Annotated in this window: 53 protein-coding genes and 1 tRNA gene (2 of these 54 cut by a window edge); 30 read left to right on the forward strand and 24 right to left on the reverse strand. The window is 33.7% G+C overall.

Annotation, left to right across the window (positions count from 1 at the left end):
* Positions 1–1,028, forward strand: the 3' portion of a protein-coding gene (locus tag IWX83_RS01455) for a hypothetical protein (RefSeq protein WP_196827156.1). It extends 442 nt beyond the left edge of the window; only the last 1,028 of its 1,470 coding nucleotides appear in the window; the start codon falls outside the window, past its left edge; the stop codon is at positions 1,026–1,028.
* Positions 1,029–1,049: 21 nt separating this feature from the next.
* On the forward strand, positions 1,050–2,198 hold the full coding sequence (locus IWX83_RS01460) for a cytochrome-c peroxidase (protein WP_073352702.1): 1,149 nt from the start codon (positions 1,050–1,052) through the stop codon (positions 2,196–2,198).
* A 788-nt stretch (positions 2,199–2,986) separates the two neighbouring features.
* On the opposite strand, the gene IWX83_RS01465 is transcribed toward IWX83_RS01460, so the two are convergent.
* Entirely contained in the window at positions 2,987–3,841 is an 855-nt protein-coding gene (locus IWX83_RS01465; protein WP_073352703.1) for a leucine-rich repeat domain-containing protein, read from the reverse strand.
* A 331-nt stretch (positions 3,842–4,172) separates the two neighbouring features.
* Positions 4,173–4,448, reverse strand: a complete 276-nt coding sequence (locus IWX83_RS01470; protein WP_073352704.1) for a 4a-hydroxytetrahydrobiopterin dehydratase — start codon at positions 4,446–4,448, stop codon at positions 4,173–4,175.
* 98 nt (positions 4,449–4,546) lie between these two features.
* Between IWX83_RS01470 and IWX83_RS01475 the strand changes: the two genes are divergently transcribed.
* Complete coding sequence (locus IWX83_RS01475) at positions 4,547–5,695, forward strand: 8-amino-7-oxononanoate synthase (protein ID WP_196827337.1); 1,149 nt, start codon at positions 4,547–4,549, stop codon at positions 5,693–5,695.
* Here the strand turns inward: IWX83_RS01475 and IWX83_RS01480 are convergent.
* The gene (locus IWX83_RS01480) at positions 5,688–6,578 is read right to left on the reverse strand and encodes a diacylglycerol kinase family protein (RefSeq protein ID WP_196827158.1); all 891 of its coding nucleotides are present in this window, start codon (positions 6,576–6,578) and stop codon (positions 5,688–5,690) included. The genes IWX83_RS01475 and IWX83_RS01480 overlap by 8 nt on opposite strands.
* Before the next feature lie 64 nt (positions 6,579–6,642).
* Between IWX83_RS01480 and IWX83_RS01485 the strand changes: the two genes are divergently transcribed.
* Positions 6,643–7,611, forward strand: a complete 969-nt coding sequence (locus tag IWX83_RS01485; RefSeq protein WP_196827160.1) for an App1 family protein — start codon at positions 6,643–6,645, stop codon at positions 7,609–7,611.
* Between the two features lie 31 nt (positions 7,612–7,642).
* On the opposite strand, the gene IWX83_RS01490 is transcribed toward IWX83_RS01485, so the two are convergent.
* Positions 7,643–9,550 carry an ATP-binding cassette domain-containing protein gene (locus IWX83_RS01490; protein WP_196827162.1) on the reverse strand — a complete coding sequence of 636 codons (1,908 nt, stop codon included), beginning with the start codon at positions 9,548–9,550 and terminating at the stop codon, positions 7,643–7,645.
* Positions 9,551–9,623: 73 nt separating this feature from the next.
* On the opposite strand from IWX83_RS01490, the gene IWX83_RS01495 reads away from it, so the two are divergent.
* Positions 9,624–10,007: a DUF983 domain-containing protein gene (locus IWX83_RS01495; protein WP_073352734.1), complete on the forward strand. Its 384-nt coding sequence runs from the start codon at positions 9,624–9,626 to the stop codon at positions 10,005–10,007.
* 2 nt (positions 10,008–10,009) lie between these two features.
* Here IWX83_RS01495 and IWX83_RS01500 read toward each other — a convergent pair whose 3' ends face one another.
* The 7 genes from IWX83_RS01500 to topA all read right to left on the reverse strand — a co-directional run bounded on the left by IWX83_RS01500 (position 10,010) and on the right by topA (position 19,674).
* Positions 10,010–11,062, reverse strand: a complete 1,053-nt coding sequence (locus IWX83_RS01500) for an FAD-binding oxidoreductase (RefSeq protein WP_196827164.1) — start codon at positions 11,060–11,062, stop codon at positions 10,010–10,012.
* Between the two features lie 98 nt (positions 11,063–11,160).
* Positions 11,161–12,051: a gliding motility protein GldN gene (gldN, locus tag IWX83_RS01505; RefSeq protein WP_066080755.1), complete on the reverse strand. Its 891-nt coding sequence runs from the start codon at positions 12,049–12,051 to the stop codon at positions 11,161–11,163.
* Between the two features lie 47 nt (positions 12,052–12,098).
* On the reverse strand, positions 12,099–13,643 hold the full coding sequence (gene gldM, locus IWX83_RS01510) for a gliding motility protein GldM (RefSeq protein ID WP_073352709.1): 1,545 nt from the start codon (positions 13,641–13,643) through the stop codon (positions 12,099–12,101).
* Between the two features lie 46 nt (positions 13,644–13,689).
* Positions 13,690–14,337, reverse strand: a complete 648-nt coding sequence (gldL, locus tag IWX83_RS01515) for a gliding motility protein GldL (RefSeq protein WP_073352710.1) — start codon at positions 14,335–14,337, stop codon at positions 13,690–13,692.
* Between the two features lie 40 nt (positions 14,338–14,377).
* Positions 14,378–15,778: a gliding motility lipoprotein GldK gene (gldK, locus tag IWX83_RS01520; RefSeq protein WP_196827166.1), complete on the reverse strand. Its 1,401-nt coding sequence runs from the start codon at positions 15,776–15,778 to the stop codon at positions 14,378–14,380.
* Positions 15,779–15,905: 127 nt separating this feature from the next.
* Positions 15,906–17,057, reverse strand: coding sequence for a formimidoylglutamase (locus IWX83_RS01525; protein WP_196827168.1), 1,152 nt, complete (start codon positions 17,055–17,057; stop codon positions 15,906–15,908).
* An 85-nt stretch (positions 17,058–17,142) separates the two neighbouring features.
* Positions 17,143–19,674, reverse strand: a complete 2,532-nt coding sequence (topA, locus tag IWX83_RS01530) for a type I DNA topoisomerase (protein ID WP_073352712.1) — start codon at positions 19,672–19,674, stop codon at positions 17,143–17,145.
* A gap of 671 nt (positions 19,675–20,345) precedes the next feature.
* Between topA and miaB the strand changes: the two genes are divergently transcribed.
* From miaB to IWX83_RS01575, 9 genes are all read left to right on the forward strand, one after another.
* Entirely contained in the window at positions 20,346–21,791 is a 1,446-nt protein-coding gene (gene miaB / locus IWX83_RS01535) for a tRNA (N6-isopentenyl adenosine(37)-C2)-methylthiotransferase MiaB (RefSeq protein ID WP_196827170.1), read from the forward strand.
* Positions 21,792–21,848: 57 nt separating this feature from the next.
* Positions 21,849–22,238, forward strand: a complete 390-nt coding sequence (locus tag IWX83_RS01540; protein WP_073352714.1) for a GxxExxY protein — start codon at positions 21,849–21,851, stop codon at positions 22,236–22,238.
* Between the two features lie 49 nt (positions 22,239–22,287).
* A complete protein-coding gene (locus tag IWX83_RS01545) occupies positions 22,288–23,544 on the forward strand; it encodes a sigma-54-dependent Fis family transcriptional regulator (protein WP_196827172.1) in 1,257 nt (418 codons plus the stop codon).
* A 97-nt stretch (positions 23,545–23,641) separates the two neighbouring features.
* Positions 23,642–24,145 carry an LptE family protein gene (locus IWX83_RS01550; protein ID WP_073352716.1) on the forward strand — a complete coding sequence of 168 codons (504 nt, stop codon included), beginning with the start codon at positions 23,642–23,644 and terminating at the stop codon, positions 24,143–24,145.
* A 78-nt stretch (positions 24,146–24,223) separates the two neighbouring features.
* The gene (locus IWX83_RS01555) at positions 24,224–25,075 is read left to right on the forward strand and encodes a tetratricopeptide repeat protein (RefSeq protein ID WP_073352717.1); all 852 of its coding nucleotides are present in this window, start codon (positions 24,224–24,226) and stop codon (positions 25,073–25,075) included.
* Between the two features lie 3 nt (positions 25,076–25,078).
* Positions 25,079–25,408 (forward strand): preprotein translocase subunit SecG, encoded by a 330-nt coding sequence (gene secG, locus IWX83_RS01560; protein WP_073352718.1) that lies wholly within the window; start codon positions 25,079–25,081, stop codon positions 25,406–25,408.
* Positions 25,409–25,548: 140 nt separating this feature from the next.
* Entirely contained in the window at positions 25,549–25,824 is a 276-nt protein-coding gene (groES, locus tag IWX83_RS01565; protein WP_007137725.1) for a co-chaperone GroES, read from the forward strand.
* 81 nt (positions 25,825–25,905) lie between these two features.
* Positions 25,906–27,534 carry a chaperonin GroEL gene (gene groL / locus IWX83_RS01570; protein WP_196827174.1) on the forward strand — a complete coding sequence of 543 codons (1,629 nt, stop codon included), beginning with the start codon at positions 25,906–25,908 and terminating at the stop codon, positions 27,532–27,534.
* Between the two features lie 175 nt (positions 27,535–27,709).
* Positions 27,710–30,079, forward strand: a complete 2,370-nt coding sequence (locus IWX83_RS01575; RefSeq protein ID WP_196827176.1) for a hypothetical protein — start codon at positions 27,710–27,712, stop codon at positions 30,077–30,079.
* A gap of 74 nt (positions 30,080–30,153) precedes the next feature.
* Here IWX83_RS01575 and IWX83_RS01580 read toward each other — a convergent pair whose 3' ends face one another.
* The 5 genes from IWX83_RS01580 to xrtF form a co-directional block, all read right to left on the reverse strand.
* Positions 30,154–30,834: a DedA family protein gene (locus IWX83_RS01580; RefSeq protein ID WP_073352721.1), complete on the reverse strand. Its 681-nt coding sequence runs from the start codon at positions 30,832–30,834 to the stop codon at positions 30,154–30,156.
* A 221-nt stretch (positions 30,835–31,055) separates the two neighbouring features.
* Positions 31,056–32,411, reverse strand: coding sequence for an MBL fold metallo-hydrolase RNA specificity domain-containing protein (locus IWX83_RS01585; protein WP_196827178.1), 1,356 nt, complete (start codon positions 32,409–32,411; stop codon positions 31,056–31,058).
* Positions 32,412–32,454: 43 nt separating this feature from the next.
* The gene (locus tag IWX83_RS01590; RefSeq protein ID WP_196827180.1) at positions 32,455–33,285 is read right to left on the reverse strand and encodes a restriction endonuclease; all 831 of its coding nucleotides are present in this window, start codon (positions 33,283–33,285) and stop codon (positions 32,455–32,457) included.
* 58 nt (positions 33,286–33,343) lie between these two features.
* The gene (locus IWX83_RS01595) at positions 33,344–33,787 is read right to left on the reverse strand and encodes an exosortase F system-associated protein (RefSeq protein WP_196827182.1); all 444 of its coding nucleotides are present in this window, start codon (positions 33,785–33,787) and stop codon (positions 33,344–33,346) included.
* On the reverse strand, positions 33,765–34,313 hold the full coding sequence (gene xrtF / locus IWX83_RS01600; RefSeq protein WP_196827184.1) for an exosortase family protein XrtF: 549 nt from the start codon (positions 34,311–34,313) through the stop codon (positions 33,765–33,767). The genes IWX83_RS01595 and xrtF overlap by 23 nt, the downstream gene beginning before the upstream one ends.
* Before the next feature lie 75 nt (positions 34,314–34,388).
* Between xrtF and IWX83_RS01605 the strand changes: the two genes are divergently transcribed.
* The 8 genes from IWX83_RS01605 to rpe all read left to right on the forward strand — a co-directional run bounded on the left by IWX83_RS01605 (position 34,389) and on the right by rpe (position 41,781).
* Positions 34,389–34,844: a GAF domain-containing protein gene (locus IWX83_RS01605; RefSeq protein WP_196827186.1), complete on the forward strand. Its 456-nt coding sequence runs from the start codon at positions 34,389–34,391 to the stop codon at positions 34,842–34,844.
* Positions 34,845–34,876: 32 nt separating this feature from the next.
* Entirely contained in the window at positions 34,877–35,443 is a 567-nt protein-coding gene (locus tag IWX83_RS01610; RefSeq protein WP_196827188.1) for a hypothetical protein, read from the forward strand.
* Positions 35,444–35,513: 70 nt separating this feature from the next.
* Entirely contained in the window at positions 35,514–35,813 is a 300-nt protein-coding gene (locus IWX83_RS01615; RefSeq protein WP_196827190.1) for an energy transducer TonB, read from the forward strand.
* 121 nt (positions 35,814–35,934) lie between these two features.
* Positions 35,935–36,201 (forward strand): 30S ribosomal protein S15, encoded by a 267-nt coding sequence (gene rpsO / locus IWX83_RS01620; protein WP_066079886.1) that lies wholly within the window; start codon positions 35,935–35,937, stop codon positions 36,199–36,201.
* 237 nt (positions 36,202–36,438) lie between these two features.
* Positions 36,439–38,580, forward strand: coding sequence for a polyribonucleotide nucleotidyltransferase (locus tag IWX83_RS01625; protein ID WP_196827192.1), 2,142 nt, complete (start codon positions 36,439–36,441; stop codon positions 38,578–38,580).
* 173 nt (positions 38,581–38,753) lie between these two features.
* Positions 38,754–39,380 (forward strand): hypothetical protein, encoded by a 627-nt coding sequence (locus IWX83_RS01630; protein ID WP_196827194.1) that lies wholly within the window; start codon positions 38,754–38,756, stop codon positions 39,378–39,380.
* A gap of 298 nt (positions 39,381–39,678) precedes the next feature.
* Positions 39,679–40,542 (forward strand): RNA polymerase sigma factor RpoD/SigA, encoded by an 864-nt coding sequence (locus IWX83_RS01635; protein WP_007137700.1) that lies wholly within the window; start codon positions 39,679–39,681, stop codon positions 40,540–40,542.
* A gap of 576 nt (positions 40,543–41,118) precedes the next feature.
* The gene (rpe, locus tag IWX83_RS01640) at positions 41,119–41,781 is read left to right on the forward strand and encodes a ribulose-phosphate 3-epimerase (RefSeq protein ID WP_196827196.1); all 663 of its coding nucleotides are present in this window, start codon (positions 41,119–41,121) and stop codon (positions 41,779–41,781) included.
* A 994-nt stretch (positions 41,782–42,775) separates the two neighbouring features.
* Here the strand turns inward: rpe and IWX83_RS01645 are convergent.
* Together IWX83_RS01645 and IWX83_RS01650 are read right to left on the reverse strand one after the other, a co-directional pair.
* Positions 42,776–44,320 carry a ribonuclease E/G gene (locus tag IWX83_RS01645; RefSeq protein ID WP_073352029.1) on the reverse strand — a complete coding sequence of 515 codons (1,545 nt, stop codon included), beginning with the start codon at positions 44,318–44,320 and terminating at the stop codon, positions 42,776–42,778.
* A 407-nt stretch (positions 44,321–44,727) separates the two neighbouring features.
* Complete coding sequence (locus IWX83_RS01650) at positions 44,728–45,018, reverse strand: HU family DNA-binding protein (protein WP_066080765.1); 291 nt, start codon at positions 45,016–45,018, stop codon at positions 44,728–44,730.
* Positions 45,019–45,150: 132 nt separating this feature from the next.
* Here IWX83_RS01650 and mutY point away from each other — a divergent pair, with 132 nt between their 5' ends.
* Genes mutY through gldD form a run of 4 tightly spaced genes read left to right on the forward strand, consistent with a single transcriptional unit; the run spans position 45,151 to position 48,560 of the window.
* On the forward strand, positions 45,151–46,185 hold the full coding sequence (gene mutY, locus IWX83_RS01655) for an A/G-specific adenine glycosylase (RefSeq protein ID WP_073352001.1): 1,035 nt from the start codon (positions 45,151–45,153) through the stop codon (positions 46,183–46,185).
* 45 nt (positions 46,186–46,230) lie between these two features.
* Positions 46,231–46,671 (forward strand): single-stranded DNA-binding protein, encoded by a 441-nt coding sequence (locus tag IWX83_RS01660; protein ID WP_196827198.1) that lies wholly within the window; start codon positions 46,231–46,233, stop codon positions 46,669–46,671.
* A 23-nt stretch (positions 46,672–46,694) separates the two neighbouring features.
* Positions 46,695–47,990, forward strand: a complete 1,296-nt coding sequence (locus tag IWX83_RS01665) for a gliding motility-associated protein GldE (protein WP_196827200.1) — start codon at positions 46,695–46,697, stop codon at positions 47,988–47,990.
* Positions 47,991–47,996: 6 nt separating this feature from the next.
* Positions 47,997–48,560: a gliding motility lipoprotein GldD gene (gldD, locus tag IWX83_RS01670; protein ID WP_073351995.1), complete on the forward strand. Its 564-nt coding sequence runs from the start codon at positions 47,997–47,999 to the stop codon at positions 48,558–48,560.
* Positions 48,561–48,848: 288 nt separating this feature from the next.
* On the opposite strand, the gene IWX83_RS01675 is transcribed toward gldD, so the two are convergent.
* Entirely contained in the window at positions 48,849–49,226 is a 378-nt protein-coding gene (locus tag IWX83_RS01675; protein WP_073352027.1) for a heavy-metal-associated domain-containing protein, read from the reverse strand.
* A 109-nt stretch (positions 49,227–49,335) separates the two neighbouring features.
* Between IWX83_RS01675 and IWX83_RS01680 the strand changes: the two genes are divergently transcribed.
* Positions 49,336–50,202 (forward strand): DMT family transporter, encoded by an 867-nt coding sequence (locus IWX83_RS01680; protein WP_073351994.1) that lies wholly within the window; start codon positions 49,336–49,338, stop codon positions 50,200–50,202.
* A 155-nt stretch (positions 50,203–50,357) separates the two neighbouring features.
* On the opposite strand, the gene IWX83_RS01685 is transcribed toward IWX83_RS01680, so the two are convergent.
* Both IWX83_RS01685 and IWX83_RS01690 read right to left on the reverse strand, forming a co-directional pair.
* Positions 50,358–52,406, reverse strand: a complete 2,049-nt coding sequence (locus IWX83_RS01685) for an insulinase family protein (protein ID WP_231379756.1) — start codon at positions 52,404–52,406, stop codon at positions 50,358–50,360.
* An 11-nt stretch (positions 52,407–52,417) separates the two neighbouring features.
* Positions 52,418–53,743, reverse strand: a complete 1,326-nt coding sequence (locus tag IWX83_RS01690; protein WP_073351988.1) for a pitrilysin family protein — start codon at positions 53,741–53,743, stop codon at positions 52,418–52,420.
* Between the two features lie 228 nt (positions 53,744–53,971).
* Here IWX83_RS01690 and rplU point away from each other — a divergent pair, with 228 nt between their 5' ends.
* The 3 genes from rplU to IWX83_RS01705 all read left to right on the forward strand — a co-directional run bounded on the left by rplU (position 53,972) and on the right by IWX83_RS01705 (position 55,791).
* The gene (rplU, locus tag IWX83_RS01695) at positions 53,972–54,394 is read left to right on the forward strand and encodes a 50S ribosomal protein L21 (protein WP_196827202.1); all 423 of its coding nucleotides are present in this window, start codon (positions 53,972–53,974) and stop codon (positions 54,392–54,394) included.
* Positions 54,395–54,416: 22 nt separating this feature from the next.
* Positions 54,417–54,683: a 50S ribosomal protein L27 gene (rpmA, locus tag IWX83_RS01700; protein WP_066079927.1), complete on the forward strand. Its 267-nt coding sequence runs from the start codon at positions 54,417–54,419 to the stop codon at positions 54,681–54,683.
* Between the two features lie 625 nt (positions 54,684–55,308).
* A complete protein-coding gene (locus IWX83_RS01705; RefSeq protein ID WP_196827204.1) occupies positions 55,309–55,791 on the forward strand; it encodes a hypothetical protein in 483 nt (160 codons plus the stop codon).
* Between the two features lie 60 nt (positions 55,792–55,851).
* Here IWX83_RS01705 and IWX83_RS01710 read toward each other — a convergent pair.
* The 3 genes from IWX83_RS01710 to ftsZ all read right to left on the reverse strand — a co-directional run.
* Positions 55,852–55,925, reverse strand: a tRNA-Arg gene (locus tag IWX83_RS01710).
* Positions 55,926–55,997: 72 nt separating this feature from the next.
* Positions 55,998–56,447 (reverse strand): GatB/YqeY domain-containing protein, encoded by a 450-nt coding sequence (locus tag IWX83_RS01715; RefSeq protein ID WP_196827206.1) that lies wholly within the window; start codon positions 56,445–56,447, stop codon positions 55,998–56,000.
* Positions 56,448–56,716: 269 nt separating this feature from the next.
* Positions 56,717–57,671: the 3' end of a cell division protein FtsZ gene (gene ftsZ, locus IWX83_RS01720; RefSeq protein WP_196827208.1), read on the reverse strand. 995 nt of this gene lie beyond the right edge of the window; the window shows 955 of its 1,950 coding nt (coding positions 996–1,950); the start codon falls outside the window, past its right edge; it ends in the stop codon at positions 56,717–56,719.

A 57,671-nucleotide genomic window follows, 5' to 3' on the forward strand; every position in this document is an offset into this window, starting at 1 on the left:
CTCTTGGAAATTTGAATACTGTTGCTCCCAATAATAGTTTTGAAGTCAATCTCGATGAGGTAAAAACCACCTACACTTTTCCGATAAACAGGTTTGAGATAAAAGGCGAAATAGGAGAAGAAATTGTTTTTAAAGTTGATTTCCCAAATGGTTTTATACCTTCGGAAATCAACACCGATAGGATTTTTGAGTTTTTAAATGGTTTCAATTATACGTTGACTCACGATGATTTTGGAGACAATAGAAACAGCATAACCTACCGTTTGAAACTATTGGAAAACATAAATAATGATGATGTTTTTTATCAAACGAATATTGCATTAGTAAATTCGGATACGTATACGACTACAGGAAATACCGTGCTCCAAATCGTGAAACCTATTAAATCCTTCCGAGATATTGCTACTAATACAGCAGCAAATTTCTATGATTTATCAAATCCATTTTACCTGACTTATGGAGAGCATTGGTTTGATAGAAACGGAATTTGTGCATGGCAAACTTTTAATGCATTTACCTTTCCAGTGGTCGTTCCTGCTGGTTCAGAAAACGCTATCTTATATAGCGATAAAGGAACCCCAAGCACTACAGATGATGTGTATCATCATGCTTTTAAAATTGGGTTTAATGTTGCTACCGGGACTAATACAACTAATTCTTTCGGTTTGAAACGATGGTTTTCTAATGAAAGTGTTTCCGCTGCAAATTCTCCAGGATTTAATATTACTTCGGCGCTTGAATTTTTCCCTGAAAATGGAAATAGTAAAACTAAAGGTACTGTTTTAGTGATTCCGCAATACATCACTATTGCAGGAACAAATGGTAAAAGTTACAGCATAGGAATTTCTGGCGGTGGAACGTACAAAGAAATTAGTGCTGGATTATTTGAAATTTCATTCGAATTAAAAGCAAACAATATAGCCCTTTTTGGCGGAACTGTTTCCGCACAATACCGAATTTTTAATAACAGAGTATATCCAAAACCGGCTCCAATAACTGAGAGTTGTCTCAAAGAAATTAGTCTATAAAATTATTAATAGTAGTTACAAATGAAAATAAAACACATCATACTTCCAGTCGCTTTATTGATTTTTTTGTCCGCTTATAAAACAGATGACGAAAACGAATATATTGACATACAAGATTTAAGGCAACTGTATTCCAGCGGAAATCCAGCGTTATGGCCAAAACCTAATTTGGACAAGAATGTTGACAAAACCACTTTTCAAGATATTGGGCCACTACCAGAGATGACTTACCCAGAGTACAATAAATACTCTAAAGAAAAGGCCTTTTTGGGTAAAACATTATTTTTTGATCCTCGATTATCAGTAAGCGGACAAATAGCGTGTGCCTCCTGCCACAATCCGGAATTGGGCTGGACGGATAATCTGACACGTTCTTTTGGTCATAACAGACAAAACGGAAAACGAAATTCCATGACTATTTTAAATTCAGGGTATGCCAAATCATTGTTCTGGGATGGTCGTGCTTCCAGCTTAGAAGATCAAGCCCAGTTTCCTATTGCAGATCCTTTAGAAATGAATGAAAAACTGACCATTGCCGTAGATAAAATCGTTGGTGTAAAAGGCTATGGCAAATTGTTTACAGAGGCTTTTGGTGACGAGAAAGTTACTTTGCAAAGAATTCAATATGCTATTGCTACTTTTGAACGTACAATAAAAAGCCCAAAAAGTAAATTTGATCAGTTTGTCAGTGGAAAATCGGAGGCGTTTACAGACCAACAAGTAACAGGATTGCATTTGTTCAGAACTAAAGCGCAATGCATCAACTGTCACAATACCCCTTATTTTAGCGATAATCAATTCCATAATGACGGACAAACATTGTTTGGGACCAAAGATGAAGATTTTGGTCGTTACAATGTTACTGGAGATAAAAAAGATCTTGGAAAATTTAGAACGCCAACTTTAAGAGAGGTTGTCAATACAAGACCTTGGATGCATCACGGACATTTTCCAAGTTTACTAGATGTGGTGGAATTTTATAATTTAGGAAATCCTTCCGCTATTCAGAAGAGATATTTAGGAACAGCTCGCGATTCTTTGATTCCGGTAACTTCACCAATTCTTAAAAAACTAGATTTAAACAGAGCCGAAATCAATGCGCTTTTAGCTTTTATTGAAACACTAAGCACTCCAAACGGCCGAATTGCAACACCAAAAATGCCTCAATAACGGTTCCTAAAAGTATATTTCCAACATTTTTATTAACACAAACAATTTTATAAGAACCATCAATAACTGCGTTGGAATTTTCAAGATTAACCGTTCCTAAAAAGCTTCAGAGAAATCTGAAGCTTTTTTTTCAAAATAGCTATGACTATTTAATTTTAAATAAATAAATTCTTCCATGGATCAAAAAAATTAAAAGCTAAATCTATATCAATCCCAACTTCTTAAATTTCTTGCTTTCTATCATAACCATTAAAATGAACTTTGCTTGAACAAATAGGATTGAAAAACCTACTCGCCATCTCTATTTTTGCTTATATCTATGTCTACTCTTTACCTTTTTAGCACATAGATTATCTTCCAGAATTATAGGTATTGAAAATAATACTTAAAAAATTACTTTGGACTACGTATCAAAACCGATTTATAGCACAATAAAACGGCAGTATGTATATTGAAAAAAGGTAAGTATTGGAAATAGCAAAAAGGTAAAGATGCTCACAGCTTAAGAATTCAGGTAAAGCCTGGAGAAACAATTACCCTTGAATTCGATTCTTTTCATATTATCGCTATATTACTGAATACCTACTAACTCAAAAAAATAGCTACTTAATAAAGGGTTCTATCGAACCTAAGAAAACTAAATTAGGCATTGATTACCACATTTAACTAAATAAAAAAACCTATACGACAAGTCATACAGGTTTTCAACCAACTAAGTTTATTATAATTAAATATCCGAAACCAACTAAAATCTTTATTTGAAAAATAGTATCTAACGTAATTCTAAATTAATCCTCTGAAACAATAGCTGAATTTCTATTCGTTGTTACATCTAATAAAACGGTTATTCCTTGCTCGTTCAACATCGTCATGTTCAAGGTATCCAAAACAGCTAAATTTTTAGAAACTAAACCCTTAAATCTATTATAGGAAATATTCATTTCTTTAAGATTGTTTAAGTTTTCTAATTCAAATGGAACTTGACCATCCATCTTGTTATCAAACAAACTGAAATTTTCTAATGCAGTCATATTTTCAACATCTCTGCTCAATCCGCCTACCAGTTTATTACTGTTTAGCAACAATACCTTCATCGTTTTTACATCATAAAGAGAATTTGGAATTTCTCCAACAATTTCATTGTTGAATAAAGATAAAACTTCTAATTGCTTCAACGCACCAATTTGCATTGGCAATTCTCCAGTGAGTGCATTCATATACAATTCTAAATCTTTCAAATTAGCCATATCACAAACTGAAGCAGGAATTGATCCAGATAAATTATTAAAAGAAAGATTCAATACTTTCATTTCTTTTAGATTTCCAATAAAAACAGGTATCATTCCCGATATCTTATTTTTATGTAAGTCTAATTCTTGAAGACCAGTCAAATTTAGAATCTCCGTTGGAATTTCACCTACTAAATTGTTATCCGCTAATCGTATTGAGATCACTTTATCATCTTGAAGTTTAACGCCATACCATGTAGAAACTGGCAATGACAAATCCCACTTATTAATCCATTGCTTTCCATTTGTAGCTTCATATAATTTCACCAAGGCCTCTTTCTCTGACTGAGAAACATTTGCAAGCATTGAAAAAGAAAATAAAATGGATAAAAGTAGCGTAGGTATAATTTTCATGACTGGAATTTTAATTTGCACATCTAAAACTACCTACAAAATAGTTAATCAGCAAATAAAATCGACAAACAACACAATATTTCCCTTTATTTACAGAAATAGCTTACTTTTAATTTCTAATTTATTCTAACTTTAACTTTTTAATGCTGTTTTCATAAGCGACATAAAATTGTAGAAATCCATTTTTAAGACCTTGATATTCAGATTTTAATGCAACTAATTACTGGAAGCAATCTGTGCCCCTTTTTTATTATAATTGAACAAAACTAGCGCAAGGAGCAAAGGTTTTAAATAAAAAAAATCGTCTTGAGACAATCAAGACGATTTTTTTCTAAATTTTTTCTATAGCCTGCGCCAAATCAATATCCTTATCCGTGACTCCACCAGCATCATGAGTGGTCAATCGAATAGTCACCTTATTATAGACATTAAATAATTCCGGATGGTGGCTTCTTTTCTCTGCCATCACTCCTACTTGTACAATGAAACCCAAAGCTTGAGTAAAATCAGCAAATTTAAATTTTTTCTCAATTCCGCTATTGTTAAATGTCCAGCCTTTTAGCTCTTCCAAATGGGTTTGAATGGATTCCTCTGAATAGGTTTTCATAATTTATTTATTTTATCATATAAAGTTACTTAATTTCTAGACAATCAATGATACTTTAACTTTATTAACTAATTTTGAAAAAAACATTTCTACTCAATTTGAACACCGATTATTCCTTTAAAATTTATACTTCAACAGCGCAACTTCCTTTAAATTGGGATGATGTAGCAATTTCAACTATATTTTTATCCAAAAAATACTTAGAAGTTTTAGAAAAATCGTCTCCTGAAAACATGATTTGTCATTTTATTGGCATTTTTGAAAAGGAGACTTTAGTTGGCATTTCCCTTTCTCAATTTCTAAATTTGAATAAATTAGCCTCTTTTGGAGAAAGAGACCAATGTATAAAAACTGCCGTCCGCAATATTGTTTTTAGAAATTTCGGATCACAAGTTTTGGTCCTTGGAAACAACATGCTAACAGGACAAAATTGCTATGCTTTATCCGATTCAATCGATAAGAAAAAAGCGATGAAAGCCTTATATTTCGCTACAACGGAATTAAAAAAAATATTTAAATCTAAAGGTGTTACTATTCATATTACGACCTATAAAGATTTTAGTGAGGAAGAAATCAAAAACTTCGCCATTCCAGAATTCGAAAATGATTATCAATTTTCGACACAACCCAACATGATTTTTTCCATAAATGAAAATTGGAAATCAGAGCATGATTACATTGATTCTCTTTCAAAAAAATACAGAGATCAGTATAAAAGAGCGCGTAAAAGGGCAACTGACATACAGAAACGAAAATTAAATCTGGAAGACATTATTTCACTGGAAGACACCATTTATGAGCTGTATTTTCATGTTGCTAAAAATGCTCCTTTTAATACTTTTTTTCTACCAAAAAACCATTTTAGAATTTTTAAAGAAATCTTTAAAGACAAATTCCTTTTTTATGGTTATTTTATTGGCGAAAAACTAATTGGCTTCAATACTTTAATAAAAAATGGAGCAATCATGGATACGTATTTTCTTGGCTATGACGACAGCATTCAACGAGAAAAGATGCTTTATTTAAACATGTTATATGATATGATTGCTTACTCCATAAACAAAGGCTTCAAGGAAATAGTTTTTGCTAGAACAGCTTTGGAAATAAAAAGTTCTGTTGGTGCTAAACCCCTAAAAATGTATGGACTTATAGCGCACAACAATAGATTGGTAAATCCTTACATGTCAAAAATATTCAAATATCTAGAACCCGAAAGCATCTGGCAAGAACGAAATCCGTTTAAATAATTTGAATTGGAGGATTAGGAATTGCCACTTTCATTTGTTTGGGTAGAATTTCAATAATCAACTTGGTTTCGGTTCCGCAATATTCTCCATCAATCTGAAAACTAACTGGAATGTTTGTTGTTATAAAGGCTTTATCAGTCGAAATAATCTCTACATCATTTACATCGATTGGCATATTACCCGTTATGATTTTGCCTAATACCACCAAATCCATATTTTTCAAAATAACCAATTCAAATTTCCCATCATCCATTATACCATTAGGATTTATGGAAACCCCAGTGCCATATTTTTGAGAATTAGCGATTACAATCATTCTAGCTTCACATTCTATCGTAGGAAAATCACCGGTAATGGTCGCGATAAATGGATCTTCTAAATCAATCAAAGTGTTTACGGTTTGCAGTGCGTACCCCCATTTTCCACGAATACTGCTGTTTTCATAGTTCTTAATCATTTCTGCATTGATTCCCAAATCGCTTAAATGAATGCTTTTTTTTCCGTTAATGGAAACCATGTCAATTTCCATATAACCATTTTGAAAAGCGATTTCCAAATTTTCTGAAATCCCAGAGGGTAAATTTAAATCTACAGCTAAACCATTGGCGGAACCGACTGGCAAAATACCAATGATCACATCAAGAGTTTCCATGGCTTCCGCCACCATTTTTATTGTGCCGTCACCTCCCGCTACAATAATTCGCTTTGGCGCGTAGGTTGCATAAAGCGCTTTTATATTGTCACTATCTGAAACTCCAGATGTATTATAAATCACTAAATTCAAATTTTCCTTTTCCGCAAAAAAAGCGACCTCATCAATAAGATCAGACTTATCAACGTCTCCCGAAATGGGATTAACAACTAGGATTACGTTATTTTTCAAATTTTATTCTGTTTTATTGATTTAAAACCGTTAAATTCATCTTTTATCAAAAGTACTACAATATATGAAACCAATTTTAAAATTATATCGAGGTTATGCTAATGAACAAGAATTAATTGTCATGGGACATGTGTTCAAACCCACATCGATTGAGGAGTATAATTTTCAAAAAAAGAATCTAAAAAACGCTACTTCTGTTATCAAAATGTTCCAAATAAAAACTCAAGCTAATGCTGATGTCTATCTAAAACACAACAATTCCAAAATTCATACCAAAACATTAGCGGACGGTTATTTCAAATTTTGTGTGCCTTTAGATCAAGACAAAAACTACGGCTGGATTGATTATGAAGTTAGTATTGTTTATAAAAATGGAACCATTACTACGAAGGATAGTTACATTAGGCCACACAAAGGAAATTTAGGAATTATATCTGATATAGATGATACTTTTTTAGTGTCACATACGCTAAATCCGTTGAAAAAATTATATGTGCTGTTGTTTAAAAATGTAAATAAGAGAAAAATATATGAGGACGTTGTCACCCATTATCAAGCTTTAAGTACTGCAGGAAGAGACAATAAAGAAGAGTTTAATGCTTTTTTTTATGTTTCCAGCAGTGAATGGAATTTGTATCGTTTTATAACAAAATTCACCGAAATCCATAAACTTCCAAAAGCTGTTTTATTGCTAAAAGATATTAAAACGAGTCTAACCGATTTCTTCATGACTGGCAGAGGAAACCACAATCATAAATTTGATAAAATAAAACATATCTTAGAATTTTACCCCAATTTAGAATATGTACTCCTTGGGGATGATTCGCAACACGATCCTTTTCTATATGAAGCGATTTGCAAGATTTTCCCTGTAACAGTAAAAGCGGTTTACATACGACAAACTGGCTCCACTAAAAAAGAACAAATTATGACTGTTATGAAAAATTTAGAAACATTAAATGTTTCTATTTGTTATTTTAAAAATAGTAGTGAAGCCATTGCACATTCCAAATCAATAGGAATTATTGCATAAAAAAAGAGCTCCATTACGGAACTCTTTGCTATTATAAATGATCAATTTCTTCTTGAACAACTTCCCAATCCAGCAGGAGTTTGTCTAATTCTGCTTTTTTCTTATTGTAGGCAGTAAAAAATTTTGCATCTTCAATATGCTTATCATAATTAGAAGCTAACATTTTATCGTCCTGCTGTATGTTTTTTTCTAATTGCTTAATTTGGCTCTCCACTTTGCTTAGTTTGTTTTGCAATGCTTTTCCCTTTTTCTGGTCTTCATAGGAAGCCTTGTTACTTTCTTTAGGTGCGGCAGCTTTCTCAGCATCTTTCTTCTCCACTTCGCGCATGTTTTCCATATTGCGTTGTTCTAAAAAATAGTTGATATCGCCTAAATATTCTTTGATTTTTTGGTCTTTAAATTCATATACCAAATTTGACATTCCTTGCAAGAAATCCCTATCATGTGAAACCAGTAATAAAGTCCCACCAAATTTTTGAAGTGCCGCTTTCAAAACATTTTTTGATTTAATGTCTAAGTGATTTGTAGGCTCATCCATCAACAACACGTTAATAGGTTGTAATAATAATTTACACAACGCTAAGCGATTTCTTTCGCCTCCTGAAAGCACTTTTACTTTTTTATCTACATCATCACCTCTAAACAAAAAAGAACCCAGCATATCACGCACCTTCATCCGGTTTGTATCTGCTGCCGCGTCCTCCATAGTTTGCAATAAAGTAATTTCACCATCCAAATATTCGGCTTGATTCTGAGCAAAATAGCCTAGTTGTACATTATGACCTAATTTAATGTTTCCTTGATACTCAAATTCATCAACTATAGCTTTGATAAAGGTAGATTTTCCTTGTCCGTTTTGTCCAACAAATGCAATCTTGCTGCCTCGCTCTACTAACAAGTTAATATCTTTCAAAATCGTAACATCACCGTAGCTTTTAGTTACATGCTCCGCTTCGATAACAACTCTTCCCGGCTCTTTAGAAACAGGAAAAGAAATATTCATCACTGAGTTATCATCTTCATCGACTTCAATACGTTCTACTTTATCTAGTTTTTTAATTAAAGATTGAGCCATCGAAGCTTTGGAAGCTTTGGCACGAAATTTTTCAATTAATTTCTCCGTCTCTTCAATTTTTTTGGCTTGATTTTTTTGCGTTGCCAATTGTTTTTCACGGATTTCATGACGTAATTCTAAATATTGAGAATAGGGTTTATTAAAATCATAGGCTTTTCCCAGCGAAATTTCAATGGTCCTGTTGGTGACATTATCCAAAAACATTTTATCGTGAGATACGATAACCACCACACCTGGATAATTACGCAAAAAACTTTCTAACCAGATAATACTTTCTATATCCAAGTGATTCGTTGGCTCATCCAGTAACAAAACATCATTGGCTTGCAACAATAATTTGGCTAATTCGATCCGCATTCTCCAACCACCAGAAAATGTTTCCGTTTGATTGTCAAATACTTCTCTTTTAAAACCCAATCCCAAAAGAATTTTCTCCGTATCCCCTACATAATTATACCCTCCCAATAACTCAAATCGATGGGTATAATCTGATAAATCTTCTATAATTTGACTGTATTCATCACTTTCATAATCAGTACGGGTTATTAACAAATGATTAATCTCCTCCAGCTTTTTTTCTACAATTTTTATTTCCGTAAAAGCTTCATAGGCTTCTTCAAGAACTGTTCTACCTTGCTCAAAATCAATGTCCTGACGCAGAAACCCCATACGGATATCTTTCTCTTGAGATATAACCCCTGAATCAGGAGCAAAATCTCTAGCCAACATTTTAAGCATGGTAGATTTTCCGGCTCCATTTTTCCCAACAAGACCAACTCTGTCTCCGGCACCTAATCGAAAGGTAACTTCTTCAAATAAATAAGTACCACCAAAAGAAACAGATAAATTGTGTATATTAAGCATGTATTGTGATTTTATTCCTTTTCGAATGCGTAAATTTGTAACTCCAAAAAAGGAAAAATTAAATTTTTTGCAAATGTTAAAAAAAGGATCCAAATTATATAGCATTTTAACAGGAACTTGTCCAAAATGTCAGAATGAGAGTATGTATTTAGATAAAAATCCACTTCATTTAAATAAAATATTAAAAATGCATGAAAATTGTAGTCATTGCGGCTTACATTATCAAATTGAGCCTTCCTTTTTTTATGGTGCGATGTACGTTAGTTACGGCTTAAATGTTGGCATAGGAGTTGCAGCCTTCATTATCTCATTTTTATTTTTAGGATCTAGTCTTAAAGTAGCTTTTATAGTAATTATCGTTTCACTTCTTATATCATTCCCATTCGTTTTACGTTGGGCTAGGAACATCTACATTAACATGTTTGTTTCCTACGATTCAAAGAATAAACTGAAATAGTTTTACTTCTTTTCTTTAGTTTTAAATCGTCTAATATCAATAGCAGCATCTAAAGGAACTTGGTATTCAATAGAGTCAAACAGTTCTTTTGCCATTGCTGGCCCCAGCATCACACCTCTAGTCCCCAAGCCGTTCAAAATATGAATAGCTTGGTGATTTTGTAGCGTTCCTACTAACGGCCGTCTGTCTTTTACCGTAGGGCGAACTCCCGCAAAATGGGCTATAATCTCAAAATCACAGGTTATTATTTCTTGTATTCTTTCTACCAATTCGGTTTTACCTTCTTCTGAAGGCAAATTTGTTTTATCTTTCCAATTGTAAGTTGCACCTACCTTGAATAAATCATTGCCAAGCGGTAAAATAAAGACGCTCGTATTAACTATTACATCTAAATCTAATTTGGGTGCTTTGATTATAAAAAGCTCTCCTTTTGTACCGTCTAATGGTAGATCCTTAAAAAAAGGATTTGCATGTATACCAAAACCCTCAGCAAAAATAATATGCTTCGCCTGAATATCTTTATAGCGAATACCACTTGTTTCAAGCTGTAAAGCGTCATAATCAAAAGATTCTTCTTGAAAAAGCGTATGGTCGATCAGGTAGGCTCTATACTTTTCTATTAACAAAGCAGTATCCACATAGCCTGTCTGTAAAACTTCACCATATCCATAAGGAGAATCAATTTCAGGATATTTTTTAGAAATTAATTGAGTGGATAAAAAGGGAGCTAATGTTAGCTTATCAGAAGCCGCAAACCAATTATTCTGTTCTTCAACAGAAAAGAATTTCCGTAAGATGGGCCTTTTGAAATCAACGGTACATTTTAATTTTTCCTCTAAAACAGCATAAAACTGTTCCATTAATTCTAATTGTTCCTTCGCTTTCCAAACTTCACTAAAGCGCTTTAAAATAACTGGATTGTATAGCCCACCAGCAATTTTAGAGGAATTTTGGGAATTATTATCCATGACAAAAATAGATTTACCATTTTGCAAGGCCTTTTCTGCAAAAGAAATCCCTGCTAATCCACTACCTATAATTAAATAATCAATCATATAAAAACTCTTTAAAAAACGAAATACAAAGAAAACCCTTTAAAACAAAAAACTCTTACCATTACAGTAAGAGTTTTTAAATAATTTTTTAAGAAAAACTAATAGTTCCACATGTCTGATTCAAAATTGCGAATTTTATCCTTCACTCTCTCGGATTCTAACAGCTGATTTTGTGCATTATCTTTCATGTATTCTTCAATAGATCTATCTCCATACACATTTTCTTCTTTATAAATAACCGCGTTAAAACGTCTTGAATTTAATATTTGGTCAAATGAAACGGGCATTGCTGAATTTTTATCATTGAAAGCTTTTGCTTCATGCAAAACCTCTCTAGCAGCAGGAAAAAAGATCCAAAATAGTTCAATATAATCTTTTTCATCACTGTTGACCGTGTAAACATCTGGAGTAACAGGACACAATCCTAACAAACGATATTTCAATTCACTTTGACGCTTGTCAAAATACCAATATCCTTTAATTTTATATTGTGTTACATCTTGTGCTGATAAATCTGTTCTCAAAATATACTCATCAGAAATTTGATTTCCAGCGTTAATTTGTTCTCTACCCGCATCCGTCGTATCAATTCGTGTTAGCGACCCCTGAATGTCTTGCAACGATTTCTTAGTGTTAAAATAGCTGTCGGTATACACTTCCGTGATTTCACCATTTTTCATTGCTTTGGTCAACACATCATACAAAGACCTTCTATCTGATCCTATGTTTGCAGTATCAATTGGAAAGTACAAGGCAAAATTAATTTTTTCGCTCAAGTCTATAATTTCCCAAGTAGTCTTTCCCATCAGAACATCTCTATCATGCACATAACCGTAAGCTAAAGGCTTATCGTTATCTGAATCAAGTTGAGCAGCAGTTTTCAGCCCTATTTCTTCTGGAATTTTTGCATTAAGCAGATTGGATTGCGCTACTGACGCAAAACTTCCGGAAATAGAGATAATGGCGATTAAAAAATTTCTTACATTCATCATGTTATCCTTATAAGATATTGAAATAGGTTACCAAAACCTACTTATTATTGTATTTCAAAAATTACTGGAGCAGTTCTTGGCAATAAATAACTACCTGCTCCGACAAGTTTAGTTTTAATTTCAGAGATTGTTACTTGATCTCCTCTTCCTGCTTTTGAAAGAACCGCTTTACATTGCGCATTCAATCTATTTCCTTGAACAACAACTGTAGGTTGACCAGTTACTTTTAAATTAAATCCAACAACATTTAAACCAACTTCAAAATCAAAATCCTCTAATTTTGCTCCAATAGTAGCAATTTCAAGATTAGATTTAGGTCCTTTAACCACACCTGTTTCTCCTCTAATTGTTCCTGTTGGACCTGGAATTCCTTTGATTCTAAATACTTTTTTATCATTCGCAACTTTTCCGTCAGACATTTTACCAGAAACGCTTACTACAACTTCATTACCTCCACCAGGATTCATAACGTACTTGCCATTACCCACCTTTGATAAACCTGGAGCAGAAGCATTAACAGCATTATCCGGAATACCAGCAAATGAAATCGTCATTGGATTAGATACACCTCTATAGACTACGTTCATTTTGTCTGCTGAAATTGTAGCAGAATTAGGTCTTGGTACAACAACATATTTTCCAGCGAATGGTAAAGGAATTGTTTTACCATCTTCAACAAAAGTAAATTTTCCCGAAATATTTTGCTCACCTACTCCTCCTGCGGTTAAAGCTATTTTAGCCTGACCTGTAGCTGGATCCAATCTTGCACCAGTAACATTGGTAGGTTTAGTATTCTCGTCATAACGACCCAATACTACTTTTCCTGTAACTTTCTCTCCTTGAAAGTAAGCATTTTTATCTAATACCACGATAGCTTGATAATTACTATAAGAGGCAGCAGCAACAGCCGCTTTACCCAATGCAGTACTATAAACATCTGATTCTGCTTTTTTAACATCATTCTGCCATGCAGATAATTTTGCCAATGATGCTACAGCTGGAAAACCTTTAAAATGATAATCTAAATAAGGTATCGCTATTCCATCTTTATTTTTCACATCTGCCAAACTAAACTTAGTTTGAACTTCAGATAAAATTGGTGCTAATTTTTTATTATCCCCTAAAGCCAATTTCATATCCGCTTTATACTTTTCAATTGTGGCAATAACTTCTTTCCCTTTAGCAGAATAACCCGCGGGGCTAAACCATAGATTATCAATATTATCTCCTTTGTCCATTTCCTCGTAAGGCAATTTCCCTGTTTCAGGATCTACCTCTGTGCCTACTAAAACCTGTGATTTTATTGATTCAATATAATCATAAAAGTTCTTTGTGATAACCTCTACTTTGTGAGCTGTGACTGCCGCTATTTTAAATTCTCCACCTGCTTCAGCCGCTTTTGCATCTAATCCTGCTAACATTTGAGCATTTGACTGCACGGCGGAAGAGTTAGAGCCTTCAAATTTTTCGTTCATTAATCCAAATGCAGATAATACTTCTTTGGACATATTTAATGCTAACATTGCGATAAAAACCAGGTACATTAGGTTAATCATCTTCTGTCTAGGGGTTAGTTTTCCTCCTGCCATATTTTCTAAATAATTAGTTTATTGTTTTTGTATAGTTCGAAACTAATTATCCTTTGTTACTCATTGCAGAAAGCATTCCTCCATATACGTTGTTTAAAGACGAAAGATTAGAGGTCAATGACTGCATTTGATCTTTTAATTTTAAGTTATTTTCAGCAACTTCTTCATTTATTTGGGCATTTCTAGAAGCACTTTGCAACTGTATTTTATATAAACTATTTAAAGATTCCATTTGGGCTGCAGCCAAAGTTAATTCTTCACTGTATTTTTTAGTAGAATTAATAGAATCCACAGTAGGAGCAATTCCCTTAGCCGCTGATTCGAAATTTTTAATACTACTTCCTAAACTAGCCATTAATTCCCCATCAATTTTAGCGTCTTTTAACATGGCGTCTAATTTTTGAGATAACATTCCTTGTGCATCGTGTTCAGCTACTACTGGTTTAGCAATAGCAATAGCATTTTTATCTTTAAGCTGTGGGTAAACCATTTCCCATTTATATTCGTCATCAACTGGCTCAAAAGCAGAAAGCGCAAAAATAGCTGCCTCTACAACAAGACCAATCGTAAGCATAAGATTACCCGTAATTGGACCAAATTCAATATGGGTAATTTTGAACAATGCGCCAATGATTACAACCGCTGCTCCCATACCGTATGCGAAATTCATCGCCTTTTTGCCTAATAATGCCATAAAAATGTAATTTAAAATTTAATAGATTTGGTTTTTTTGTTTATTTTTTCTTTTTCCCGTTGCCGGTGGTTTGAATTCCCATGTAATCTTGAACGGTTCTAAAACCAATGTAACTTCTGGCTGAATCAGCATATTCATAATCTCTAGTACTTACTTGTAGGAAATAAGCAACATCTTTCCAAGAACCACCACGAAGTACCTTACGCTTATTGGAAGCATCAAGTACATTTGGATTCATTGAGGAAACATATTCATAAGCATTTGGATCATAAGAAGAATCCGTCCACTCCGATACGTTACCTGCCATGTTATAAAGATTATATCCATTTGGCTCGTATGATTTAGCTTCAACAGTATACAACGCTTCATCAGCAGCATAATCACCTCTATTTGGTTTAAAATTAGCTAAAAAACAACCTCTATCATTTTTTGTGTAAGGACCACCCCAAGGATAAGTCGCAGACTCAAGACCCCCTCTTGCGGAATATTCCCATTCTGCTTCTGTAGGCAATCGGAAAGAATTGATCAAATCTTGACCTTTCTTTTTTGATTTAACATAACTATTTTTATTTAATGTTCTCCAAGCACAAAATGCTTTTGCTTGTGTCCATTTCACTCCAACAACAGGATAATCACCATACGCTTTGTGCCAAAAATAATCATTGTGCATTGGCTCATTGTAAGAGTAGGCAAAATCCTTAATCCAAACAGTTGTATCAGGATAAACATTAACTTCTTCTGTTTTGATAAAATCTTTTCTTCGTCCTACTTTTGCTTTGGCAGCAGCCTGAATATCCATCCAAGAGTAGCGGAATTTTAATTTATTAACATCGATAGTTCTTAAACCATTGTATGACTCCTCTATTGGCAAATACATAGCGTCCATCACTTCAGCGTAATACGCATCAGGATACAATTTAGTATCTTTAATTAATTTTACTTTTTTATTTAGTTTTCTACCAGCGTAAGGATCATCAGCAGTTCCTACACTATAATAATTGTCATACATGTACTTATCATACGCTGTCATTTTCTCAGGATCTGAGTCGTTAAAGGCAAAATCACCAATACTTCCAGCATTTTTTCCTTTACCTGTTCCAGCTGTTTGACCGCTTTCATCAGCTAGAATAGCCAAACGAACTCTCATTGTAGAATCTTTTACCCATTCTACAAATTGACGGTATTCACTATTGGTAATTTCCGTTTCATCCATGTAGAAGGAACGAACGGTAACCGTTTTTGTAGGAGCATCTTCAACATTAGCTAAATCAGCATCTGATTTACCCATGATAAAAGCACCGCCTGGAATTAACGCCATTCCATACGGCTTCTCAGGATGCCATTTTCCTCCATTAATACCAACTAATTCTCCTTTGTCGCTTGATTTACCACAGCCAATTAAAAGGGTCAAAATTGTCGTAAAAGCTATGAACTTCTTCATATAAATTTGGTTATCTATTCATTATTTTTAAGTGTGTAAACCTATTTATTATTTTTTAGAAAAACAATTTTTTTACACTAAACAAACTGTTTTTTATAAAAAAATCATAAATAAGTAAAAAAAGATTCTAAACGATGTTTTTTCTTTGGGCTTTCCACCATCTTTCAGGTAATTCCTGATTGCAAGCCAACAAATATTCATCATAAGAACAGGGTAATAACGTGTTTCTTTTTAATTTATTATTAACATTTGAAATAAATGGAATTTCTATCCACCAGCGATCTGTTTTATCACTTTTATAAAAAACAAGTTCTTCTTCTTCTAGCGGTACATTGTACTTTATATAATTTTCTTTGCTTCCAAATGGATACTCATTAGAACGATAATGAAATCCTTCTATAAAATACCAAATAATCTGTGCAATAATGACTGATTCTTGTGCCGAATTATTATGGTTGAAAATCCCAAACGAAGAAACCTTGTCGCTTATTCCTGCATAACGGGCCAATGAACAAATTTCTTTTCCGTTAAAACCATTAGGTTGAAACGAAATGAAATTACCAGAATCAGCTGATTTAATGGAATGTAAATCTATGCTTACAACATCTGCATCTCTAAACACAGGCTCCGAAATAGAGATATTATTTGACACTTCCCCTAACCTGTAGGCGTCAAAAAACAATTTCTCTATTAAATCAATTTCCTCCTGTGAATTAAAATACGTTTGATACCCTATATTGCAATAGTTAAAAAGATTGTTAGGCTCATCAATGATTATTTTAGTCAAATAAGAAGAAGCTGAAACATCTTCATTTTCTTTCCCAAAATCAAATTTAGAATCGATGGAAACTAGGTTAACCATCTGTTCAAGATCATCATATCCTCTATAAATGGCGTACGTTAAATCCTGAGAACCTCCAATTACTATGGGAGTAATTTTCTTTTTGATTAAGCTCGCAACTACTTTTTTTAGAGCAAAATAAGTGTCTTCAACGGAATTGCCAGGCAGAATGTCCCCTAGATCAGCAATGGACGCATTCCAATTTCCTGGAAAAAGTCCGTATAATTCCTTTCGCACCGGCGTCAAATCACTATCGGAAATAGCGTTATTCGAACCTCGATTTTCCAAAACACCAATTATTGCAATTTTAATTTTGTTTAAATCTGGGAATTGTTCCGTGGTATGCAAAACTATTTTACTCCCTAATTGCTGAGAAGTTAATCCGTCTAGATATTCTAAGACTTCATTCGCTATCGGTTTTAGAAAATCAAATTCCATTGTATTATTTTTTTCCTCTCTCCTGCTCAAATTTCGGGACATTGCAAAATTTCAGCAGTCAAGGTTGTTATGAATTAAGAGTGTGTTATTTCTTTTTTGCAACTGCTTTCTTTACGACTGCTTTCTTAGCAACTGCTTTCTTAACTGGAGCCTTTTTTGCCGCCACTTTTTTAGCTGGAGTTTTCTTAGCTATCATTTCCTGAACTTCGGCTAGGGTCAACTTTGTTGCATCTACCTCTTTACTCAATTCAATTTTGATTTTGCCTTTGGTAATGACGGAGCGTCCCCAGCGAGCTTTTTCCACCAAAATTCCTTCTTCCTCCCAATTATGTAAAACCTTATCAATATTTTTCTGCAATTTGTCTTCAATCAAAGCTTCAATATCCTGCTGCGACAAATTATCAAAATCATATTTTTTACTCACATTGATAAACACACCGTCCCATTTGATAAAAGGACCAAAACGACCTACTCCTTTTTGAACTCCTTCGCCTTTGTAAACCGCAATTGGAGCATCAGCAAGTGCTTTTTCATCAATTAATTGTTTGGCTCTATCAAAATCTACGTCTAAGGGATTTTCTCCCTTAGGCAAGGAAACAAAGGCTGCACCATGACGAATGTAAGGACCATAACGGCCATTGCTTACCTCTACTTCTTCTTCTTGATAGTTTCCAAGATTTTTTGGCAACAAAAATAAATTCAGCGTTTCCTCCAAAGTAATGTTCCCAATATTTTGATCGCTCATTAAGCTGGCAAATTTTTTCTCTTCATCATCTGGAGCTCCAATTTGAGCCATGGGTCCAAATTTTCCTAAACGTACCGAAACCGGCTTTCCTGTTTTTGGATCTGTTCCTAAAATTCTCTCTCCACTTTCTCGCTCTGCATTAGCCTCTACGTCTTTTACATTTGGATGAAACTTATCATAGAATTCCTTCATCATTGTTGTCCAAACGATATTTCCATCGGCAATTTCATCAAAATCCTGTTCCACTTTAGCAGTGAAATTATAGTCCAAGATGTTTCCAAAATTTTTAACCAAGAAATCCGTTACGATGGTTCCGATATCTGTTGGAACTAATTTTCCTTTGTCTGAACCCGTATTTTCTTTAAGCAACTTTTCACCTACTTTTCCAGACTGCAATGTCAGTTGTGTATAATTTCTTTCTTGTCCATCAAGATTTCCTTTCTCCACATAATTCCTGTTTATAATGGTAGAAATCGTTGGAGCATAGGTAGACGGACGGCCAATTCCTAATTCCTCTAGTTTTTTTACCAAAGAAGCTTCAGTATATCTTGCTGCAGCTCGAGAATATCGCTCCGTAGCTGTGATGTAATTATTCTGCAATTTTTCATTGACTTTCATCGCTGGTAACATACCTTCTTGCTCTTCTTCATCGTCATCATGACCTTCTAAGTATACTTTTAAAAATCCTTCAAAAAGCAAAACTTCTCCTGAGGCCGTAAAAATTTCCCCGTGATTATTTGCTTCAATTTTCACGTTAGTACGCTCTAATTGTGCATCACTCATTTGCGAAGCCAAGGTTCTTTTCCATATCAAATCATACAATCGCGCTTGATCTCTATCAATATCAACGGTATGACGGGACATATCCGTTGGACGAATGGCCTCGTGCGCTTCTTGAGCTCCTTTACTTTTATTGACAAAAGTTCGAGGCTTAGAAAATTCTTTTCCGTAGGATTTGATGATTTCTGCTTGAGCAGCTTCCATCGCATCTTTAGATAAATTCACACTATCCGTTCTCATATATGTAATGAGTCCCGCTTCGTACAAACGTTGTGCTAATTGCATGGTAATTCCAACAGGTAAATACAATTTTCTGGCTGCTTCTTGTTGTAAAGTCGAAGTGGTAAAAGGGCCTGTTGGTGTTTTTTTGGTAGGCTTAGTTTCTAAGTCGGCTACCTTATATGTGGAACCTATATTTTTATTTAAAAAATCTTCAGCTTCTTTTTTAGTATTGAAATTTTTAGGCAATTTTGCTTTGAATGACTTTCCACCTTCGTTAGTAAACTCGGCAATAACAGAATAACTCGCGATAGCCTTGAAGTTTTGAATTTCTCTTTCTCGCTCTACAATCAAACGTACTGAAACCGATTGTACACGACCAGCAGAAAGCCCTCCTTTTATTTTTCTCCACAATACAGGCGATAATTCATAACCCACTAATCGGTCTAAAACCCGACGGGCTTGTTGCGCATTGACTAAATTATAATCGATTTCTCGTGGATTATCAATCGCTTTTAGGATTGCGGTTTTGGTAATTTCATGAAAAACAATACGCTTTGTTTTAGTTTTATCTAATTTTAATTCTTCGGCTAAATGCCAAGAAATAGCCTCACCCTCGCGATCCTCATCACTTGCTAACCAAACCATTTCAGCTTTTTTAGCTAGTCCTTTTAATTTAGTAACCAACGCTTTTTTATCAGCAGAAACTTCGTATTTAGGTTTGAAACCATTTTCGACATCTACTCCAATTTCTTTGGATGGTAAATCGGCAATATGTCCATAACTTGACTCTACCTGAAAATCACTTCCTAAAAATTTTTCGATTGTTTTCGCCTTTGCAGGTGACTCCACTATAACTAAATTCTTTGCCATATCCCGATTGTTTATGTCGGCAAAAGTATATGATTTTTTTAAATTTTAAGTTTTTTAAATTTTAAAAGTCAAATTCCTCGTTGAAATACAGCCTCTAGATGATTGCAATTGAATTCCATTTTCACAATTATATTGTTTAATCGAGTTACAATTGCGACCGATAAGATAGTGAAAATTTATAACTGAGCACTCATTTTAACAATGAGGCTCCAAGGCTTTAGGTAACTTTCAATCCATCCTATTTAAGGATAAAAAAAAGGTTGAATAATGCGACAACTAACGCTTACAATCAACTTTTATGTAAGCTTCTATAATTTTGAAGATAATGTTTAAAAATAATGCTACGTCCAACGGTGTACTCAAGTTCTTGTTTATAATTTTCCTCAATCTTTTTCAAATCAATAGAAAAAGCTATATCCAAATGAGACATTAAAATATTTAATACCCATAAAAAATAGCTGAAATACACAACTGCTTAGCCCCGATTGTAGTGGAAATCCTTTTTATTTTTTTCTTAAAAAACAAAAAGATTGTAACGGAAAGCGGGAAATAGCTCCTTACTTCGACTGCACTGAGTTGGGTAACTAAAACTTTAAAACAATGTTAATTCTTAGTCTGACATCTTGTCATATTTATTGGAATTCACTTATCTTTGCACTTTAAATTACCCCATGGAGAAGATTATTGAAGAAAGCAAACAAGGCGAAAGCTTAATTTTAGAGAATAAACCCGAGAATACTAAAAAACTTTTTATAGAAAGTTACGGCTGTGCGATGAATTTTTCGGATAGTGAAATTGTAGCTTCTATTTTATCAGGGAATGGATACAATACGACACAAATTCTAGAAGAAGCCGATTTAGTTCTGGTCAATACGTGTTCTATTCGGGACAAGGCTGAGCAAACTATTCGGAAACGTTTAGAAAAATACAATGCGGTGAAACGCATTAATCCAAAAATGAAAGTCGGCGTTTTGGGCTGTATGGCTGAACGATTGAAAGACAAATTCCTGGAAGAAGAAAAAATAGTGGATCTCGTTGTGGGGCCAGATGCGTATAAAGATTTACCAAATTTACTCGCTGAAGTCGAGGAAGGACGTGATGCAATAAACGTAATTTTATCAAAAGATGAGACCTACGGAGATATTTCGCCGGTTCGATTGATGAGTAACGGAATTACGGCTTTGGTTTCTATCACGCGTGGTTGTGATAATATGTGTACTTTTTGCGTGGTGCCTTTTACTCGCGGACGTGAACGCAGCCGTGAACCGCAAAGTATCATGACCGAAATTCAAGATTTGTGGAACAAAGGTTTTAAAGAAATTACGCTTTTGGGACAAAACGTAGATAGTTTCCTTTGGTATGGGGGCGGTTTGAAAAAAGATTTTGCAACAGCATCAGAAATGCAAAAAGCTACAGCAGTAGATTTTGACCAATTACTCGAAATGGTAGCCGTTGGTTTTCCTAAAATGAGAATTCGATTTTCAACCTCTAATCCGCAGGACATGCACGAAAGTGTTTTGCATGTGATTGCCAAACATCCCAATATTTGCAAACACATTCATTTACCAGTACAATCAGGTAGTAACAGAATTCTGAAGGAGATGAATCGTTTGCATACGCGTGAAGAATACATGACTTTGATCGATAAAATAAGAAGAATTATCCCAAACGGGTCGATTTCGCAAGATATGATTTCAGGTTTTCCAACAGAAACAGAGGAAGATCATCAAGACACCTTGAGTTTGATGGACTATGTGAAGTATAATTTTGGTTATATGTATTCGTATTCGGAACGTCCGGGAACTTTAGCAGGACGAAAAATGGAAGACGATGTACCCGAAGAAACGAAAGCCAGAAGATTACAAGAAATTGTCGATTTACAACAAAAACACGCTTGGTTCCGCAGTGAAGAATTCATTGGTCAAACCGTAGAAGTATTAGTAGAGAAAGTTTCCAAAAAATCAACGGAAGAGTTTTCAGGAAGAAATTCCCAAAGTATCACAGTGGTTTTTCCAAAGGAGAATTACAAGATTGGTAATTTTGTGAATGTGAGAATTACTTCCTGTACCAGCGGAACTTTGAAAGGAGAAGCAGTTGGTTTGAGTGAAATGAATTGATTTTTTAACCACAAATTACGCAAATTTTTACAAATTAATTCAACTAAAACATCGAACATGACCGAGTCTAATGAGTATTATTATAAAAAAAATGAAAACTATGAAATAGTTGGCCTTTGTATGGAAGTACACAGAATACTCGGACCTGGTTTACTTGAAATTGTTTATAAAGATGCCTTAGAAATAGAATTCAGAAACCATAATATTCCATATGAAAGAGAAAAAGAGTACAATGTGGAATACAAAGGAATTATTTTGCCTCATAAATTTTATGCCGACTTTGTCATTTATAGTGATATTATTTTAGAAGTAAAATCAATAAAAGAAATCAATAATGATCATCTTGCACAAACATTAAATTATATGAAATTAGCCGACACTCCCATTGGAATAATAGCAAACTTTCAAAATAAATCGTTAGTTCACAAAAGATTAATAAATACATAAAATTATAAATTTGCGAAAATTTGTGTAATTTGTGGTTGAGAAATAAAACATGGATACAGTTCAAGCTATAAAACAACGATTTGAGATTATTGGGAATGACCCAAAACTTAATCGTGCAATAGAAAAAGCAATTCAGGTTGCTCCTACTGACATTACGGTATTAGTAGCGGGAGAAAGCGGTGTAGGGAAAGAGAATATCCCTAGAATTATTCACTCGCTTTCCCATAGAAAACACGGGAAATATATTGCCGTAAACTGCGGCGCCATTCCTGAAGGAACGATTGACAGTGAGCTTTTTGGACATGAAAAAGGCGCTTTTACTGGTGCAACAAATACGCGCGAAGGCTATTTTGAAGTAGCTGACGGCGGAACTATATTTCTAGATGAAGTAGGCGAACTACCCCTTACTACGCAAGTGCGTTTGTTACGTGTTCTCGAAAATGGAGAATTTATAAAAGTGGGTTCTTCACAGGTTCAAAAAACAGATGTCCGAATTGTGGCTGCTACCAATGTTAATTTATTCGATGCCATTGAAAAAGGAAAGTTTCGTGAGGATTTGTATTATCGTTTAAGTACGGTAGACATTACTTTACCACCATTACGCGATCGTAAAGATGACATTCATTTATTGTTTCGAAAATTTGTTGCTGATTTTGCACATAAATATAAAATGCCTCCTTTGAAACTAGACGAAAATGCAGTTCAATTATTGCAGAAATTTCGTTGGAGCGGAAACATTAGACAATTACGAAATGTAGCAGAACAGATTTCGGTTTTAGAAACCAATAGAGACATCTCCTCAGTAACCCTGCAATCCTATTTGCCAGTACAAGGAAGTAATTTACCTTCTGTCATTAAAGACAAAAAGAGTGAAAGTGATTTTAGCACCGAAAGGGAAATCTTGTACAAAGTTCTTTTTGACATGAAAAGTGACTTGAATGATTTAAAAAAACTAACGCTGGAACTGATTCAAAACGGAAGTTTAAAAGTACAAGAGACCAATCAGAATTTGATTAAAAAAATATACGGCTCCAAAGAAAATGATAGTGAAATCGATTTTGAAGAAGAGCCAAGATCTGCCTTAATCGCTTCCCAAAATACTGAAGACGCATACCAAGAGAATGATGATAATTATCTTTTTGCAGAAACAATTGAGGAAGAAGAAACATTGCGTTTAGAGCAAAAAGAAATTGAAATGATAAAAAAATCATTAGAAAAAAATAAAGGAAAACGAAAAGCTGCCGCCGATGAACTAGGTATTTCAGAAAGGACGTTGTATCGTAAAATAAAGCAATTTGATTTGTAGCTTTTTCATAAAGACACGAAGTGGGAAGTGGTTTGATTGAAAATGAATATATTTGACCCAACCTTTAGAACTGACCAAGAAATTTTTAAATTAGAAAATGAAACATATAAAACTAATTCTCCTTTCAATAATTATTTTGAGCATCAATAGTTGCTCGGTTTATAACTTTACCGGAACTGGAAAAATTGACGCAGAAACTTTTCAAGTTGGATTTTTTCAAAATAATGCGGAGTTAATTGAGCCTGGAATTGATCGAACATTCACATTAGAATTACAAGATTTAATCCAGAATCAAACGAATTTAAATTTAGTCAAAAACGGTGCTGATTTAACTTATGAGGGAGAAATCATAGATTATAGAGTTAGTCCAATGACGGCAACGGCAGATCAAAGGGCCGCTCAAAATAGATTAACGATTCGGATAAACGTACGTTTTACCAATAAGAAAAAAGAAACTGATGATTTTGAAAAACCATTTACCTTTTTCTTTGATTATCCAGCAGAACAGCAATTAACGGGAGCCACATTAAATGCTGCTTTAAAAGAAATTTTTGAACGAATAACACAAGATATTTTTAATGAATCATTAGCTAAATGGTAAATTGAAGTTCGTTTGTTTAACTGTTTTTTTGTTCACTCAATTAAGCAGTTAAATAAGACGGCAATTAAATACAAAACAATGAATGTAACCGATTATACCTATTTGATTAACAAACCCGATGCAATCCATGAAAAGCAAACGGAAGCTTTAGAAATAGTATTAAATGAATTTCCTTATTTTCAAAGTGCTAGGGCGATTCAATTAAAAGGATTGTACAATCAAAACAGTTACAGATACAATACTGCTTTAAAAAGAACAGCAGCGCATACCACGGACAGATCCATATTATTTGACTTCATCACTTCGGATACCTTTACTTCTATACATAAAAGTTTATACGATAGAAAAGCACTAGAAATTCTAGAAATCCAAGTGGTAGATAGCGAAATTCTTATTCCGGAAGGAAAATCAGAAATTAAAATAAACTCGTTAGAACACTCTATTCTGACTTCAATAAAAGAAGCTGCACCAGTAGAAACTGAAGTTTATTCAAAATCAGTTGAAGAAAAACTCGCTATTGGAAAACCATTAGACTTTTCGAAAAAGGAACAACATTCCTTTCAAGAATGGCTACAACTGTCCCGCACGGAACCTATCAATAGAGAAATTGAGGACCCTAAAAATCAACTAGCTCCTATTATAGATGCTGATAAAAGAAAAAAAATAGAATTAATAGATAAGTTTATCGAAACAAGTCCGAAAATTTCACCTGTAAAGCACGGCGTGCCTTCTACCGTTACTTTTGATCTAAATGCGGCTGATAATTCTTATTTGATGACAGAGACTTTAGCCCGTGTCTACTTGGAACAAAAAAAATATCAAAAAGCGATTCAAGCATATGAAATATTAATTTTGAAATATCCAGAAAAAAGTAGTTTCTTTGCGGACCGCATATCGGATATTAAGATTTTACAACATAATAATAATTAAACAATGAGCACATTTTCAATTTTTTTAGTTTTAATAACTATCGTTTGTTTTCTATTAATCGTAGTTATCATGGTTCAAAACCCTAAAGGTGGTGGATTATCTTCTACAATAGGTGGTTCTCAGATGTTAGGTGGCGTACAAAAAACAACTGACTTTCTAGACAAAAGCACTTGGACATTAGCAACTATACTTATTGCACTTATTCTTCTTTCAAGCTTAAGCTTTACTGGAACTTTGAGTGATACTGATTCTAAAATCATTGACAATACAACTACAACTGCACCAGTAGCCCCAATTCAAAACACACCAGCTGCAACAAATCCAGCAAAATAAAAATACATTTCCTATTTTAAAAATGCCAGCTTGTCAAAGCTGGCATTTTTTATAAGAAAATGTGTCAGTTATCATAGGCTGGCATAATTTCTGAAATCTTATTCTTTTAATATATTAAATAATACTAAAAACATAAAATCATGGCTTTAAACATCAAACCACTTTCAGACAGAGTTCTTATCGAACCAGTCGCAGCTGAGACAAAAACTGCGTCAGGGATTTTTATTCCAGATACAGCCAAAGAAAAACCACAAAAAGGAACTGTTGTGGCAGTTGGAAATGGTACAAAAGAACATACGATGACAGTGAAAATTGGAGATTCTGTACTTTACGGAAAATATGCTGGAACTGAATTGAAACTAGAAGGAAAAGATTATTTGATCATGCGTGAAGACGATATTCTTGCAATTATTTAAATTTTGTTTCAAGTTTCGGGTTTTAAGTTAGAATCCTAATCGTTGAACAAAAACAATTTTAAACATTAAACAAAAATTAAAATGGCAAAAGATATAAAATTTGATATTGAGGCACGTGACGGATTAAAACGCGGTGTAGATGCATTAGCAAATGCAGTAAAAGTAACTCTTGGACCAAAAGGTCGTAATGTAATTATTGGAAAAGCTTTTGGTGGACCAACGGTTACTAAAGATGGTGTTACTGTCGCAAAAGAAATAGAATTAAAGGATCCATTGGAAAATATGGGTGCTCAAATGGTAAAGGAAGTTGCTTCTAAAACCAATGATTTAGCTGGAGACGGAACCACAACTGCAACTGTTTTGGCGCAAGCTATAGTAAAAGAAGGTTTGAAAAACGTTGCTGCTGGAGCAAATCCTATGGATTTAAAACGTGGTATTGACAAAGCAGTTGAAGCTATTGTTGCTGATTTAGCGAAACAAGCTAAAGTAGTAGGAAGTGATTCTAAAAAAATCAAACAAATCGCCTCTATTTCAGCTAATAATGACGAAGTAATTGGAGAACTAATTGCTACTGCTTTCGCAAAAGTAGGAAAAGAAGGAGTAATCACCGTTGAAGAAGCTAAAGGAACAGATACTTATGTTGATGTTGTAGAAGGTATGCAGTTTGACAGAGGATATCTTTCTCCTTATTTTGTTACCAATTCAGAAAAAATGGAAGTAGAGTTGGAAAACCCTTACATCCTTTTGTACGATAAAAAAGTTTCTTCTCTAAAAGAGTTGTTACCGGTTTTAGAACCAGTTGCACAATCTGGAAAACCATTATTGATTATCGCTGAAGACGTAGATGGTGAAGCATTGTCTACATTAGTAGTAAACAAATTACGTGGAGCATTGAAAATCGCTGCTGTAAAAGCACCTGGTTTTGGCGATAGAAGAAAAGCTATGTTGGAGGATATCGCTATTTTAACTGGAGGAACGGTAATTTCAGAAGAAAGAGGATATACTTTGGAGAATACCACTATCGAAATGTTAGGTACGGCTAAAAAAGTGACTATCGATAAAGACAACACGACAATTGTAAGTGGTGCTGGCGAAGCAGATATAATCAAAAACCGTGTCAACCAAATCAAAGGTCAAATGGAAGCTACTACTTCTGATTATGACAAAGAAAAGTTACAAGAGCGTTTGGCTAAATTAGCTGGTGGAGTTGCTGTACTTTATGTTGGAGCTGCTTCTGAAGTGGAAATGAAAGAGAAAAAAGACAGAGTTGACGATGCACTTCACGCTACTCGCGCTGCTGTAGAAGAAGGAATTGTTGCTGGTGGTGGTGTTGCACTTTTAAGAGCTAAACTTGCACTTAGCGCAATTAAAGCAGACAATGCTGACGAAGCAACAGGAATTCAAATTGTATCTCGTGCCATTGAATCTCCATTGAGAACTATTGTTGAAAATGCAGGTCTTGAGGGTTCTGTTGTTGTTGCAAAGGTGGCTGAAGGTTCAGGAGATTTTGGATACAATGCTAAAACAGATGAATATGTAGATATGCTTGCTGCAGGAATCATAGATCCGAAGAAAGTAACTCGTGTAGCATTAGAAAATGCTGCTTCGGTGGCTGGAATGATCTTGACTACTGAATGTGCATTGATTGATATCAAAGAAGATAATGGTGGCGGAAACCCAATGGGTGGCGGTATGCCAGGAATGATGTAATATCACTTCCTTTAGATTAAAATTTAAAATAAACCAAAAATATTTAGATTTTTTAAAGAAAATGAGCTCGATTGTATTTCGGGCTCATTTTTTTTTGCCTGTACAATTAAAATTGGATTAGTGAATTAATTTCATACTTTTACTACTAAATTAGCAACTAAGACAACCTGTTTTTATGACAAAACCAAAGCATTTTTTTCTACTCGTTACTTTATTAGTTTCTTCGGTTATTTTTAGCCAGCCTAATGAAGAAACCGTCAAATCAAAGATTGGTGCTGTTCTTGAAAATTATTTTAAATTAGATAGAGAAGCAATCCATATTCATGTAAATAAATCAACATTCTTAAGCGAAGAGACTATATGGTATCAAGGATACATAGTTAATAGAAAGACTACTAAACCATTTTACACTTCCAATGTTTTTGTACTACTATTTGACGAGAATGGAAAACAACTCTCTGAAAAATTAGTATTTGCTGATAATGGTGTTTTTTCGGGTCAAATTAAACTTGACCCCAATCTGGATTCTGGAAACTATTACATACAAGTATATACTAACTGGATGAATAACTTTACAGAAAACGAATCTACTTTGGTAAAAGTAAACATAATCAATCCAGACCAAGGCATTCGCAACACAAAAAAAATAGTTAAAGAAACACTTAAAATTTACCTAAATCCAGAAGGAAAAAATCTTATTAGCGGAGTTTCAACTACCATTGGGATACAAGTAAAAGACTGCAATAATAATACACCTATAAATCTTGAAGCAACTATACAAAATAGCAAAGGAGAGGCTTTGCAAACCGTCAAATTAAATAATTTTGGCTTCGGGAAATTTTTCACAATCCCAACTACAGAAGTACTAAAAGTAGTAGTGAAATATGAAGACAAAATTATCGAAAATAATATGCCCTCTGCTAATTTAATAGGCGTAGCTATTGAAGCAAGTTCCTTCATGCTAGAAAACAAAACTACAATCAAAGTAAAAACAAATAAATCTAGTTTCAATAGTTTACAATCAAGTGGATTAAATTTAGTCATTCATCAAGACCAAAATTACATCGTTCAACCGTTAAACATTAATCCTAATGACTTAGAGCAAATAATTGTTGTCAATAATACAGATCTAAATCCAGGAATTAATACCATCAGAATAATTGATAATGAATTAAGACAATGGTCTGGAAGACAAATATACATTAGTCCCATTGCAAAAAATAATTATGATGTTATAAAAAATAACCAACAGGAAGACACTATAAAACTTGCCGCATTCTCCAATGCAGCTAATAATATGATCAGTATTTCTGTTTTACCTACAGAAACGAAAAGTATCGACGACAACAATTCTATCATTGCAGGATTGACTATCAACCCTTATATAAAGACAACTCTTCTAAATTCTAATTATTATTTAAATGATTTAAATAGATTAAAATATTACGAATTAGATTTGGCTCTACTGAATCAAGAAAGCCTAAAATATGATTGGGAATACATGAAACTGCAACCACCTACTGCAGATTATTCTTTTGACATTGGAATTAATTTAAAAGGAACAATGGCTAACCCACTTAAAAGTAAATCATTTCATAAAGTAAAACTAGTAAGCAGTAAAGAATTCATAATGGCATCAGCAGATGTCACAGAAAATGGTACTTTCGAATTCCAAAATCTACTTTTAACAGATTCTACTTATGTTAATTTATCCTTACATAAACTACCAAATTTTGAATATGTTGATGCAAAATTAGCGATACAAATTGTCAATAGAAAAAAACCCTATAATAAGGCATTTACTGGTCTTAATAAAGAGAACTGCAATTCAGAAAATGACACTATTAAAACCGTAAATCTTGATTTACCAGACTTTAAGGAAAAAATAATTCAACTTCAAGAAGTTGTATCAAAAAATAAAAAAAAACAATTAAGATATAACAAAATTCTTTCAAACAGAATGCTTCGTGGTCATAAAATTGATAGTACCAACAACTTTTCAAGTATTTTAAATTTTATAGAAGCAAATGGGTTCAAGGTAGATCGAACCATTGGCAAGATAAATATATATACTAGATTGCCTGGTGTAGCACAACTACCCACACCTATTGTTTATATTGATAATAGGCAACTCTACTTTGATTATCAAGAACTTGAATTTATAAAAATGGATGAACTTGATGAAATCTATATTAATTCTCTAGCTATAGTGCCTAGCATTAACAATAATCTTGGAATAATTAGAATTTACACCAAAAAACAACAAAATGCTTACTCCAAAAAACCAAATCCAAATTCGTTTTTTGTAAAAGATGCGTTTTCAAAAAGTAGTACTTTTCAAAATTTAGATTACGCCGGTGCTTCTAGTAATGGTTTTAATAATTTTGGCATAATTAGTTGGTTTACAAAAACAATTTCAGATTCAAATGGTAATTTCACATTTGATATTCTAGATTATAACAAAAAAAACTGCAAAATTATCATTGAAGGTATGACTACAGACGGACAAATTTTCCATGAAGAAAAGGTGGCTCAATTACAGTAAAACTAAGCAACACTAAAATGCCCCCAAATAGTTCTCTACACTAATTGGGGGCATTTTTGATTTTTAAATTAGATTTATTCTTGAACTTTCGATTTTTTACTAAACTTGTAAATTACGGGTAAAACAGTAATTCCTACTAAAGCTAATACAATTAATTCAATATGCTCTTTCAAATCAATTTGATAATTATCAAGCAAGAAACCATATAAATAATGTCCGGCAAAAATTAACGTAAAAGACCAGATGAATGAACTTAGAACATTATAGAACATAAATTTTTGTTTGTCCATGGATACAATTCCAGCTACAATAGGTGCAAAAGTTCTAAATATTGGAAGAAAACGAGCAAAGATGATTGCTTTTCCACCGTATTTTTCGAAAAAATCTTTGGATTGAACTAAGTACTTTCTCTTGAACCAAAAACTATCCTGTTTATTATACAAATAGTATCCACTTTTTGAACCAAACCAATACCCAACAACGTTTCCTAAAATTCCAGACAACGCTACAAATGTTGATAAAAGGACAACATTAAGAAAGTCATTATTAATAAATAAAATATTTTCTATTAATTCCCGGCTATAAATTCCTGCTAAAAACAACAAACTATCTCCTGGTAAAAAGAAACCCGCAAAAAGACCTGTTTCAGCAAATACAATAAATAAAACTATATAAATCCCCAACTTAATTCCATTAACATCAAAATGAATATAAAAAAGTGGGTCAATTAAATTCTTCCAATCAAAATCGTTCATTCTACGGTGTTTTATGCTAAAATTATTCGTGTGTGAAAGTACGGATAATATATCTTAACCACAATTTATGTCGCTATTTTAAAGTTTTATTAACGGTTAATACTGTAACTCAATTTTAGAAATGTACAAGAAATTTAAATTTGTAAAATACACCTACAAAATTGCCTCTTTTTTCACAAAACTACTTCTACTGACAGGCATACTTCTTTAAGCAAGCAATATCACAATTCAAATTCTTGCCCCATCAATGGAACTTTACAATCAAAACCATATTTTTCCTGTACTTTTATGCGGAGTTCATCTAATGGCTCATTTTCACCATGAACTAAAAACACTCTGGTTGGTTTATTCTCCAATTCTGACAACCAATTCAACAAATCTTTTTGATCTCCATGTGCTGACAACCCCTGTATTTCTAATATTTTTGCTTTTACCGGATAATATTGCCCATGAATTTTAATTTCTTTTGCCCCTTCGAGTAATTTTCTTCCACGTGTTCCTTCGGCTTGATACCCTACAATAATCAACGTAGTTTCCGGAAGACCAATATAATGTTCCAGATAACTCAAAACTCTTCCACCGGTAACCATTCCACTAGCAGCAATAACCACCTTAGGACGATCATCTAGTATTAACTCCATTGTTTCTTGATAATCAGAAACTAAAGAAAACATTTTACTCATTTCAGCACATTCCTCTAACGATAATTTATGCCATTTTGGATTATTGGAAAAAATATTTAGGGCATTAATACCCATTGGTGTATCAATGATATAGGGGATATTTGGAATTCTATCTTCCTCCCTGAGTTGCCATAACAAATACATGATGGTTTGGGCACGCTCTACGGCAAAACTCGGAATAATAATCGTTCCGCCTTTATTAACCGTATTATTGATATACATTTCTAGTTCTAATTTAGTGTCCGTTTTAGGATGAATCCGATTGCCATAGGTGCTTTCAAGAAAAACATAATTGGCATTATTAGGTTTAGTTGGCGGATACATCAACACATCATCATCCCGACCAATATCTCCCGAGAAAACTAATGTTTTATTTTCAAGAGTCAAAGCAATACTGCAAGCACCTAAAATATGTCCCGCATTAGTAAAAATAGCTTCAATTTCAGCATCTAAAGCGATAGGCTCCTGAATTTTGATCACTCTAAACAACGGAAAAACTTTTTCGGCTTGTTCAACTTTATAAAGTGGCTCGGCAACTTCATGTTTAGAATATTTGCCCTCATTGGCTTTACTGGCTTCTTCTTCCTGAATTTTAGCGCTATCTAAAAGGATTAATTTCGTTATGTCTTTTGTGGGACTGGTGCAATATATCTTCCCCTTAAAACCCTGATTGACTAGCCTAGGCAACCACCCACAATGATCTAAATGACCATGAGTCAACAAGACAAAATCTATGGTGGAAGGTAAAACTGGCAACGGATCCCAATTAAGCTCCCGTAGAGGTTTTAATCCTTGGAATAATCCACAATCAATCAAAATCCGAATCCCATTGCTTTCTATTAATGTTTTAGAACCAGTTACGGTTCCCGCTCCACCTATAAATTTAACTTTCATTTGATTTGAATTTAAAATTTAACACTCTCAATAATCATTTCTTCTAAATATACCTGCATAATTCTGACGCTTCTTTTAAAACGTTTTTCATCCGATTTGGACTCAATCCGATTCTATTTAAACATTCTGAATTGTTTATAATTTCTTTTACTAAAATAACATCCAAGATTAATAATTTATCTTTTTCAGCGATAGACAATGTCGTTAAGCAGGTTACGGGATAAAGGGAATTGCTATCATTCTTAGTTTTCAAATTGTTATCTTCAGGATAATTCCAACTCAACAAATTTAATCCTGAGCATTTAGCAAAAGTGATTGCGTCTGCTGTAAACCGGTTGTTGGTGACAATCCAACATTTAGAGACCATGTCTTTTCTATCAAAAATGGGATGACTCCTTTCCTTAATGTCATTAAAACGGGACAGAATATACATCGGAACTTTTACATCTGAGGCAACATCTCTACCAGCATGATACTTGCATTCAACCATGGAGATAGTTTCATTTTTTTTGACCAAAACATCTATTTCATGTGAAACACATTTTCCTTGTAAAGTCAAATTGGTAATGGTAGTATAATGTTCCGATCCAAAAAGTCGCGCAATGTATTTTTCAAAGAAAAAGCCTGCTGGACCCAGCAAGCGAATGGCTTCTCTTAGATTATAACGAGCCGCATGAGCATTAGCTCCTTTTTTTAATAATGAAAAAGCCATTTTATAGATTTGTTTCGTAGCAATTCCCTCAAACATTTGTTTTTTTATAGCATGCAAAATCGAGTCTACTTCTAGAGCACTAGCACCAGACTTTAGAAGTGATTTTTTAAGTTTATCCGGATTAAATTCGACAATATCTCCTGAATGTTTTACTATTTTCATATTGACAATAATTTGATATACAAATGCTTAAACCAATATTAAAGATAGGCAAAAAAGACTATCTATTTCCTTTTTGGTAATAAAATCCAGGAACAAACAATAATAAAAAAACAGGCTGAATCAAAAACCGACGAATATAAAAAAGAATCCAGTTATGGTTTTCACGAGTAAAGAAAATGATATAGAAAAAAGAAACAATTAGAATCATAAAAAGAAAATAATACAGAACAAAAGCAAACTTAACCATCATTACTTCTTTGAAAAGCACGTAAATAATACCTAATGAAAGGGTGGTATTTAATGTGTAACGAAATAATAATCCTAAAAACAATTGGAATGAATTGAAACTTGGCAACCTTAATTTAGCAAAATCCTTTTTGAAGAAATCTAAAAAAGGATCATAAAATAACTGATTCTCAAAAGCACGAATGAGTACTAATAATAAAACCAAAAAGAGGAATTGTACTAGTCTCAGCTTATTATTTAGTATATTTTGAAGCATATCTTGAAAATTTACGAACCCAAATTAACCACAAAATAAAAACTACACCATAAATATACAAAGGAAAAAGGACTCCATGCAAAAACGGCTCTTGTTTTGGAAAATAAAAAATCAGCGCACTTAAAGCTGCAATTCTTAAAACATTCAACACATAAATAAGTAGGCATCCGCCAAAAATAAAAAAGAAGGTTGTTTTTAGCTTTCCTGAAAAGGATATCACAAATGAAACAAACAAAATAATCACACTATTCGCATTACAGCCTTCGACAATACGAGCAACATATTTATCATTAAAAAACAACTTCATATAAGGATGTGTAGCACTTTCCTCAATGAAAGATTGATCATTAAATAATTGCAGGACCCATTGTGTATTATAACTCACCATTGTGGTAATAGCATCTATTCTATTTTCTTCAAAACCATTGAGATAGCGCTGATACAAAAAAGTCAATACTATATAGGTCAAAAAAAAAGTGCCTAGAAAAAGCAAAAACGGCTTGTAGAGAGTAAAATATTTTTTCAAAATCTATTTTTTAACAAATTTATGCAATTTTTGAAACGGGCTTTAAATACTTTTGCATAAATAAAAAGTAAAAATATGACATTTCAAGAATTACAACCAAAAGTAACCGAAATCACTTTAAATACAATACAATCTAGAGACGAAAAACTATTGTCAATTTGTCAATTGCTTAGCGACTCCATCTCGTACTACAACTGGGTTGGATTTTATTTTGCCAATCACCAAGCGAAAACATTACACCTAGGCCCTTATGTAGGAGCCGAAACGGATCATACCGTAATTCCTTTTGGAAAAGGAATTTGTGGACAAGTGGCAGTTTCAAACGAAAACTTTGTCGTGCCTGATGTTGCAGCGCAAGACAATTATATTGCTTGTAGTTTTACCGTAAAATCTGAAATTGTTGTCCCTTTATTTGTAAATGGCGAAAACATAGGACAAATAGATATTGACAGTCATGTAATAGACCCATTTACTAAAGAGGATGAAAAATTCTTGGAATTTGTTAATCAGGAAGTTGCTAAATTGTACTAAAAAACATTTTTATAATGAACAACCTCTATTTTATGAAATCTTTATTACTAAGCATACTATTAATCCCTATTGCATTACTAGCGCAGCATAACACTGAAAAAAAAATATACCTAGATTCTTTATGGAACGAGACAAAAGAAGGTAGCCATAAATATTATAGGATAATTAATTCAGATGGCACTACAAATGAGCTCTATCATATCAAAGATTACTATGAATCTGGTATTTTACAAATGGAAGGAAGTTCCAAAACAGAAGATGGATTTGAAAAAGAAGGAGAGTTTGTATTTTATTATAAAAACGGGAATAAAAAAAACAAAACAAATTATTATAAATCTAGACTATTAGGCAAGGACGAGAAGTGGCATGAAAGTGGTTTAAAAAAATCCGAAGGTGAATATTTTGAGTCAAAAGATGGTTTTTCATCCACATATGAAACAAAAAATTTTTGGAATCCAGAAGGAAAACAAACCGTTAGTAATGGAAACGGCTATTATGAGGACAAGACAGAAGATGGATTTGATTCAGGAGAAATTAAAAACGGATTAAAAGAAGGAACTTGGACAGGAACGTACAACAAAAAAATTCACTATACATGAGGAATATAATAAAGGAGAAATCATTTCTGGAGTAAGTAAAGATGAACACAACAAAGAGTACAAATACACTATGTTAGAGGTCAGACCCGAACCCTTAAAAGGAATCAAAGACTTTTATAAACACATTGGCAAAAACTTTAACGTACCTAGAGTTTATGAGAATATGAAAGGAAAAATTATAACTACTTTTGTTATTGAAAAAGATGGAGAAATTGTTGAACTAAAAAACATCAAATCAGTATTTGAAATTTTAGATCAAGAAGCCATTAGAGTAATTCGTAGTTATGGCAAATGGAAGCCAAGACTACAAAGAGGGCAAAATGTTAAAGTACTGTATTCAATACCTATTTTGTTATCTGGGGTCAAATAAAAAAGAACCAAATAAAAATAATCATGATTTATTGGCTCATATTTCACAATTATTAATTACTTTTGCACCCGTTGTATAATAGATGTATGACATACATAAAAATCATTAAACAAATATTGGAATGTATTTAACTAAAGAGATTAAAGAAGAAATCTTCGCTAAACACGGAGAAAAAACAAACACTGGAAAATCAGAAGCTCAAATTGCTTTGTTCACTTTCAGAATTAGCCATTTAACGGAGCACTTGAAAAAAAATCGTCACGATTACAATACAGAGCGTTCATTAGTATTGCTAGTAGGTAAAAGAAGGTCTTTGTTGGATTACTTGAAGAAAACAGAAATCAACAGATACCGTGAAATTATCAAAGTATTGAATATCAGAAAATAATCAATATAAAAGAGGTGCGAAAGTGCCTCTTTTTTATTTTATAATTTAGAGTCTAAAAATTCTATTTCGATCCTGACACAAAAGGGATTAGAATCAATACTCCTCCATAAAGTCTTTACCATTTCGTAAATGACAAATAAAAAAAAGTTTGGTTTTTCATTGGGTTTTAGGCATTAACTACGCAAAACAACAACTACAACACAACTAGAACCCATGTTTAACTTATAAATTAAATTTATGATTCCAAAATTATTTGTAGAAAGTATCGATTTAGGTGATGGCAGAAACATCACAATCGAGACAGGTCGTTTAGCCAAACAAGCGGATGGATCTGTAGTAGTAAGAATAGGCAAAACTGTTATTTTAGGAACAGTAGTGTCTTCAAGAAAAGCAAGTCCTGGTATCGATTTTCTTCCACTTACGGTAGATTATCGTGAAAAATTTGCTGCAGCAGGACGTTTTCCTGGTGGTTTCTTCAAAAGAGAAGCAAGACCAAGTGATAACGAAGTATTAACCATGCGTTTAGTTGACCGAGTATTGCGTCCGCTTTTCCCAGATGATTACCACGCTGAAGTTCAGGTGATGATTCAATTAATGTCTCATGACGATGATGTAATGCCAGATGCATTAGCAGGTTTAGCAGCATCAGCAGCTTTAGCACTGTCTGACATTCCTTTCGAAACATTAATATCTGAGGCTAGAGTTGGTAGAGTTGACGGAAAATTCATCATCAACCCATCACGTGCTCAATTAGAAGTATCAGATATCGATATGATGATTGGCGCCTCTATGGATTCTATTGCCATGGTAGAAGGTGAAATGAAAGAGATTTCGGAAGCAGAAATGTTGGAAGCAATCAAATTCGCACACGAACACATCAAAAATCAAATTGCTGCTCAACTGCGTTTACAAGCTGCTTTTGGTAAAAAAGAAACTCGTACTTACGAAGGAGAAAGAGAAGATGAAGCTATTTACACAAAAGTAAAAGACGCCTCTTACGATAAAATTTACGCTATTGCTAGCAAAGGTTCTTCTAAACAAGAGCGTACAGCTGCATTTGCAGAAGTAAAAGAAGAAGTAAAAACATTATTCACAGAAGAAGAATTAGCTGAAAATGGTGATTTAGTTTCTAAATATTTTTACAAAACTAACAAAGAAGCAGTTCGGAACGTAACCCTAGATTTAGGAACACGTTTAGACGGAAGAAAAACTACAGAAATTAGAGATATTTGGTGTGAAGTAGATTATCTTCCATCGGTACACGGATCTGCATTGTTTACACGTGGAGAAACTCAAGCCTTGGCAACAGCCACTTTAGGAACGTCTAGAGAAGCAAACCAAATTGATTCTCCATCTCAACAAGGAGAAGAGCGTTTTTACTTACACTATAACTTCCCTCCTTTCTCAACTGGTGAAGCTCGTCCTTTAAGAGGAACTTCAAGAAGAGAAGTTGGTCACGGAAACTTAGCGCAAAGAGCGTTGAAAAACATGATTCCTACTGATTGTCCTTACACAATCCGCGTTGTATCTGAAGTATTAGAATCTAACGGTTCTTCTTCTATGGCAACCGTTTGTGCTGGAACATTAGCATTAATGGATGCTGGTATCCAAATGATTCGTCCCGTTTCTGGAATTGCAATGGGATTAATTACTGATGGAGATCGTTATGCTGTATTGTCTGATATTCTTGGTGATGAAGATCACTTAGGCGATATGGATTTTAAAGTAACTGGAACTGCAGAAGGAATTACAGCTTGCCAAATGGACATAAAGATTGACGGATTGAAATACGAGATTATGGAAGCAGCATTGGCGCAAGCTCGTGATGGTCGTTTGCATATCCTTGGGAAATTAATCGAAACTTTAGCATCACCTAAAGAAGACGTTAAAGCATACGCTCCAAAAATTATTACAAGAAGAATTCCTAATGCGTTTATTGGCGCATTGATCGGACCTGGTGGAAAAGTGATTCAAGAATTACAAAAAACAACAGGAACGACAATTGTTATCAATGAAGATCCAACTACGGAAGAAGGAGTTATCGAAATTTTAGGAACTGATCCTGCTGGAATTGAAGCTGTATTGGCTAAAATCAAATCCATCACTTTCAAACCTCAAATGAATGAGTCTTACGAAGTGAAAGTAATCAAAATGTTAGATTTTGGTGCGGTGGTAGAATACCTAGAAGCTCCAGGAAATGAAGTATTGCTTCACGTATCTGAGCTTGCATGGGAACGCACAGAAAATGTTTCTGACGTTGTGAACATGGGCGATGTTTTCCAAGTAAAATACTTAGGTATGGATCCGAAAACAAGAAAAGAAAAAGTGTCAAGAAAAGCACTTATGCCAAGACCTCCACGAGAGGAAAGAAGAGAGTAATCAGATCTTAGTTTACTAAAGGTTTATTTATAGAAAGCCCCAATTCATGTATTTGAATTGGGGTTTTCGATTTTTATAATGCCGCCGCTTGCTGGAGATTTCACTTTAAAAATTAAAATACAATGTTTCAGTAGAGCACAAATTATTATATTTACACTTCTAACTTGTAAAATATGTTTACCAAAGAATTTAAAAAAGCGATACAAGAGTTACCCAGCGCGGAAAAGGATAAATTAATTTTCAGGCTGCTAAAAAGAGATTTAGATCTTGCCAACAGGCTCCATTTTGAACTGGTAGATACAGAAACGGTCGAGGATAAAAGGATTGCCTTTGAAAAATTGATGCTTAATAAAATCAATCATTTTACGGAGCGGTTTTATTCTGTTGGGTATTTACTTCAAGACACCCGTTATGTTAGCGGTGATATAAGTGAACACGTAAAAATCACTAAAGACAAGTTTGGCGAAATAAGCTTGAATATAAAAATGCTAAACCACCTCCTACTGCTCAACAATGAAAGAATCCAAAGCCAAAGTTATGCAAAGGCTTACACGATGTGTATCTATGTAATTGCAAGAGCTTTTAAAATTTTGATCTTGATAAAAGCAATTGACGAAGATTATTTTTTAGATTTCAAAGAAGATTTGGAAAAGCTTGGAGTGTTAATAGGTAACAATTCTTTATTAATGAAAACTGCTATTCATAATGGCTTAGACGTAAACTGGCTAATAAATGGTGAAATTCCTGAAAATATTGTTGCCTATCATAAAAATATTAGACAACAAGGATATTTAAAATAAGTATTTTGGTTGCCAGCTAAGATATCCATATATCTAGATTTTTAAAATTATAAAGAAATTGAAACCAAAACATAGTTAGAGCAATAGACCGCATTAGGGATAGAAGCAACTGTTTGCCCTCTTATTGTGTAGCGCAGCGGAATAATAAAGCGAGTGCGAATAGCCCGGGCCGCAGGCAATGCCCATATGTAGAATCTCAAAATACTAAAATAAAAAAAACTTTTCGAAATAGTGTAACTTTTACGCAACTTCATACGTATAACTATTTGTACACTTAAAAAATTGAGGAGACAAAAACATGAGACAACTTAAAATCACCAAGCAGGTAACGAATCGTGAAACTGCATCATTAGACAAATATTTACAAGAAATTGGAAAAGTTGACCTTATTACCGCTGACGAAGAGGTAGAATTAGCACAAAAGATAAAAGCTGGGGATCAAAAAGCCTTAGAGAAATTGACAAAAGCTAATTTACGTTTCGTTGTTTCGGTAGCAAAACAATACCAAAATCAAGGACTTACACTTCCTGATTTAATCAACGAAGGAAATTTAGGACTGATCAAAGCCGCACAACGTTTTGATGAAACCCGTGGTTTCAAATTCATTTCGTATGCTGTATGGTGGATTCGTCAATCGATCTTACAAGCATTGGCTGAGCAATCTCGTATCGTTCGTTTGCCTTTGAACAAAATTGGATCTATCAATAAAATCAACAAAATGTATGCCTTATTAGAGCAATCTAACGAGCGTCCACCATCTGCTGAGGAAATTGCAAAAGAATTGGACATGACCGTAAATGATGTTAAAGAGTCTATGAAAAACTCTGGTCGTCACTTATCCATGGATGCACCTCTTGTAGAAGGAGAAGATTCTAACCTTTATGACGTTTTACGTTCAGGTGAATCTCCAAATCCAGACAGAGAATTAATTCACGAATCATTGCGTACTGAAATCGAGCGTTCCTTAGAGACATTGACTCCGAGAGAAGCTGATGTAGTTCGTTTGTACTTTGGTCTTGGCGATCAACACCCGATGACTTTAGAAGAAATTGGAGAAACTTTCGACCTAACTCGGGAGCGCGTGCGTCAAATCAAGGAAAAAGCAATCCGCAGATTAAAACATACTTCTAGAAGCAAAATACTAAAAACTTATTTAGGATAAAATAGCTACAAGTCATAAAGTCAAAAGTCATAACGTTAAGTAACACTATGACTTTTGGCTTTGGACTAATAAAAGTAACGACGGTCTGATTAACTGTTCGTTTTTTGATTGATGATTGAAACCTCGGCTGATTACCGAGGTTTTATTTTTATCAATAAAACCTCAGTCTGTTCTCCGCCACGGCGGATCGGGTATCCGAGGTTTTATTTTTATAAAAAACTGATCAGTCGAAACTTTTCTCTAGTGTTTAGCTTCGCTCTATTCCGCTTTCAATATCAAGTTTGAAGTACTATTTTTTCTATCTCAATTCTTTTCACTTTTCACTTTTCACTTTTCACTTTTCACTTTTCACCAATATGGCGTAACCCTCCGTAAACACTTCGGGTCGGGCTTTTCGTTACAATCTTTTTATTTAAAAAAATAAAAAGGATTTCCACTTCAATCCCTTACGCAAATTACAGAATAAAATACGAATTTCATCCCAAAAAAACTTTCGCCAATTGCTGCAAAAAAAACTACTTTTGCACAAACAACAACTTAAGAATCTGAAATAAATACAGATTAAACAACTACACAATGAAAAACACACTTATCGCACCATCCGTATTAGCCGCCGATTTTGGAAACCTGCAACGCGACATCGAAATGATCAACAACAGCCAAGCCGATTGGTTTCATATTGACATTATGGATGGCGTTTTTGTTCCTAACATTTCTTATGGTATGCCCGTGCTGGAAGCGATTAACAAACATGCAAAAAAAACGATTGATGTACATTTAATGATTGTAGATCCAGATCGTTATATCAAAACTTTTGCTGATTTAGGCGCTAACATACTAAGCGTACACTATGAAGCATGCACACATCTTCACAGAACGCTACAAGCGATTAAATCTGAAGGAATGAAAGCTGGAGTAGCCATAAACCCTCATACTAATATTGATCTGTTGGAAGACGTAATCAACGATATTGACCTAGTTTGTATTATGAGCGTAAATCCAGGTTTTGGAGGACAATCCTTTATTGAAAACACCTATGCTAAAGTTGAAAAGCTAAAAGCTTTAATCACCAGAAAAGGAGCATCGACATTAATTGAAGTGGATGGTGGTGTTACTAACAAAAATGCAAAGCAACTGGTAGAAGCTGGAGCAGATGTTTTGGTTGCAGGTAGCTTTGTCTTTAAGGCCGAGAATCCAGCACAAACCATACAAGATTTAAAGAAACTTACTAGTTTCTAAAAAGACAAGTTTACAATAAAAAAGTTCCGCTCTGATTTGAATTAGAGCGGGACTTATGCTATTTTGACTTAATCAAATAATAGATTGCTCTCTGTCATATTAAAAAATCTTTTCTCTATAGATAAAGCTGTAAATGGCATTGAAAAGACTATTTTTTAACAAGTAGTCACGCAAAAACTGTCTCATTAAGGCTTACCAATTCTTTATTGCCACACTTAATTTGTCGATTTTGAGCACTTTACTTTGAATTTTAATTGACTGTAGTTGACCTTTTTCCTCTTGTATTATAGTTCCGCTTTTATAATTACAAATTAAAATACACCTTAGTAATCCGCACTTGTTTTTCAGACTAAGTCATTAAATCCATAACTGCTCAACGTACAAAGAAAAAGAGGCGATTATTTAAAATAGCACTTCGATTATCCGTTTTTATCCGACCATCCCTCAAAAAAATATTACTAGGTGCAAAGTACACCAACTGCTATTTTTAGTTAATAAGTGATCCGTTTAAATTTATAAAATTTGACGTCTACACCAACACAGCTATTTAAAATAATAAACAACCGTACAATTCCTCAAACTGCTCCGAGAAATAATACGGTCCAGACACAACTAAAATTTTTTAATCATAGTGTCAAGTACCATTGTCTTTTTTATTGTCCTTATTAATTCTGCAAACCAAACGACAACTACCTAATTGTTAAAATCAGTGTGTCTTAGGATGAACTTTTGTTGAAATTTAAGTTTGTTTAATAGATTTTTGATGACAACAGTAGCTCCTTTATTTTCAAGTTATTTTATGGCTGAGTTATTACAAATACTATTATTTCAAACAGAAATCCCCTAGCCCAGATTGAAGCGAAAATCCTTTTTTATTTTTGACATAAAAATAAAAAGATTGTAGTGTAAAGCTGGAAATAGCTCCTAAAAGAAAGACTATCTGTTTAAAAAAGAGCAAAAAAAAACTCCCCAATTTCTTGAGGAGTTTTTTAAATTATTCTAAAATAGCATTTCCTTTTTTATCGTAGAAATGATACTCTAAATACGTGTAAGCGTCACGAGGTATGATTTTCACCCATTTCTTATGTTCAAGAAACCATTTTGAACGTAATGATGGAAAACCTTTACTGAGGTATGCAGCCACAAATGGATGTACATTAAGCACAACATGCTTATGGATTTTTAAAATTCGTTCTAGATCAAAAGCGATTTTATCAATGATTTGAATTGGCGCTTCAATTTCGCCACTTTCATTGTTTGGATCCTCTTCTCTAGTTTTAATATTAACTTCGGGCCTTACTCTTTGACGTGTAATTTGGACTAATCCAAATTTACTCGGAGGTAAGATCTTATGTTTTGCTTTATCATCGCTCATTTCTTCTTTCAAGAAGTCGAACAAGACTTTACGATTTTCAGGATTTGACATATCGATAAAATCGACTACAATGATACCGCCCATATCTCGAAGACGCAATTGTCTAGCGATTTCGGCAGCAGCAATCATATTGACTTCCATGGCAGTATCTTCCTGGTTGGTGGCTTTATTAGAACGGTTTCCACTATTGACGTCGATAACGTGCAAAGCTTCAGTATGTTCAATAATAAGATAAGCTCCCTTACTCATGGACACTGTTTTTCCAAAAGAAGTTTTGATTTGTCTCTCTATGTTGTATTTCTCAAAAATGGGTGTGTCCTTTGATTGATAAAACTTAACAATTGATTGTTTGGATGGTGCAATTTCTTGCAAATAATCCTTGGTTTGATTGTACAACTCTTCATCATCAATCTGAATACCACTAAAGGTATCATTAAATACATCTCTCAATATCGAAGAGGCTCTGTTGAGTTCTCCTAATACTTTAGACGGATGATGAGCAGTTGGTAATTTTTTACACATTGCAGTCCATCTGCTGAGCAGGTTCTGCAAATCTTTTTCTAATTCGGCTGTATTTTTGCCTTCGGCTACTGTGCGAACAATAACACCAAATCCTTTTGGTTTGATGGATTGTACTAATCGTTTCAAGCGTTCTTTCTCTTTTTTGTCTTCTATTTTTTGTGAAATAGAAACACGGTCAGAAAACGGAACCAAAACTATAAATCTTCCGGCAAGAGAGAGCTCAGCGCTAATTCTTGGTCCCTTTGTAGATATAGGTTCTTTGACGACTTGTACTAAAACAGATTGATTGGAACTCAAAACATCAGTTATGGTGCCATCTTTGTCTATTTCTTTTTCAAACTGAAAGGTTTTTAGGGAGAAATCTTTTAATTTACCTGCGCTTACAAGTTTTATGAATTTCAGTTGGGAAGCTAAGTTAGGTCCTAAATCATGATAATGTAAAAAGGCATCTTTTTCGAAGCCAACATTCACAAAAGCAGCATTAAGTCCTGCAACAGGTTTCCTGATTTTGGCAATAAAAATATCACCAACTTGGAAGTTGCTTTTCTCCTCTTCTTTGTGTAATTCAATTAGTTTTCCATCTTTTAATAAGGCAAAATCTACGGCTTCAGAACTAGATCGGATGATTAATTCTTTATTCACGCTGTACATTTTTATCCGAACTTTTTAGTTTTCAATTTTCGGTTTTCAGCTTTAGCTTTACAACTAACAACTCATAACTTAGAACTCATAACTGAATTGTTAGGATGGATTAAACAATATTTTAACAGGTATTGTACCCGGGGAAACTTAAAGATTTTTGATTCTTGATTCTTGATTTCAGATATTTTAAAAAAAATCTGCCATCTGCAATCTTAAATCCTAAATCATTCTGTTTCAATTTCAATGAACTTTTAAACTTAAAAAAGAAAAAAGTAGTTTAAAACTACTTTTTCTTTTTGTGACGGTTAGCTCTCGCTCTTTTTTTACGTTTGTGCGTTGCTACCTTATGTCTCTTTCTTTTCTTACCACTTGGCATATCTTGTCGATTTTATGATTAATTAATATTATTATTTTGCTTCGTTATTTGTTTTCACTCCTTCTACAAAAACTTTTGCAGGTTTGAATGCAGGAATGTTGTGTGCAGGAATTTTTATTGTAGTATTCTTGGAAATATTTCTTCCTGTTTTTTCCGCTCTAGTTTTCACTATAAAACTTCCAAAACCTCTTAAATAAACATTGTCTCCAGTTTCTAATGAATTTTTTACTTCATTCATAAAAGTCTCTACAGTTGCCTGTACATCTCCTTTTTCAAGACCTAATTTTTCTGAAATTTTTGCTACGATATCTGCTTTCGTCATTTTCTTTCCTATTTATAATTTTGTACTGTTTTTTTGAGTTTGCAAATATAGGAATTTAAAAAACAATTATTCAAGCTAATTGATTAAATTTTAATCACATAAACTTTTACTTTTGCAGTCTAATATTTTAAGATGAATTTTTCTAACCTATTGATAAAATGGTATTTACAAAATAAACGCGAATTACCATGGAGAAATACCACCAATCCATACCCTATTTGGCTCTCTGAAATTATGCTACAACAGACTAGAGTTGCTCAAGGCACCCCTTACTTTTTGTCTTTTACTACCGCCTTCCCCACTGTTTTTGACCTAGCTGCGGCGAGTGAAGAACAAGTTCTAAAACTATGGCAAGGTCTGGGTTATTATTCTCGTGCCCGAAACTTGCATAAAACGGCGCAATACATCGCCTATGAATTAGCAGGAGTTTTTCCGGGATCTTATAAGGAGTTGTTGCAATTAAAAGGAGTGGGCGAATACACAGCAGCTGCAATTGCCTCTTTCTCCTACGATGAAGTTGTACCTGTTGTAGATGGAAATGTATTTCGGGTTTTATCTCGTTATTTTGATATTGAGACTGATATTGCCTTGGCTTCCGCCAAAAAAGAATTCGCTGCTCTTGCTTTCGAATTAATGCCAAAAGCCAATCCGGCAACGTTCAATCAAGCCATTATGGAGTTTGGCGCTTTGCAATGTGTACCAAAAAGCCCTAATTGTGGCATTTGTATTTTCAACGAAAGTTGTGCCGCTTTGCAAAAAAAGAAAGTAGATCAGCTGCCAGTCAAATCTAAAAAATTAAAAGTGCGTAATAGATACTTTAACTACCTAGTTGCTGCCGATGAAAAGGAAAATACGATAATTCAAAAACGAACCGCAAAAGGAATTTGGCATAATTTATATGAGTTTCCCTTGATAGAAACAGAAAAGGAAGAAGACTTTAATTTTATCAAGGAACAGATTCAAATAGATTTTTTTTCAAATAACGCCGTTACTAGTCTACTCGAGTGTAATGAAAAGAGTATCATTCACAAACTATCACACCAACATTTACACATTAAGTTTTGGAAAGTAACGCTTAAGGGCGTACTTAAAAACGGGATCGATAGTGAAACTTTGAAAACATTTCCTTTCCCAATTGTGATACATAATTTTATTGAATTGAATTAAGTATTTCCAAAAAACTGTATCTTTGATAAAATACCACATTCTAAAATGAACGGAACCTTAAATAAAGTAATGCTAATTGGTTTTCTTGGAGATGATATCAAAATGCATTATTTTGATGGAGGCAATTGCATTGGTAGATTTCAGTTGGCAACAAACGAGGTCTACATTAACAAAACCACCAACGAAAAAATCACCTCTACAGAATGGCATAATTTAGTTGTTCGAAATAAAGCGGCTGAACTTTGTGAAAAATACTTATCTAAAGGAGATAAAATATATGTAGAAGGACGTATTAAGTACCGCCAGTGGCAGTCAGAGGATGGAAGTACCAAACACACCACTGAAATTCAGGTAACCGAATTTACTTTTCTTACTACCAAAAAAGAGGGGGAAACTAACAAGCAATTCAATGCACCTGATGTTTCAAAAAACACTAATTTTGACCCAGAGAAAAATGTCTTGCCTATTAATGACTTGCCATTTTAATTGTCTAACTAATCCTTATTAATGTGGACCCAGAGCCCAGTTTGTTTTTTACTTATATTATTGATCCTACTTTAGCTTTTGGCCTTGCAATTGTAGTCGCTTTACTCTTTTGTTCTGCATTAATTTCTGGCGCAGGAGTCGCCTTATTCTCTTTGTCACAGAAAGACATTGACGAAATGATACTGGAAAACAAATCTAAAGCTAATCTAATTTCCAAACTTTTAGAAAAACCAAAAAAACTATTAGCAACACTCATGGTGGCTAATAATTTCATTAACATATCAATAATACTATTGTTTTCGTACGTCGGCAAAAGCATGTTTATAGCCATAACTGCACCGCTTTTAAAATTCATTATTGAAGTATTGATCATCACCTTCTTGATTTTATTATTTGGTGAAGTACTTCCCAAAGTGTATGCCAGTAGAAACAATAAAAAGTTTGCCAAGCTGGTTGCCTACCCTATCGCTTTTTTGGATAAATTACTATCGCCAATAAGCCTGCCCATGCGAGCCGTTACAATTTACCTTCATAACAAATTAGGAAAACAAAAAACAAATTTCTCAGTAGATCAACTGTCGCAAGCACTAGAACTTACTGCTTCGGATGAAACTTCTTCTGAAGAACAAAAAATATTAGAAGGCATTGTAAGCTTTGGAAACACGGACACTAGACAAGTAATGAGCCCTAGAATTGATATTTTTGCCTTAGAAATTGAAGAGTCTTTTTCAGTTATTTGCCCCAAAATCATAGAAAAAGGATATTCAAGAATTCCAGTATATCGAGACAATATTGACCAAATAGAAGGCGTTTTATTTGTCAAAGATTTGCTTCCGCATATCAACACGAACGAATTTGACTGGAAATCTTTGTTACGAGAACCCTTTTTTGTTCCTGAAAATAAAAAGTTAGACAACTTGCTAAAAGATTTTCAAAGTATGAAAAGCCATTTGGCTATCGTTGTTGATGAATACGGAGGAACCTCTGGGTTAGTATCTCTTGAAGACGTAATTGAAGAAATTGTTGGTGATATCAGTGATGAATTTGATGATGAACACATTAATTTTTCGCAAATTGACGACAAAAACTACCTTTTTGAAGGAAAAATAAACCTTAAGGATTTCTACCGAATTTTGGAGGTTGATGAAGAATCATTCGAGATCAAAAAAGGAGAAGCAGAGACACTCGCTGGATTTATTCTTGAAATTTTAGGAAATTTTCCAAAAAAAAATCAAAAAATTTCATTTGGAAACTACCTATTTACAATAGAAACAGTTGATGAGAAAAGAGTAAAACAAATTAAAGTAACGATTGAATAAGTACTAATGATAAAAAAAATAATCACTTTTTCGCTAATTATTACCATATCATTCTTAAGTTTTAGCTGTAAAGACGATGTCTTGCCTAAACCCTCAAGTTACTTGCGATTGGATTATCCCGAAGCAAAATATGTGAGTTTTGAAAACGAATGTCCTTTTGCTTTCGAAATGAATGCAGATGCAGTTATCAAAAAAGAGACTGATTGCGGTTTCACCATTACATATCCAAAAATGAAGGCAACAATTTATCTTACTTATAAACCAGTGGCAAAAAACATCAATGAACTACTGCGTGATGCGCAAAAATTAACTTACGAACACGTGATTAAAGCAGATGATATTCTGGAGCAACCGTATTTAAATGCCAACAAAAAAGTGTACGGAATGTTTTATCAAGTAGAAGGAAATGCAGCAACAAATGCACAGTTTTACGCAACAGATAGTACCAAACACTTTGTAACGGGTTCCGTTTATTTTTACGCTAAACCGAATTATGATTCTATTATGCCTGCGGCTAGTTACATAAAAAACGATATGCAGCGACTAATGGAAACCCTGAAATGGAAATAATACTTCAAACCCGTTGGGTGTAATTATACAGAAAAGACATTAATAGCTAAACATAAAAATTTAACCACCTAGAAGCATATAAAAAGAGAGTTGAATAGCTCATTACTTGGATTCACATAGCTATGTTTTCTCTGAATAAAGTGAAACGACTTTCAAAATGCACAGAAACTATGTTTATATGTGGTTAAAAAAAACATAAATATTGAATTACACCCAATGGGATATTTGAATAAAAAAAGCATTCGCTAGTAACGAATGCTTTTTTTTTGTAGAATTTGAAAGTCTGGTTTACGACTTCATATTCGAAACTTTGTATGTTTTACCGTCAGCAGCAGCTTCTACAACTGTTGTTAGTTTTTCTGGTGTTTGAACTGTTTTGTCAAAAGTTACCGTAGCCATTTTTGTGTCAAAATCTACTTTTGCTTTTTGAACTCCTTCGAGCCCTGTTAAATCTTCTTGAATAGTTTTGGCGCATCCTACAGCACATGTCATTCCTTCTACAGAGAAACTCGCTGTTTGAAGATTAGCAGCTGCGATTTCCTTTTTAACTTTTGGAGCAGCTGTTTCAGCAGTTTCTTTTGATACAGTTTCGGATTCTTTTTCTTTGCATCCTACAAATAAAACACTTGCAAGGACTAGTGTTACGATTGATTTTTTGAAATTCATTATGATGTAAATTTTAAAGATTAAAAGCATATTCGTGTTGTGCAAAATTAATTAAAAAAAGAAGCGCTAATTCATAAAATAATTACAATTTTGAGGCAAAATTATTTTTATGGAATCGAAGCAGTTAAAATGGGTGTACTTAGTCGTTCTTGCCTTAGTTTGGGGAAGTTCATTTATCTTAATAAAAAAAGGATTAATAGGGTTAACAGCTTTGCAATTGGGATCGTTGCGAATTATTTTTGCAGCTATTTTTTTAGTGCTTATTGGATTTAAAAGTTTGTCTAAAATTCCAGCATTTAAATGGAAGTACATTGCTCTAACTTCTTTATTTGGGACCTTTATACCCGCTTATTTATTTGCTATCGCGCAAACTGAAATTGATAGTTCTGTGAGTTCAATTTTGAATTCTTTGACTCCTTTGAATACACTAATTTTAGGAGCTCTTTTTTTTGGATTGCAATTCAAAAGAAATCAAATTTTTGGAATTCTAATTGGTTTAATAGGAAGCGCCTTGTTGATTTTGAACGGCGCAATTCATCATCCGGAACAAAATTATTACTATGCTATTTTGGTTTTAATAGCTTCGATATGCTATGCTGTCAATGTGAATTTAATCAAAAAATATTTGCATGACTTGAGTCCATTGAGTATTACTACCGGGAATTTTATGGTGTTGTTATTTCCAGCATTTATCATCTTGTTTTTCTCTGGTTTTTTTGAAGTGGTCAATGATGTAAAAGTACAGGAATCAGTTTTGTTTATTATGATTCTTGGGGTTATAGGAACTGGAATTGCTAATATTCTATTTTTTAAATTAATCCAAATGTCTTCTACTGTTTTTGCTACTTCAGTAACGTATTTGATTCCTGTAGTTGCTTTTTGCTGGGGGTTATTAGACAATGAAATGCTGACGCCAGTTCAGTTTTTTGGTGCTTTTATTGTTTTAATTGGTGTGTACTTATCAGCCAAGAAATAGTTTTAGTAGTCTGTTTGTTGTGATTGGTCATCGTTTTATGAATGTAGTGATGAGAATTTATATTCGCAAATGGACGGTTTTATTTTTAATAATGTGTGTAAAATAACAAAGGCTGCCTAAAATAGACAGCCTTTGTTTGTTAATTAAAGATTTGATTATTGAAAATCAGCATCTGTAACACCTTCGTTGATTTTTACGTCAGACATTTTTATGTCTAATTCAAAACCTACATTTTGGATGATATTAAAAGGAACTTTCACTCCTTTAACTTCTTTGTAATCTCCATAACTTGTCGTTTGAGTGATGCTTTGACCACCTTGTTCTACCACTTTAGATTCAGCTAATTTTAAACCAGAAGTTACATCGTAAAACAATGTCGTTTTACCGTTTTTAACGGCATAAGCGTCTTTTCCATTAATGGACTCAATTGTTTCTAGCGTTAAACCTTGTTTTTTAGAAAGAGCTAATTCTTCAAAAGGTGTTGCAGCAGCTTTCAAATCAGCAAGCATAGTTCCTTCGATATTTTGGCGTTGTCCTTGTTGCATTACGTAAGCCCCTTTTTCATTTACCACTTGCTTCATTATACTCATTGTTCCCATCGCTAATTCAACCATTAGTTTTCCTTTAGCATCAATTTTAGATGTGAAATTCAATGGTGATGGTGCTTGTGGAATAGTTGTAGTTCCGTTCATTACGATTGTTTTTACAGCTAAAGCTGCTTTTTCTCCACCAATAGCTTTGATGTAATTATCAATAACGCTTTTGGCAGTAACTCCTGCTGGAACTGGTTTTTTTAATTCTGGTTTCGCGGTTGCATTTCCGTATTTATCGAAGTACGATACTGGAAACTTTAATTTTTCTAATCCAGAAGCTACATCCGCTGCTTTTCCTACAATAACAATTCTGCTATTGTCAGCCAAGAAGTATTTATTAGCCACTCTCATTATATCGTCAGCAGTTACAGCACTGATATTTTTAATATAATTTTCATAAAAATCAGCTGGCAAACTTTGCGTTTGGATTCTTAAAGCGTAACCTGCTACCGTTTGTGGTTTTTCAATTTGCATTACAAATCGTCCAATATATCCTGCTTTTACGCTAGCTAACATTTCATCAGTCACTTTCTCCGTTCTGATTTTTTTGAATTCTTTGAAAATCTCAACAACAGTACTGTCCGTTACTGCGTTACGAACTTGTGTAGAAGCGTTGAACGTAGAAACGCGTTTGTCTCCGTAGATACTTGTTCTAGCGCCATACGTCCATCCGTGAGCTTCTCTTAAGTTCATATTGATATAACTGTTAAAGTCTCCTCCAAGGATTTGATTAGCAACTAAAACTGCAAAATAATCTGGATCAGTCATTTTAAGATTTGACATATTTACCACAGCAACTTCTGATTGAACCGCATTTGGCATGTCAATAAAGTTGATTTGTGTAGCAGAAACATCTTTTGGATCGCTATAAGAAATCGAAGGAACAGATGCTTTTTTCCATGATCCAAAGAATTTCTCTACCATTTTTTTTGTTTCGTTGAATTTTACATCCCCCACAATAATTAGGTAAGCATTACTTGGAACAAAATACGTACTGTAATTTGCTTTTACATCCGCAAGAGTTACGTTTTTCAAAGTAGCTTCGCTTACATACTCACCTGCAGGATGGTTTTTTCCATAAGTCAAAACATCAACAACTCTTGCTGCTACTGCTGAAACGCTTTTTTCATTCGCTTTTAATCCTTCGATAAGCTTCGTTTTCTCTTTGTCAAATTCTTCTTGTGTGAAGTTTGGGTTTAAAGCACCGTCAGCCATCAACTCTAAAACTCTGCCAGAATATTTAGATAATGCGCTTGCTGAAGCACCATTCGAACTAAAATTGATGTTGGCTCCTAAGAAATCAACTTCTTCATTGAAAGCTGTTTTCGAAATTTTTGTAGTTCCGCTTCCAATTAAAGTACTGGTCATGTCAGCTACTCCTTTTTTTTCACCTTCAGCATACGGATCATTGTCTAAAGTCAGGCTGAATGCTACTCTTGGTAATTTATGGTTTTCAACGACCATAACTTTTAAACCATTTTTTAATTCAAAGGTTACCGGTTTTCCAATTTTTATAGTTGGAGCGACTCCGGGTTTTGGCTGAGGGATGATTTGTCCTTGCATGATTACTGTTAAGAACAAGCTTGATAAAATTAATATTGATTTTTTCATAATGATATATCTTAGTTTTGAGCTTTGTCTTTAGATGGAACGTAATCCAAAACTAATCTTTGGTTTGGATTTAAATATTTCTTGGCAATATCTCTGATTTCTTCACGAGTGATAGACTGGTAGATTTCGATTTCGGTATTGATTAGGTTTACGTCACCGTATAACAAATGATAAGAAGCCAAGTTGTCAGCAATACCGTCAATGGTAGAGTTGCTGTTTACATATTGGTTTTCAAATTTATTTTGTAATTTTTGTAAGTCTTTTTCAGAAATCAATTCTGTTTGTAGTTTTACGATCTCCAAGTCAATTTCAGCAAGAATATTCTCGGCAGTGTTTGGAGCCTGTGGCAAACCGTAAATGATATAACTTCCATAATCTTCTTGGTTGTTGCTAAAAGCACCAATCTGCAAAGCCATTTTCTTATCGTCAACTATTTTCTTGTATAATCTTGAACTTTTTCCATCACTTAAAATAGAAGAAATCATGTCCAAAACTCTTGCATCTCTGGTTTTCATAGACGGCGTTCTGTACGCTGCTACGATGGCAGGGATTTGGATATTAGCATCTTCAAATTTAGCTTTTATGGTTTGAGTAATTGGTTCTTCAACAAATGTCTCTCTTTGAATAGCCGCTCCTTTTTTAATAGGGCCAAAATATTTTTGAATCCATTCCTTCGCTTGTTCTTTTTTGAAATCACCCGCAACAATTAAAACAGCATTATTGGGGATGTAAAACTTCTTATTGAAAGCTTGGAACTCTTCTAATGTTGCAGCGTCTAAATGGCTCATAGATCCAATTGTAGCCCAACGGTATGGGTGCTTGGTAAAAATATTCTTTTTTACTTCTGCCAAAAAATTTCCGTAAGGTTGATTATCAACACGAAGTCTTTTTTCTTCCTTCACCACTTCATTTTGAGTGTCAACACCAATTTGATTGATTACAGGGTGTAACATTCTTTCTGCTTCCATCCATAAACCTAATTCCAAGTTGTTAGAAGGGAAAACCTCATAATAATACGTTCTATCATCTGTAGTGTTCGCATTATTTACTCCACCGTTTCCAGTTACAATTTTAAACCACTCACCGCGTTTGATATTCTCGGTTCCTTCAAACAATAAATGTTCAAAAAAGTGAGCAAAACCAGTTCTTTCAGGATTTTCATCTTTAGCACCCACATGGTACATTACCGATGTAATAACAGTAGGAGCAGATGGGTCATTGTGCAAAATCACATGCAAGCCATTGTCTAATTTGTATTCCTCAAAAGCTACTTTTTGCGCAGAAGCGACTCCTCCTAGCATAAACAAAGCACCTAAAGCCATTAATGAATTTTTCATAAGGTTAATAATTTTGTTAATATACTTATAAGTAGTAATTATGCGAACAATGTTACATGAAAAGTAAACCCAAATGAAAATTTAACAACTGTTTAATTACGTTTATTTTCGTTTAAAGTCCAACCATAGCAACGGGTTAGTGATTGAGAATAATTTTTACAGTACTAATTGCAGGTTCAATATTTAATTGTATATTTGCAACCTTAAAAATTACTAAAACAATTCAGTATGTATGCAATCGTAGAGATAGCAGGGCAACAATTCAAAGTAAGCAAAGACTTAAAGGTTTATGTTAACCGTTTGACTAATGAAGAAGGTTCAAAAGTTTCTTTTGACAAGGTTCTTTTATTAGATGATAACGGAACAATCACTTTAGGCGCCCCAGCTATAAAAGGTGCTTCAGTAGAAGCTAAAGTGTTACAACACTTAAAAGGAGATAAAGTTATCGTTTTCAAAAAGAAAAGAAGAAAAGGATACAAAAAGAGAAATGGTCACAGACAATATCTTACTCAAATTGTAATCGAAGGAATTACTGGTGTTGGTGCTAAGAAAGCAGCTCCTAAAAAAGCGGCAGTAGAAGCTAATACAGAAGAAGTAGAAGCTCCTACGAAAAAAGTAGCTAAAGCTAAAAAAGAAGATACTCAAGAATAATAACAAAATAAACTAATACGTCATGGCTCACAAGAAAGGTGTCGGTAGTTCTAAGAATGGTAGAGAATCAGAATCAAAACGTCTAGGCGTGAAGATTTTTGGTGGTCAAGCTGCTATTGCTGGGAACATCATCGTAAGACAAAGAGGTTCAAAACATAATCCAGGTGCAAACGTTTACATCAGTAAAGACCACACGCTACACGCAAGAGTAGATGGAGTTGTAAAGTTCCAAAAGAAAAGAGATAACAAATCATACGTTTCCATACTTCCATTCGAAGTTGAAGCATAATTGAATTGCCTTCCAATTAATAAAAACCTTTAGAGAAATCTAGAGGTTTTTTTTTGCAGAATAATTTCAGACTACTTTGATAATAGATTTTTATTTCAAAATTAAAAATGAATTAAAACCAAAACCATCAGAAAGTCTAATAAAAAGCGCTGCAGAAACTTCTAGTTTCGTAAAACTTTATAATTTTCAGAAATACCAAATTTTTAAAGTGTTCTCAAAAAGAAACAAAAAGGTGATAGGAATTCAATTGTATTCGCATGTCCAAACGCTTGTAAAGCAAAACGCAACCGCTACCATTTACGTCTTGAATTTAACAACTCCTTTATATTCTCCTTTTTAGGTATGAAATTTGATAAATGAGTCATTACTAATAAATAGCATTATTCTATCTTTTATTAGCGACTCAATATTGGTTGGGACATTTATTAAAGATATATCACGAAAGTATCGCTAACACATCAAAGACAACCACTATTTAATGATACTAGTTATAAAAAAACTAAATGCATCATTTGTTGCTACACGGCTTAAAAAAAGAATTAGAAATCATGATGGCATCCTTATGAATCACATTAAGAAATAAAACCATTAACTAACGCAAAGAAACAATTATAAATAAGTACAAATGAAAAAATTAATATCCATCACTTTCCTTTTGATTACCACCATTTCATTTGCACAAAATAAAAACTTTATAGTTGAGGACGAATTGATAATGTGGAGATATATTTACGAAGATTCAACAAGCATCTCCAAACTCAAAAGCAATCCACTATTAGAGTTTAAAACCGATTCCACCGGAATTATAAAAAAAACAAATTTCAGTGACAAAATGCTCCATCCGATTGTCGCTGAATTCAAAATTGAAGTGAAGAAAAATAAATATCGGGTCTCTGTTTTTAACACACGCTTTATTGAAGAACCACGTATTATTAACAAAGATGGCTTGCTAATTCAAGCTACTAATGAGTATACGATCGAGCAAGCCTTATTAAAAAGGAATAAAACCATAAAAAAACCATCTCTATTCAATAATAGTACTGAAACTTTAAATCCGCATTTGATACAGTTGTTTACAATCAAAAAGCCTGCAAAGAGCGATTGGTAAAAAGACACAAAAAAAAACCGTAAAATACTTCAAAATTGCACTTTACGGTTTTTTTTTATGTGACCACGGCAGGGTTCGAACCTGCAACCCTCAGAGTCGAAATCTGATATTCTATCCAGTTGAACTACGCAGTCAAGTTGATTCGAGAATAATCATTAACGATCTTATATTTACAATAAAAATCAATTAACAAGAATTCTTGATTATTACGTCAATAACTTTTTAACAATCGTAGAAATGGTTTTTCCCTCAGCAGTTCCACCTAATTGCGCTGCTGCTAACCCCATCACCTTGCCCATTGAAGCTATTCCTGAAGCACCTGTTTCGCTAATAATTTTTGCAATTACTGCTTCTACTTCCGATTCGCTTAATTGAGCTGGTAAAAACTTTTCTATTACCGCAATTTGAGCTAATTCTGGTTCTGCCAAATCCATACGATTTTGTTCTGTAAAGATCTTAGCACTGTCTTTTCGAGTTTTTACTAACTTTTGCAATAATTTTATTTCGTCATCGGCAGTAATTTCTTCTTTTGAACCTGTTGCTGTCTGCGCCAATAAAATTTCAGATTTAATAGCTCTTAGAGCTTCTAAAGCTACCGTATCTTTGGCTCTCATGGCGGTTTTGATTTCGTCCATGATTTGTATTGATAAACTCATATTCTTTATTATTAATTTGATTAATCGATCATTAGTTAATCGATTGTTGAAATAGTATTTTTGATAACAATTTTTTAAACCAGCGATACTAAAAAGTCTTTCAGTAAAAAAGTTTCTTTTAGATATAAAACAGAAACGAATACCGGATTAAGAAAGTGCAAATTTAAAGAAATTTACTGGAATTCACAACAGATTACTATGTTCACGTTGCATAAAAAAAATAACCCGAAAATTTATTTTTCGGGTTATCTCCTTTTGACTTGATTTCCTTAATCTACATTGTCATGCAAATAGGAATTGTTTGAACGTAACTGCAAATCGTTGTTGCTATCTGTTCCTACAGAAATCCTTGAATTTGTATTATTCGCCTGATTGTTTGAAATATCTATTCCTAATCTTTTGTATGCTGGCTCTTTTTCGTATTCATCAATTTTAGAAACATTGTTGTGAAACTTGTAATTGAATTCCTTTAGCTTTTTTCTTCTTTCATCAGCTCTCATTCTCAACGACTCTTCGATAGTCATTTCCATAGGAGAGATTGTATCAAAATCTTCTGGCGCCTGTACCGATCTTTCCACTTGTTTCATGGTAATATTTAACTCAGCCGGAATAACAACTTCTGGTATTTTTGCGACTGGTTTAGCCATGAAATCAGGCTCTTGATCCATATATTCTTCTAGAGAGTACTTGATGATTCCGTTATCACTTAATTCTGTCACAGGAACAAATTGAACAGCCTCATTTACTTTGATATCACGAGTTTCATTCGTTAACTCATACAATACTTTATTTTCCCGTACTTGATCTGCTGGTTCTGTTTTAAAAAGCGGTAAATCAAAAGAGAAAGTAGTTTGTTCTTGTCTCTCGATAACCTTTGGCTGCACTGCTTTTACTTCAGCTACAGGAGATGTGATTGTAAAATCAATATCAGTAATAGGAGAAACTATTTCGAAGGTTACATCTAAATTTTTAATAAATTCAGACATAACCATCAACTCTTCCTTATTAATTGTAGTTGGTGCAATCGCTGGTTGAGGAACGATTGCAGGCTCAGTAGCAACAATATCTTCCACTAGATCGAAAACAATTCTTTCGCTAGAGTTTGACACTGGTGATTCTGTATTCAAATCGAATGCTGTCACTGTTTTACTACTTAGATTATGCACACTTCTTTGTTCATCCTCTAAGGTGTGAATAATTTTTTTCGGCTCTGTATTTACGATT

Origin of the sequence: Flavobacterium sp. CG_9.1 (assembly GCF_015751645.1) — a bacterium.
GTDB lineage: Bacteria > Bacteroidota > Bacteroidia > Flavobacteriales > Flavobacteriaceae > Flavobacterium > Flavobacterium xanthum.

Coding starts and splice junctions, on each gene's coding strand:
- IWX83_RS01680 (WP_073351994.1), top strand. CDS start 49,336: ATGGAATCGAAGCAGTTAAAATGGGTGTACTTAGTCGTTCTTGCCTTA.
- IWX83_RS01705 (WP_196827204.1), top strand. CDS start 55,309: ATGAAAAAATTAATATCCATCACTTTCCTTTTGATTACCACCATTTCA.
- IWX83_RS01555 (WP_073352717.1), top strand. CDS start 24,224: ATGAATGTAACCGATTATACCTATTTGATTAACAAACCCGATGCAATC.
- groES (WP_007137725.1), top strand. CDS start 25,549: ATGGCTTTAAACATCAAACCACTTTCAGACAGAGTTCTTATCGAACCA.
- IWX83_RS01605 (WP_196827186.1), top strand. CDS start 34,389: ATGACATTTCAAGAATTACAACCAAAAGTAACCGAAATCACTTTAAAT.
- miaB (WP_196827170.1), top strand. CDS start 20,346: ATGGAGAAGATTATTGAAGAAAGCAAACAAGGCGAAAGCTTAATTTTA.
- IWX83_RS01500 (WP_196827164.1), bottom strand. CDS start 11,062: ATGATTGATTATTTAATTATAGGTAGTGGATTAGCAGGGATTTCTTTT.
- rpmA (WP_066079927.1), top strand. CDS start 54,417: ATGGCTCACAAGAAAGGTGTCGGTAGTTCTAAGAATGGTAGAGAATCA.
- IWX83_RS01690 (WP_073351988.1), bottom strand. CDS start 53,743: ATGAAAAATTCATTAATGGCTTTAGGTGCTTTGTTTATGCTAGGAGGA.
- gldN (WP_066080755.1), bottom strand. CDS start 12,051: ATGAATGTAAGAAATTTTTTAATCGCCATTATCTCTATTTCCGGAAGT.
- IWX83_RS01540 (WP_073352714.1), top strand. CDS start 21,849: ATGACCGAGTCTAATGAGTATTATTATAAAAAAAATGAAAACTATGAA.
- IWX83_RS01550 (WP_073352716.1), top strand. CDS start 23,642: ATGAAACATATAAAACTAATTCTCCTTTCAATAATTATTTTGAGCATC.
- gldL (WP_073352710.1), bottom strand. CDS start 14,337: ATGGCATTATTAGGCAAAAAGGCGATGAATTTCGCATACGGTATGGGA.
- IWX83_RS01545 (WP_196827172.1), top strand. CDS start 22,288: ATGGATACAGTTCAAGCTATAAAACAACGATTTGAGATTATTGGGAAT.
- IWX83_RS01660 (WP_196827198.1), top strand. CDS start 46,231: ATGAACGGAACCTTAAATAAAGTAATGCTAATTGGTTTTCTTGGAGAT.
- IWX83_RS01630 (WP_196827194.1), top strand. CDS start 38,754: ATGTTTACCAAAGAATTTAAAAAAGCGATACAAGAGTTACCCAGCGCG.
- IWX83_RS01615 (WP_196827190.1), top strand. CDS start 35,514: ATGTTAGAGGTCAGACCCGAACCCTTAAAAGGAATCAAAGACTTTTAT.
- groL (WP_196827174.1), top strand. CDS start 25,906: ATGGCAAAAGATATAAAATTTGATATTGAGGCACGTGACGGATTAAAA.
- mutY (WP_073352001.1), top strand. CDS start 45,151: ATGAATTTTTCTAACCTATTGATAAAATGGTATTTACAAAATAAACGC.
- IWX83_RS01635 (WP_007137700.1), top strand. CDS start 39,679: ATGAGACAACTTAAAATCACCAAGCAGGTAACGAATCGTGAAACTGCA.
- IWX83_RS01715 (WP_196827206.1), bottom strand. CDS start 56,447: ATGAGTTTATCAATACAAATCATGGACGAAATCAAAACCGCCATGAGA.
- IWX83_RS01685 (WP_231379756.1), bottom strand. CDS start 52,406: ATGAAAAAATCAATATTAATTTTATCAAGCTTGTTCTTAACAGTAATC.
- gldK (WP_196827166.1), bottom strand. CDS start 15,778: ATGAAGAAGTTCATAGCTTTTACGACAATTTTGACCCTTTTAATTGGC.
- IWX83_RS01460 (WP_073352702.1), top strand. CDS start 1,050: ATGAAAATAAAACACATCATACTTCCAGTCGCTTTATTGATTTTTTTG.
- IWX83_RS01590 (WP_196827180.1), bottom strand. CDS start 33,285: ATGAAAATAGTAAAACATTCAGGAGATATTGTCGAATTTAATCCGGAT.
- secG (WP_073352718.1), top strand. CDS start 25,079: ATGAGCACATTTTCAATTTTTTTAGTTTTAATAACTATCGTTTGTTTT.
- gldD (WP_073351995.1), top strand. CDS start 47,997: ATGATAAAAAAAATAATCACTTTTTCGCTAATTATTACCATATCATTC.
- IWX83_RS01470 (WP_073352704.1), bottom strand. CDS start 4,448: ATGAAAACCTATTCAGAGGAATCCATTCAAACCCATTTGGAAGAGCTA.
- IWX83_RS01585 (WP_196827178.1), bottom strand. CDS start 32,411: ATGAAAGTTAAATTTATAGGTGGAGCGGGAACCGTAACTGGTTCTAAA.
- IWX83_RS01525 (WP_196827168.1), bottom strand. CDS start 17,057: ATGGAATTTGATTTTCTAAAACCGATAGCGAATGAAGTCTTAGAATAT.
- rplU (WP_196827202.1), top strand. CDS start 53,972: ATGTATGCAATCGTAGAGATAGCAGGGCAACAATTCAAAGTAAGCAAA.
- IWX83_RS01580 (WP_073352721.1), bottom strand. CDS start 30,834: ATGAACGATTTTGATTGGAAGAATTTAATTGACCCACTTTTTTATATT.
- IWX83_RS01675 (WP_073352027.1), bottom strand. CDS start 49,226: ATGAATTTCAAAAAATCAATCGTAACACTAGTCCTTGCAAGTGTTTTA.
- gldM (WP_073352709.1), bottom strand. CDS start 13,643: ATGGCAGGAGGAAAACTAACCCCTAGACAGAAGATGATTAACCTAATG.
- rpe (WP_196827196.1), top strand. CDS start 41,119: ATGAAAAACACACTTATCGCACCATCCGTATTAGCCGCCGATTTTGGA.
- IWX83_RS01595 (WP_196827182.1), bottom strand. CDS start 33,787: ATGCTTCAAAATATACTAAATAATAAGCTGAGACTAGTACAATTCCTC.
- IWX83_RS01485 (WP_196827160.1), top strand. CDS start 6,643: ATGAAACCAATTTTAAAATTATATCGAGGTTATGCTAATGAACAAGAA.
- IWX83_RS01490 (WP_196827162.1), bottom strand. CDS start 9,550: ATGCTTAATATACACAATTTATCTGTTTCTTTTGGTGGTACTTATTTA.
- IWX83_RS01610 (WP_196827188.1), top strand. CDS start 34,877: ATGAAATCTTTATTACTAAGCATACTATTAATCCCTATTGCATTACTA.
- IWX83_RS01495 (WP_073352734.1), top strand. CDS start 9,624: ATGTTAAAAAAAGGATCCAAATTATATAGCATTTTAACAGGAACTTGT.
- IWX83_RS01625 (WP_196827192.1), top strand. CDS start 36,439: ATGATTCCAAAATTATTTGTAGAAAGTATCGATTTAGGTGATGGCAGA.
- IWX83_RS01650 (WP_066080765.1), bottom strand. CDS start 45,018: ATGACGAAAGCAGATATCGTAGCAAAAATTTCAGAAAAATTAGGTCTT.
- IWX83_RS01575 (WP_196827176.1), top strand. CDS start 27,710: ATGACAAAACCAAAGCATTTTTTTCTACTCGTTACTTTATTAGTTTCT.
- IWX83_RS01465 (WP_073352703.1), bottom strand. CDS start 3,841: ATGAAAATTATACCTACGCTACTTTTATCCATTTTATTTTCTTTTTCA.
- topA (WP_073352712.1), bottom strand. CDS start 19,674: ATGGCAAAGAATTTAGTTATAGTGGAGTCACCTGCAAAGGCGAAAACA.
- rpsO (WP_066079886.1), top strand. CDS start 35,935: ATGTATTTAACTAAAGAGATTAAAGAAGAAATCTTCGCTAAACACGGA.